At 72.9% G+C, this 43,555-nt stretch carries 31 protein-coding genes, 1 pseudogene and 1 riboswitch; of the genes and pseudogenes, 9 read left to right on the top strand and 23 right to left on the bottom strand.

From position 1 onward, the window contains the following. Positions 1 to 188: 188 nt before the first annotated feature. From ACFV7Q_RS20775 to ACFV7Q_RS20760, 4 genes are all read right to left on the bottom strand, one after another. Entirely contained in the window at positions 189 to 854 is a 666-nt protein-coding gene (locus tag ACFV7Q_RS20775; protein ID WP_385430357.1) for a GntR family transcriptional regulator, read from the bottom strand. A gap of 197 nt (positions 855 to 1,051) precedes the next feature. After that, positions 1,052 to 1,846 (bottom strand): M23 family metallopeptidase, encoded by a 795-nt coding sequence (locus ACFV7Q_RS20770; RefSeq protein ID WP_385430355.1) that lies wholly within the window; start codon positions 1,844 to 1,846, stop codon positions 1,052 to 1,054. A gap of 13 nt (positions 1,847 to 1,859) precedes the next feature. After that, positions 1,860 to 2,015, bottom strand: a riboswitch (cyclic di-AMP (ydaO/yuaA leader). 209 nt (positions 2,016 to 2,224) lie between these two features. Continuing rightward, positions 2,225 to 3,592 carry a M16 family metallopeptidase gene (locus ACFV7Q_RS20765; RefSeq protein ID WP_385430359.1) on the bottom strand — a complete coding sequence of 456 codons (1,368 nt, stop codon included), beginning with the start codon at positions 3,590 to 3,592 and terminating at the stop codon, positions 2,225 to 2,227. A 20-nt stretch (positions 3,593 to 3,612) separates the two neighbouring features. Next, positions 3,613 to 4,977, bottom strand: coding sequence for a M16 family metallopeptidase (locus ACFV7Q_RS20760; RefSeq protein ID WP_385430353.1), 1,365 nt, complete (start codon positions 4,975 to 4,977; stop codon positions 3,613 to 3,615). Between the two features lie 232 nt (positions 4,978 to 5,209). On the opposite strand from ACFV7Q_RS20760, the gene ACFV7Q_RS20755 reads away from it, so the two are divergent. Further along, positions 5,210 to 7,666 (top strand): DNA topoisomerase (ATP-hydrolyzing) subunit A, encoded by a 2,457-nt coding sequence (locus tag ACFV7Q_RS20755; RefSeq protein ID WP_385430351.1) that lies wholly within the window; start codon positions 5,210 to 5,212, stop codon positions 7,664 to 7,666. Between the two features lie 99 nt (positions 7,667 to 7,765). Next, positions 7,766 to 9,940 carry a restriction endonuclease gene (locus ACFV7Q_RS20750; RefSeq protein WP_385430349.1) on the top strand — a complete coding sequence of 725 codons (2,175 nt, stop codon included), beginning with the start codon at positions 7,766 to 7,768 and terminating at the stop codon, positions 9,938 to 9,940. A 21-nt stretch (positions 9,941 to 9,961) separates the two neighbouring features. On the opposite strand, the gene ACFV7Q_RS20745 is transcribed toward ACFV7Q_RS20750, so the two are convergent. Both ACFV7Q_RS20745 and ACFV7Q_RS20740 read right to left on the bottom strand, forming a co-directional pair. Next, positions 9,962 to 11,278 (bottom strand): CobW family GTP-binding protein, encoded by a 1,317-nt coding sequence (locus tag ACFV7Q_RS20745; protein WP_385430347.1) that lies wholly within the window; start codon positions 11,276 to 11,278, stop codon positions 9,962 to 9,964. Positions 11,279 to 11,291: 13 nt separating this feature from the next. Continuing rightward, positions 11,292 to 12,443: a citrate synthase/methylcitrate synthase gene (locus tag ACFV7Q_RS20740; RefSeq protein WP_385430345.1), complete on the bottom strand. Its 1,152-nt coding sequence runs from the start codon at positions 12,441 to 12,443 to the stop codon at positions 11,292 to 11,294. 69 nt (positions 12,444 to 12,512) lie between these two features. On the opposite strand from ACFV7Q_RS20740, the gene ACFV7Q_RS20735 reads away from it, so the two are divergent. The 3 genes from ACFV7Q_RS20735 (at position 12,513) to ACFV7Q_RS20725 (ending at position 16,237) form a co-directional block, all read left to right on the top strand. Continuing rightward, a complete protein-coding gene (locus ACFV7Q_RS20735; protein WP_385430343.1) occupies positions 12,513 to 13,793 on the top strand; it encodes a citrate synthase in 1,281 nt (426 codons plus the stop codon). 123 nt (positions 13,794 to 13,916) lie between these two features. Beyond that, positions 13,917 to 15,542 carry an ATP-binding protein gene (locus tag ACFV7Q_RS20730; protein ID WP_385430341.1) on the top strand — a complete coding sequence of 542 codons (1,626 nt, stop codon included), beginning with the start codon at positions 13,917 to 13,919 and terminating at the stop codon, positions 15,540 to 15,542. Continuing rightward, positions 15,539 to 16,237, top strand: a complete 699-nt coding sequence (locus tag ACFV7Q_RS20725) for a response regulator (protein WP_385430340.1) — start codon at positions 15,539 to 15,541, stop codon at positions 16,235 to 16,237. Before ACFV7Q_RS20730 ends, ACFV7Q_RS20725 begins: the two co-directional genes overlap by 4 nt. Positions 16,238 to 16,283: 46 nt before the next feature. On the opposite strand, the gene ACFV7Q_RS20720 is transcribed toward ACFV7Q_RS20725, so the two are convergent. From ACFV7Q_RS20720 to ACFV7Q_RS20710, 3 genes are all read right to left on the bottom strand, one after another. After that, entirely contained in the window at positions 16,284 to 17,876 is a 1,593-nt protein-coding gene (locus ACFV7Q_RS20720) for a cation acetate symporter (RefSeq protein WP_385430338.1), read from the bottom strand. After that, positions 17,873 to 18,379, bottom strand: a complete 507-nt coding sequence (locus ACFV7Q_RS20715) for a DUF485 domain-containing protein (RefSeq protein WP_385430337.1) — start codon at positions 18,377 to 18,379, stop codon at positions 17,873 to 17,875. Before ACFV7Q_RS20715 ends, ACFV7Q_RS20720 begins: the two co-directional genes overlap by 4 nt. A 266-nt stretch (positions 18,380 to 18,645) precedes the next feature. Beyond that, a complete protein-coding gene (locus tag ACFV7Q_RS20710) occupies positions 18,646 to 20,766 on the bottom strand; it encodes a type IIA DNA topoisomerase subunit B (RefSeq protein ID WP_385430336.1) in 2,121 nt (706 codons plus the stop codon). Between the two features lie 456 nt (positions 20,767 to 21,222). Between ACFV7Q_RS20710 and ACFV7Q_RS20705 the strand changes: the two genes are divergently transcribed. After that, complete coding sequence (locus tag ACFV7Q_RS20705) at positions 21,223 to 21,456, top strand: hypothetical protein (RefSeq protein WP_385430334.1); 234 nt, start codon at positions 21,223 to 21,225, stop codon at positions 21,454 to 21,456. A 353-nt stretch (positions 21,457 to 21,809) separates the two neighbouring features. Here ACFV7Q_RS20705 and ACFV7Q_RS20700 read toward each other — a convergent pair. From ACFV7Q_RS20700 to ACFV7Q_RS20670, 7 genes and pseudogenes are all read right to left on the bottom strand, one after another. Beyond that, a pseudogene (locus tag ACFV7Q_RS20700) lies at positions 21,810 to 22,610 on the bottom strand (S1 family peptidase); the annotation flags it as partial. Between the two features lie 152 nt (positions 22,611 to 22,762). Beyond that, positions 22,763 to 24,340: an RNA polymerase sigma factor gene (locus ACFV7Q_RS20695; protein WP_385430332.1), complete on the bottom strand. Its 1,578-nt coding sequence runs from the start codon at positions 24,338 to 24,340 to the stop codon at positions 22,763 to 22,765. A 447-nt stretch (positions 24,341 to 24,787) separates the two neighbouring features. Further along, entirely contained in the window at positions 24,788 to 25,675 is an 888-nt protein-coding gene (locus ACFV7Q_RS20690) for a FadR/GntR family transcriptional regulator (RefSeq protein WP_385430330.1), read from the bottom strand. Positions 25,676 to 25,866: 191 nt separating this feature from the next. Continuing rightward, positions 25,867 to 27,696, bottom strand: coding sequence for an ATP-binding cassette domain-containing protein (locus ACFV7Q_RS20685; protein ID WP_385430328.1), 1,830 nt, complete (start codon positions 27,694 to 27,696; stop codon positions 25,867 to 25,869). Positions 27,697 to 27,839: 143 nt separating this feature from the next. Then, on the bottom strand, positions 27,840 to 28,586 hold the full coding sequence (locus ACFV7Q_RS20680; protein WP_385430326.1) for an NUDIX domain-containing protein: 747 nt from the start codon (positions 28,584 to 28,586) through the stop codon (positions 27,840 to 27,842). 69 nt (positions 28,587 to 28,655) lie between these two features. Beyond that, positions 28,656 to 30,623 (bottom strand): glycogen debranching N-terminal domain-containing protein, encoded by a 1,968-nt coding sequence (locus ACFV7Q_RS20675; RefSeq protein ID WP_385430325.1) that lies wholly within the window; start codon positions 30,621 to 30,623, stop codon positions 28,656 to 28,658. Positions 30,624 to 30,871: 248 nt separating this feature from the next. After that, on the bottom strand, positions 30,872 to 32,134 hold the full coding sequence (locus ACFV7Q_RS20670; protein ID WP_385430324.1) for a DUF4192 domain-containing protein: 1,263 nt from the start codon (positions 32,132 to 32,134) through the stop codon (positions 30,872 to 30,874). A gap of 122 nt (positions 32,135 to 32,256) precedes the next feature. Between ACFV7Q_RS20670 and ACFV7Q_RS20665 the strand changes: the two genes are divergently transcribed. Further along, on the top strand, positions 32,257 to 34,416 hold the full coding sequence (locus tag ACFV7Q_RS20665) for a RecQ family ATP-dependent DNA helicase (RefSeq protein WP_385430322.1): 2,160 nt from the start codon (positions 32,257 to 32,259) through the stop codon (positions 34,414 to 34,416). Positions 34,417 to 34,631: 215 nt separating this feature from the next. Continuing rightward, positions 34,632 to 35,261: a hypothetical protein gene (locus ACFV7Q_RS20660; protein WP_385430320.1), complete on the top strand. Its 630-nt coding sequence runs from the start codon at positions 34,632 to 34,634 to the stop codon at positions 35,259 to 35,261. A gap of 203 nt (positions 35,262 to 35,464) precedes the next feature. On the opposite strand, the gene ACFV7Q_RS20655 is transcribed toward ACFV7Q_RS20660, so the two are convergent. From ACFV7Q_RS20655 to ACFV7Q_RS20625, 7 genes are all read right to left on the bottom strand, one after another. Beyond that, complete coding sequence (locus ACFV7Q_RS20655; protein WP_385430318.1) at positions 35,465 to 36,091, bottom strand: hypothetical protein; 627 nt, start codon at positions 36,089 to 36,091, stop codon at positions 35,465 to 35,467. A gap of 59 nt (positions 36,092 to 36,150) precedes the next feature. Next, the gene (locus tag ACFV7Q_RS20650; RefSeq protein WP_385430317.1) at positions 36,151 to 36,861 is read right to left on the bottom strand and encodes a ribonuclease HII; all 711 of its coding nucleotides are present in this window, start codon (positions 36,859 to 36,861) and stop codon (positions 36,151 to 36,153) included. A gap of 440 nt (positions 36,862 to 37,301) precedes the next feature. Beyond that, entirely contained in the window at positions 37,302 to 39,170 is a 1,869-nt protein-coding gene (locus ACFV7Q_RS20645) for a DUF4153 domain-containing protein (RefSeq protein ID WP_385430315.1), read from the bottom strand. 152 nt (positions 39,171 to 39,322) lie between these two features. Beyond that, positions 39,323 to 40,240 (bottom strand): ADP-ribosylglycohydrolase family protein, encoded by a 918-nt coding sequence (locus tag ACFV7Q_RS20640; RefSeq protein ID WP_385430313.1) that lies wholly within the window; start codon positions 40,238 to 40,240, stop codon positions 39,323 to 39,325. Positions 40,241 to 40,251: 11 nt separating this feature from the next. After that, positions 40,252 to 40,911, bottom strand: coding sequence for a histidine phosphatase family protein (locus ACFV7Q_RS20635; protein WP_385430312.1), 660 nt, complete (start codon positions 40,909 to 40,911; stop codon positions 40,252 to 40,254). 72 nt (positions 40,912 to 40,983) lie between these two features. Beyond that, on the bottom strand, positions 40,984 to 41,589 hold the full coding sequence (locus tag ACFV7Q_RS20630) for a YdbC family protein (protein WP_385430310.1): 606 nt from the start codon (positions 41,587 to 41,589) through the stop codon (positions 40,984 to 40,986). 32 nt (positions 41,590 to 41,621) lie between these two features. Beyond that, positions 41,622 to 42,461 carry an arylamine N-acetyltransferase gene (locus ACFV7Q_RS20625; RefSeq protein WP_385430308.1) on the bottom strand — a complete coding sequence of 280 codons (840 nt, stop codon included), beginning with the start codon at positions 42,459 to 42,461 and terminating at the stop codon, positions 41,622 to 41,624. Between the two features lie 77 nt (positions 42,462 to 42,538). Here ACFV7Q_RS20625 and ACFV7Q_RS20620 point away from each other — a divergent pair, with 77 nt between their 5' ends. Further along, positions 42,539 to 43,498, top strand: coding sequence for a DUF1152 domain-containing protein (locus ACFV7Q_RS20620; RefSeq protein ID WP_385430306.1), 960 nt, complete (start codon positions 42,539 to 42,541; stop codon positions 43,496 to 43,498). Positions 43,499 to 43,555 lie beyond the last annotated feature (57 nt).

The raw sequence follows: 43,555 nt of genomic DNA, 5'->3' as shown, positions 1-43,555 counted from the left end.
GTGCAGCAGTGTCTGCGTGCCGTACGTGCCCGCGGCGATGACGACCCTGCGCGCCTTGAGCGTCCAGCCACTGCCCCGCCGGATTAATTCAGGGCGGGGCGGAGAATTACACCGGCGACGCGGGGAATATCCAGCACGGAAAAAGCCGGGCCCGGAGTACCGGTATCCCCATTCATACGCCGCTCGTGTTAATGGGAACCGCTCGCCATGTTTACGGCAGGTTGCGAAGTCCTCACCCGCAGCCGGTAGGCCCCGGCCGTTCGGTCGGCGTGGACCGCCGTCAGCGCCTTCGCCCGCTCGGCGTCCCCGCGCGCCACCGCGTCCACGATCGCGCCGTGCTCCGCCCAGCACTCCACCGGCCGGGCCGGGGCCGCCACGGTGTACATCCAGGCGACCTTGTGCCGCATCTGGGTGAGCAGCGTGATCAGCCCCGGGCTGGCGGAGGCCTGCGCCAGGGTCTCGTGGAACCAGCTCCCCAGCGCCCGCAGATCCTCGCCCTGCCCCTGTCTGGCCCGCTCCTGGCCCAGCCTGACCAGCCCGCGCAGCACTTTGAGGTGTCCCTCGGTGCGCCGGCGTGCGGCCCGCGAGGCCGCCAGCGGCTCCAGCAGCATCCGCATCTCCAGCAGGTCGGCCGCCTCCTGCTCGGTGGGCTCGGCCACACAGGCGCCCGCGTGGCGGCGGGTGGTCACGAAGCCCTCGGACTGCAGGGTCCGCAGCGCCTCGCGGACCGGGACGCGCGAGACGCCGTAGCGGCGGGCGAGCACCTCCTCGGTCAGCCTGCCGCCCGGCTCGAACACCCCGGAGACGATGTCGTCGCGGATTGCAGTGCATACCGCGTGCGCGGGAATACGCAAGACCGGACCTCCGCTTGATTCCGACTGCCGGCGAAATGCCGTGACCGTACTGGGATCGTACGGGGACTCTATTGCAACTCGCGGAATTTTCCGAGCGGGGACGGAAATCGGGGGTATTTGCGGCCAGGACGCCGAAGGCCCCGGCTCGGTGAGCCGGGGCCTTCGGGCGGAGCGGTGTGCGTGCGGACGCGTCCGGATCAGAGGTCGACGCCGTGCGAGCGCAGGTACGCGATCGGGTCGATGTCCGAGCCGTACGAGGCGCCGGTGCGGGCTTCGAAGTGCAGGTGCGGGCCGCTGGAGTTGCCGGTGGAGCCCGACAGGCCGATCTGCTGGCCGGGGGTGACCTGCTGGCCGACGGAGACGCTCAGCGAGGCGAGGTGGCCGTACTGCGTGTAGGTGCCGTCGGCGTGCTTGATGACGACGTTGTTGCCGTACGCACCGCCCCAGCCGGCCTCGACGACGGTGCCGAGGCCCACTGCGTGGACCGAGGTGCCGGAGGCGGCGTGGAAGTCGATGCCGGTGTGGCTGCCGGAGGACCACATGCCGCCGCCCGCGCGGTACTGGGTGGAGACGTAGGAGTCGTCGAGCGGGGAGACGAAGGTGTTGAGGCGCTTGCGCTCCTCCTCGCGGGCGGCGCGCTCGGCGGCCTCGCGCTCGGCCTTCGCCTTCTCCTCGGCCTTCTGCTTGGCCTCGGCGGCCCGGGCCTTCGCGTCGGCCTCGGCCTTCTCCTTGGCGGCGGTGGCTTCGGCGGCGGCCTGCTGGGCCTCGGCCTGGGCCTCGACGTCGCCGGCGAGGTCCGCGGCGGTGACGACCGCGTTCAGCCCGGTGTCCTCGGTGGAGGGAGCCTTGTCCGAAGCGGCGAACGCCGGGCCCGCGAGCGTGCCCACGACGCCGGTGGTCGCGAGGGCGGCCACGCCGGCGTAACCGGCGGTCTTGCGGCTCAGACGGCTGGAACCACGGTGCTTGCCGGTAGCGCGGCTGCCAAAGGCCATGGAGAGGCTGATCCTTTCCTTCCTTCTCGCCTACCGGGTTAGCTGACGGGTTCGGAGCAGGAAGGTCTCCTACGGGCCCCTCTGGCGAGGCGGCCCGATTCACCCCAGGGACATGTGGGTCCCCGGCTCCCCAGGCTCACGCCTGACGGGGACTCGGCGATCGCTGCCCGGTGCCGCGGGTGCGGCGCGTACCAACTGACGGACAGCAGGGCCGACGCTAGGCGGATCATCAGTCAATCACCAAATGGTCACGGCCTTTTGTTGCGCACGCCACACCCCATAAGCCGATCTACGGGCTAAACAGACATAAGGGGCTCCGGCGGACAAGCCGCCGAAGCCCCTTGAATCACCCTTCAGTTGCCACGGGCGGGAGCGACGTCAGTTGCTGACGACGGTGACCTCGCCGATCCCGAGCGCCCGCACCGGCTCCTCGATCTGCGCGGCGTCACCCACCAGCACCGTGACCAGGCGGTCCACCGGGAAGGCCTTCACGACCGCCGTGGTCGCCTCCACCGTGCCCGCCGAGGCCAGCTGCGCGTACAACTGCGCCTGGTAGTCGTCCGGAAGCTCCTGCTCCACCTGGTCCGCCAGCGTTCCGGCGACGGCCGCGGCCGTCTCGAACTTCAGCGGGGCCACACCCACCAGGTTCTGCACGGCGACGTCCCGCTCCGCATCGGTCAGGCCGCCCTCGGCGAGGGTGCGCAGCACCTTCCACAGGTCGTCCAGGGCCGGGCCGGTGTTCGGGGTGTCCACCGAGCCGCTGATGGCGAGCATCGAGGCGCCCCGGCCGTCCGCCGTGGAGCGCAGCACCTGACCGAAGGCGCGCACGCCGTAGGTGTAGCCCTTCTCCTCGCGCAGCACCTTGTCCAGGCGCGAGGTGAGGGTGCCGCCCAGGCAGTACGTGCCGAGGACCTGTGCCGCCCACACCGTGTCGTGCCGGTCCGGTCCGATCCGGCCGATGAGCAGCTGCGTCTGCACCGCTCCGGGCCGGTCCACGATGATCACGCGGCCGGTGTCGTCGGCGGTCACCGGCGGCACCTGCAGCGGCCGGCCCGCGGTGCCCGTCCAGGCGCCCAGGGTGTCCGCCAGTACGGCGTCCAGGTCGATGCCGGTCAGGTCGCCGACGACCACCGCGGTGGCGGTGGCGGGGCGCACATGGGCCTCGTAGAAGGCGCGCACGGCCACGGAGTCGATCCGGGCCACCGTCTCCGCGGTGCCCTGGCGCGGACGGGACATCCGCAGGGCGGCGGGGAAGAGCTGGCGGTAGAGCTCCTTGGCCGCGCGGCGCTGCGGGTTGGCCAGCTCGTGCGGGATCTCGTCGAGGCGGTTGCGGACCAGGCGGTCCACCTCGCTGTCGGCGAAGGCGGGCGCCCGCAGGGCCTCGGCGAGCAGGCCCAGGGCCTTCGGCAGGCGGGAGGCGGGGACCTCCAGCGAGACGCGCACGCCCGGGTGGTCGGCGTGCGCGTCGAGGGTGGCGCCGCAGCGCTCCAGCTCGGCCGCGAACTCCTCGGCGGTGTGCTTGTCCGTGCCCTCCGACAGGGCGCGCGCCATGATCGTCGCGACGCCGTCCAGGCCCTCGGGCTCGGCGTCCAACGGGGCGGCGAGATTGACCTCGACGGCCACCACCTGCTGACCCGGCCGGTGGCAGCGCAGCACGGTCAGGCCGTTGGGCAGGGAGCCGCGCTCGGGGGCCGGGAAGGCCCACGGCCGGGGCTGCCCGGCCTGGGGCCGCGGGTGGAAGGTCATCGTGACGGCTGCGGTGTCGCTCACTGCTCCGCCCCCTCGTTCTCGTTCTCGGTCGCGTCGGCGCCTTCGCCGCCTTCGGTGGCGTCGGCCGCGAGGGGCTCGTACACCAGCACCGCGCGGTTGTCGGGGCGCAGCCGGGCCGCGGCGACGGCCTGCACCTCCTCGGCGGTGATGTCGAGGAGCCTCCGGACGGCGGTCAGTGCCAGCTGCGGGTCACCGAACAGCACCGCGAAGCGGCACAGTTCGTCGGCGCGGCCGGACACCGTGCCCAGCCGGTCCAGCCACTCGCGCTCCAGCTGCGCCTGCGCCCGCTCCATCTCCTCGGCGGTCGGGCCCTCGGCGGCGAACCGCGCCAGCTCCTCGTCCACCGCCGCTTCGATGGCCGGCACCTCGACACCGCTGGAGGTCTTCACGTCCAGCCAGCCCAGGGAGGGCGCGCCGGCCAGGCGGAGCATGCCGAAGCCGGCCGCGACGGCCGTCTGGTCGCGGCGTACCAGGCGGTTGTGCAGGCGGGAGGACTCGCCGCCGCCCAGGATGGTCAGGGCCACGTCCGCGGCGTCGCACTCGCGGGTGCCGTCGTGCGGGAGCCGGTAGGCGGCCATCATGGCGCGGGCGGGGACGTCCTCGACGATCTCCTCGCGCAGCTCGGCGCCCATGGTGTCCGGCAGCGTGCCGTCGCGCGGCGGCAGCTTGCCGTCGTGGGAGGGGATGGTGCCGAAGTACTTCTCGACCCAGGCGAGGGTCTGGGCCGGGTCGATGTCGCCGACCACCGACAGCACCGCGTTGTTGGGCGCGTAGTAGGTGCGGAAGAACGCGCGCGCGTCCTCCAGCGAGGCCGCGTCCAGGTCGGCCATCGAGCCGATCGGGGTGTGGTGGTACGGGTGGGGCTCGGGGTAGGCGAGCGCGGTCAGCCGCTCGAAGGCGGTGCCGTAGGGGACGTTGTCGTAGCGCTGGCGGCGCTCGTTCTTGACGACGTCGCGCTGGTTCTCCATGGACTCGTCGTCCAGGGCGGTCAGCAGCGAGCCCATCCGGTCCGCCTCCAGCCAGAGCGCGAGCTCCAGCTGGTGGGCCGGCATGGTCTCGAAGTAGTTGGTGCGCTCGAAGCTCGTCGTGCCGTTCAGGGAGCCGCCCGCACCCTGGACCATCTCGAAGTGGCCGTTGCCGGGTACGCTCGCGGAGCCCTGGAACATCAGGTGCTCGAAGAGGTGAGCCAGGCCGGTACGTCCCTTGACTTCGTGGCGCGAGCCGACGTCGTACCAGAGGCAGACCGCGGCGACCGGGGTCAAGTGATCCTCGGACAGCACCACGCGCAGGCCGTTGGCCAGCCGGTGTTCCGTTGCTGTCAGGCCTCCGGAGCCGGCCTGTTCTGTGGCCGTGTGACCCATGGGCATGTGGTCCCTTCGATCGCGATGCAGAGATTTCCGTCAGACCTGCCACTGTATGCAAGCGCGTCGGGCACCGGAGAAGTTCCCGGCGCGAGGCCTGGGTCGGAGTCGGGCCTGTCGGTGCCTCGGGCCACAATGGTCGCGAAGAACCACGTCAGTCCCTGTCACGAGACCCGTCCGACCCAGCCAGACCACCAGCACACATCTTTCTTGGTTAAGGAGCCGCGCAGCGATGGCCCGCCGCAGCACGAAGACCCCGCCGCCGGAGGATTTCGAGGAGAACATCCTCGACATCGACGTCGTCGACGAAATGCAGGGCTCCTTCCTCGAGTACGCGTACTCGGTGATCTACTCCCGTGCCCTGCCCGACGCCCGGGACGGCATGAAGCCGGTCCACCGGCGCATCGTCTACCAGATGAACGAGATGGGCCTGCGCCCCGACCGCGGCTACGTGAAGTGCGCCCGCGTCGTCGGCGAGGTCATGGGCAAGCTGCACCCGCACGGCGACGCGTCGATCTACGACGCGCTCGTGCGCATGGCGCAGCCCTTCTCCATGCGGCTCCCGCTGGTCGACGGCCACGGCAACTTCGGTTCGCTGGGCAACGACGACCCGCCGGCCGCCATGCGCTACACCGAGTGCCGCATGGCGGACGCCACGTCGCTGATGACGGAGTCGATCGACGAGGACACCGTCGACTTCACCGCCAACTACGACGGCCAGGAGCGGGAGCCGGTCGCGCTCCCCGCCGCGTACCCCAACCTGCTGGTCAACGGCGCCTCCGGGATCGCGGTCGGCATGGCGACCAACATGCCCCCGCACAACCTGGGCGAGGTCATCGCCGCCGCCCGCCACCTGATCCGCTACCCGCACGCGGACCTGGAGGCGCTGATGCGCTTCGTGCCGGGTCCGGACCTCCCCACCGGCGGCAAGATCGTGGGCCTGTCGGGGATCAAGGACGCCTACGAGAAGGGCCGCGGCACCTTCAAGATCCGCGCGACGGTGGCGGTGGAGGACGTCTCCGCGCGCCGCAAGGGCCTGGTCGTCACCGAACTGCCCTTCACGGTCGGCCCCGAGAAGGTCGTCGCGAAGATCAAGGACCTGGTCGGCTCGAAGAAGCTCCAGGGCATCGCCGACGTCAAGGACCTCACCGACCGCGCCCACGGCCTGCGCCTGGTCATCGAGATCAAGAACGGCTTCCACCCGGAGGCCGTCCTGGAGCAGCTCTACAAGCTGACGCCGATGGAGGAGTCCTTCGGCATCAACAACGTCGCCCTGGTCGACGGCCAGCCGCTGACGCTGGGCCTGAAGGAGCTGCTGGAGGTCTACCTCGACCACCGCTTCGACGTCGTGCGTCGGCGCAGCGAGTTCCGCCGCGGCAAGCGCCGCGACCGGCTGCACCTGGTCGAGGGCCTCCTGGTGGCCCTCCTCGACATCGACGAGGTCATCCGGCTCATCCGGGACAGCGACAACTCGGCCCAGGCGAAGGAGCGGCTCATGGAGCGCTTCTCGCTGAGCGAGGTCCAGACCCAGTACATCCTGGACACCCCGCTGCGCCGCCTGACACGCTTCGACCGGATCGAGCTGGAGTCGGAGCGCGACCGCCTGACCGCCGAGATCGAGGAGCTGACCCGGATCCTGGACTCCGACGCCGAGCTGCGCAAGCTGGTCTCCTCGGAACTGGCCGCGGTCGCGAAGAAGTTCGGCACCGAGCGTCGTACGGTCCTGCTGGAGTCCGCGGGCACCTCGATCGCGGCGGTGCCGCTGGAGGTCGCGGACGACCCCTGCCGCGTCCTGCTGTCCTCGACGGGCCTCCTGGCGCGGACGGCCACCGGCGACCCGGTGGTGGTGGAGGAGGGCGCCGCCCGTTCCAAGCACGACCTGATCGTCTCGCAGGTGGCGGCCACGGCCCGCGGAGACGTCGGGGCGGTCACCTCCCACGGGCGGCTGCTGCGGCTGTCGGTGATCGACCTGCCGCAGCTGCCGGACACGCACGCCGCCCCGAACCTGGCCGGCGGTGCCCCGCTGGCGGAGTTCCTGTCCGGCCTGGCGGCCGACGAGAAGGTGGTCTGCCTGACCACCCTGGACGAGTCCTCGCAGGGCCTGGCGCTCGGCACCGAGCAGGGCGTGGTCAAGCGGGTCGTGCCCGACTACCCGGCCAACAAGGACGAGCTGGAGGTCATCACCCTCAAGGAGGGCGACCGCATCGTCGGCGCGGTCGAGCTGCGCACGGGCGAGGAGGACCTGGTCTTCATCACCGACGACGCCCAGCTGCTGCGCTACCCGGCGGGCCAGGTGCGCCCGCAGGGCCGCCCGGCCGGCGGCATGGCGGGCATCAAGCTCTCCGCCGGCGCCAAGGTGATCCACTTCTCGGCGGTGGACCCCGCGCGGGACGCCCTGGTGCTCACGGTGGCCGGATCGCACGACACCCTGGACGGATCGGTCCGGTCCGGGAAACTGACCCCGTTCGACCAGTTCCCGCGCAAGGGACGCGCCACCGGCGGCGTCCGCTGCCAGCGGTTCCTGAAGGGCGAGGAGCTGCTGACGCTGGCATGGGCCGGCAACGGACCGGTCCGCGCCGCGGCGGCGAACGGCACTCCGGCCGATCTGCCGGCCGTGGACCCGCGCCGCGACGGCTCGGGGGCCGCGCTGCCCGCGTCGGTCGCCGTGCTGGCGGGCTCCGCGCTGTAGCGCGTACGACGGCGTCCGGGTGGTACGACCGGGGGGACGTACCACCCGAATGCCGACTAGTGTTTTCCCCGTGGCGCCGGTGGGGGGAGAACACAGCTGATGGGTCGTCGGTCGGGCGGATTGATCGGGGATTGGGCCGAGGCCCAGCGCCGGCAGCACCACACGCTGATGGTGCAGCAGCGTGAGGCGGAGCGGCGGCAGCGTGCGTACGAGCGCGACCAGGCCCGTAGTCGCCGGGAGCAGCAGGCCGCCTACCGGCAGTACCGCGAGGCCGAGGCCCGGCGCCGCACCGAGCTGATCGAGGCGGAGGTCGCCCGCCTGCAGGGCCTGTTGGCCGCGGGCTGCCGGACACCGGCCTTCCGGATGACGACGCTCCGGCGCTCCGAGCAGCTCGCCCCCTTCGACCCGGGCGCGCTGGCCCAGCCCGTGCCGATGCCGCAGCTCCAGCAGTTCCAGCAGCAGAGCGGCTGGACGATCGGCTCCCACCGGCGGGCCCAGGCCGAACGCGAGGCCCACGCCCGGTACACGGAGGCCTGGCAGGCCGCCCACGCCGCGGAGACCCGCCGCCGGCAGCAGCTGGAAGCGCACCGGCAGCAGTACGACCGGTGGGCCGCCGAGCAGCTGGCCGCGGTCCGGCAGCACAACAGCGGGCTCGCCGAAGTGGCCGGGGCGCTGCGGGCCGGGGACGCCGAGGCGGCGGTGGAGTACTTCTCGGCCGCCCTGTACGCCTCCACCGCCTGGCCCGAGGAACTGCCCCGACAGGTGGCCGCCGCGTACGACCCCGCGGTCCGGCAGCTGGTGCTGGACTGGGAACTGCCGCGGTTCGCCGTGGTGCCGGAGGCCAAGTCGGTCCGGTACCTGCCGGGCACCGACCAGGACAAGGAGACGGCGCGGCCCGCCACGCAGCGCCGGGCCCTGTACCGGGACGTGCTGGCGCAGTGCGTGCTGCTGGTGCTGCGCGAGGTGTACGCGGCGGACGAGTTCGGCGTGCTGGAGTCGGTGGTGGTCAACGGCTTCGTGGACGATCACGATCCGGTGACCGGCCGGGAGGCGCGGATCGTGCTGGCGGCGGTGTCGGCGGCGCGCGGCGACTTCTCGGGTCTGCGCCTGGAGCAGGTCAGTGCGGTCGACTGCCTGGTGGAGGGCCTGCGGGGGCAGCTCTCGGCGCGCCCCGACCAGCTGACGGCCGTACGGCCGGGGCGCCGGCCGGCCGAGGTCGGAGCGGTGGTCACCCACGGTGGAGCCGCGGGTGCGGGCACCGGCGGGGAGGACGAGCCGGACCTGTTCACCATGGACCCGATCGCCTTCGAGGAACTGGTGGCCGAACTCTTCCGGGCGATGGGCATGGAGGCCGTGACCACGCAGCGGTCCAACGACGGCGGGGTCGACGTGGAGGCGCTGGACCCGGCGCCGATCCGGGGCGGGCGGATCGTGGTGCAGGTCAAGCGCTACCGGAACACGGTGCCGCCGACGGCCGTGCGTGATCTGTACGGCACGGTCCAGGACAAGGGGGCGAACAAGGGGGTTCTGGTCACCACCGCGTCCTTCGGGCCCGGGTCGTACACCTTTGCCAACGGCAAGCCGCTGGAACTGGTTCCCGGTACGGAGCTGGTGGCCCTGCTGCACCAGTACGGGCTGCGGGGACGCCTCGGCCCGGCAGGCGGCGCGGACGGCGGCGTCCCCGCGCAGCGGGCCGCCCGGTCCACAGCCGCACCCGCAACCGGACCCGCAGACGCGTCGGCAGGCCCGCCCGTGCCTGCGCCCGCCGCCCCTCCCTCGGGCCCGGACGGCGACCACAACGTGCTGGGCATGTCCTGGACCGGCTCGGTCGCGCTGGACGTGTGCGCGCTGGTCTGCCACGGCGGCCGGGTGCTCAGCGAGGACCACTTCGTCTTCTTCAACAATCCGCGGACCCCCGACGGTTCGGTGCGGGCCCGCGCGCACGCGGCACCCGACAAAGCCGCCCTGGAGGTCTCCTTCGAGGCGCTGCCGCAGCCCGCGGACCGGCTGGTCCTCGTCGCCGCCGTCGACCCGGAGGCCGATCCGCACGCCGACCTGGCCGGCTTCACCGACGCCCGGATCCGGCTGCTCGCCGCCGACGGCACGGAGCTCGGCCGACTGGAGGTCTCCGACGGCCGCCCGGGCGAAACCGCCCTGGTCCTCGGCTCTTTCCGGCGCCGCGCCAACGGCGACTGGGACTTCGTGGCGGGCGGCAAGGGCTACCGCGGCGGCCTGGCGGCCCTGCTGGGCGAGCACGGCGTCGACGTCGCCTGAACCGGGGTCGGTCGCCGACGCTCAGACCTCCGCGGGTCGCCAGGTCCCGAACCTGGGATCGTGCTCCTCGCCGGAGCCGGAGCCGGTGCAGGTGCCGGTGCCGGTGCCGGTGCCGTCCGCATCCTCGACGGGGTCGTCGGTCCCGCCCTCGGCCGTCCCTGCCCGGGTGTGGTCGTCCTCGTGGTCGTCCTCGTGCTCGTCCCCGTCCTCGACCTCGGCCTCGGTCCGCGGCGGCCGGGCGACGTACCGCAGGACGCCCCACATGGCCTCCGGGCCCGCGTCCTGCGGCGACGGCTCGCGGCAGGACTCCAGCCCCCGCAGCAGGGCGGGGCCGTCGGTGCCGGACCCGATGAGGACGAGCCGGGTCAGCCGCGGTTCGTCCCGACCCCAGGGGCCCGGGGCGAAGCGGAGGAACCGGCCGACCGCGTGGACCTCGTAGCGCTCCTCGTGGCCGGGCACGCCGAAGTGGACGAAGCCCTTGATGCGGTAGAGCCCGGCCGGGCGGCTGTCGAGGAAGTCGATGAACCGCCGCGGGCTCAGGGCCTGCTCGGACACGAACTCCGTGCTCTGGTACAGCGTGTGGGCGTGGCCGCAGTGGCCCGTGCACCCGCCGGCGTGGGCCGTGCCGGCGTCGTGATCCGTGCCGGCGCCGGGTCGTGTGTCCCGGGCCTCCGCGATGAGGTCCTCGAAGGACAGCTGGCCACGCGTCTCGGTCCACGGGCGGCGGTCGAAGAGCAGCTCCGGGTCGATGCGGCCGTGGTCTGCGGTGACGACGGGGACGCCGGGGCACAGGGCAGCCAGTTCCGCCTCGATCCGGGCGCGCTCGGCCTCGTCGACCCGGTCGGTCTTGTTCAGCACCACCAGGTCCGCGGCCGCCAGGTGGCGGTCGGTCTCCGGGTGGCGGGACCGGGTTCCGTCGAACTCGGCCGCGTCCACCACCTCCACCAGGCCTCCGTACCTGATCGCCGGATTCTCGCTGGCCACCAGCATCCGGATCATCTCCTGGGGCTCGGCCAGCCCGCTCGCCTCGATGACGATCACATCGATGCGGTGGACGGGCGCGGAGAGCTTCTCCAGGTAGGCGTCGAGCTCACTGCCGTCGACGGCGCAGCACAGGCAGCCACCGCCGAGGGAGACCATCGAGTCGCCGACCTGGCCGGCGACCGACATCGCGTCGATCTCGATGGACCCGAAGTCGTTGACGACGACGCCGATCCGGGTGCCGCCGCGGTTGGCCAGGAGGTGGTTGAGCAGGGTCGTCTTGCCGGACCCCAGGAATCCGGCGAGGACGACGACGGGGATGGGCGTGACGGACCGGTCGGGCTGGCTGCTGTTCACCAGGCGATCGTACTCAGACCGGCGGCGGAACCGGCTGGGGCGGCGGCGGCCCGACGTAGCGGGCGGCCGGACGGATGATTTTCGAGTCGGCGGCCTGCTCCAGGACGTTCGCGCTCCAGCCGACCACGCGCGCCGCGCAGAACGTCGGGGTGAACATCTCGCGCGGCAGGCCGCACAGCTCCATGACCACGCCGGCGTAGAACTCGACGTTCGTGTGGAGTTCCCGGCCCGGCTTGAGCTCGGCGAGGATCGCCTCCACCTGCCGCTCGACCTCCACCGCGAGGTCCACGAGGGGCCCGCCGAACCGTAGCGCGATGCCGCGCAGCATCCGTGAGCGCGGGTCCTCGGTGCGGTACACCGGGTGGCCGAATCCCATGATCCGGTCCCCCGCGAGCACCCGCTCGCGGATCCAGGGGTCTATGCGGTCGGCCGTCCCGATGGCGTCCAGGGTGTCCAGGGCCCGGCTGGGGGCACCCCCGTGCAGCGGCCCGGAGAGGGCGCCGATCGCGCCGGTGAGGCAGGCCGCGACGTCGGCGCCGGTGGAGGCGATGACGCGGGCGGTGAAGGTCGAGGCGTTGAAGCCGTGGTCGACGGTGGAGATCAGGTACTGCTCGACCGCCCGCACCTTCACGGGGTCCGGCTCCCGGCCCGTGAGCATGTAGAGGTAGTTCGCGGCGTACGGGAGGTCGTCGCGCGGCTCGACCGGTTCCAGCCCCTGCCCGAGCCGGTGCAGGGCAGTGAGCAGGGTCGGTACGGCGGCGCAGGCGGCGAGGGCGTCCGCGGCCCGCCGCTCGGGGTCGAGGTCGTACACCGGCCGGAAGCCGACGGAGGCGCCGAGCAGGGACAGCGCGGTCCGCAGACCGGCGAGCGGGCCGGAGGGTGCGGTGGCCCCGGCGAGGGCGGGCAGGGCGTCACGGACCTCGGCGGGCAGCCGGCGCAGCGGGGCCGTCTCGGCGGCGAAGGCGGCCCGCTCGGCGGCGTCCGCGGGCAGGGTCCCGCGGAACATCAGGTGCCAGACGTCCTCGAAGCTGCGGCGTTCGGCGAGCTCGACGGCCGAGTACTGGCGGTAGTGGTAGAAGCCCTCGCGGCCGCGGACGTCACCGAGTCCGGTCTCGGTGACCACGACGCCGGCGAGTCCGCGGGGCACATCAACGGTCGTATCCATGGCATGACCATCCATGATGGATTGAATCCTTGTCAATGTTGATCGGATCAATATGTATACCCTGGCGTCATGGACGATCAGGCGCACGCCGAACGACGGCTCACCACCCGGCAGGCGGCGGAGCTGTTGGGCGTGAAGCCCGCGACCGTGTACGCGTACGTCAGCCGCGGCCAGCTCACCAGCCGCCGCGACGCCGTGGGCCGCGGCAGCACCTTCGACGCGGCCGAGGTGGAGGCCCTGGCGCGGCGCAGCAGGCGCGAGGCCGCAGCAGCTGCGGGCGGGGAGCTCGCCCTCCGTACCTCGCTCACGCTCATCGAGCCCGACCGGTACTGGTTCCGCGGCGTGGACGCAGTCGAGCTGGCCTCGCGGTACTGCTACGAGGAGGTCGCGGAGTGGCTCTGGACGGGGTCCCTCCCGCGCGGGGCCCGCTTCACGGCTCCCGGCGGACAACTCGCGGCCGCCCGGCACGCCGTGGCCGCGCTGCCCGAGCACGCGGGGCCGATCGACCGGCTGAGGGTGGCCACCGCCGCGGCCGCGGTGGCCGACCCGCTGCGCTTCGACCTGTCGGCGGAGGCCGTGCTCGGCTCCGCCCGCTGCCTGATCCCGACGCTGGTCGGCGCCCTGCCGGTGATCGGACGAGAGCCCGGTGCCCCGCAGGCGGCGCCGGACGGGGAGCGGACCGGCGCCCCGGACGGCGGGCTGTTGGCGCAGCGGCTGTGGCCCCGGCTGACCGGCCGGGAGCCGGACCCGGCGGCTCTGGACACCCTCGACCTGGCCCTCGCCCTGCTCATCGACCACGACCTGGCCGCCTCCACCCTGGCCGTACGGGTCGCGGCCTCGGCGCGGGCCCATCCGTACGCGGCGGTGTCGGCGGGACTGGGCGTCCTCGAAGGACCGCTGCACGGCGCGGCCGGGCGGCTCGCCCACCGGACGCTGGCCGAGGTACTGGAGCGGGGCGCGGCCGCACCCGTCGTCGCCGACCACTTGCGGGCGGGCCGACGCGTCCCCGGCCTCGGCCACCGGCTGTACGAGGGTGAGGACCCCCGGGCCACGGCCCTGTTCGCCCGGCTGGAGGGCGTGCCGGCGGCCGGGCCAGCGCTGGCGGCCGCCCGGGAGCTGGTCGCGACCACGGCCGCGCGGCAGGACGGGCTGCACGCCAACGTCGACCTGGCCCTGGCGGTGCTCACGGTGTCCTGCGGCATGTCTGCGGAGGCCGGGGAGACCGTGTTCGCCGTGGCCCGGACCGCGGGCTGGATGGCCCATGCCCTGGAGGAGTACCAGGAGCGGCCGCTGCGCATGCGGCCGAGCGGGCAGTACCAGGGCCCCCGACCGCCACAGCCGATGCCCTGACGGGTCGGCGCCCCGGTCCTGCGTGTCAGGCGGGCTGGCGGCCGGGTGGGGTGGACCACAGCCGGCGTCCGACCCGGGGGGATCCATTCCCCTTGTGTCGAAGCCGACCTACCGTTGCTGGTCATGCGGTTCATGCGGTTCCTCTCCCTGAGCACTCGGCGCATCGGGCTGCCCAGACGGGCCGTCTCGCAGATCCTGCTCACCCAGCTGGCGATCGCCGCCGGCGTCGCCGTGCTGGCCACCAGGCTCTTCCTGGCCCCGCTCGGCGCACAGCTCGACGACCAGGCCATGCGGCGGGCCCTGGCCATCGCCCAGAGCGCCGCCGCCGACCCGTCCGTGTCGGCCGGCCTGCTGGAGTCCGGGCCCGCCGCGGACGGCCCGGTGCAGGCCGCGGCCGAGCGGATCCGCCGGGCCACGGGTGCCGAGTACGTGGTCGTCATGGACCTCGACGGGATCCGCCGCTCCCATCCCTCCCCCGACCGGATCGGCCTGACCGTCTCCACCGACCCGAGCGACGCCCTCGCCGGCCGCGAGGTCATGGAGATCGACGAGGGAACCCTGGGCCGCACCGCCCGCGGCAAGGTCCCGCTGGTCGCCGCCGACGGCGAGATCGTCGGCGCCGTCTCCGTCGGCATCGCCTACGACAGCGTCCGGGACCGGCTGCTCGGCGCCATCCCCGGCCTGCTGGCGTATGCGGGGGGCGCCTTGGCCGCGGGCGCCCTCGCCGCCTACCTGCTGTCCCGCCGGATCCAGCGGCAGACCCGCGACCTGGCCTTCTCCGATATCGCCGGACTTCTCGCCGAGCGCGAGGCCATGCTGCACTCCATCCGCGAGGGAGTGATCGCCCTGGACCATGCCGGCCGGATCCGGCTGGTCAACGACGAGGCCGCCCGCCTGCTGGGCCTCGCGCCGGACGGCGCCGGCACGCTGGCCGGCAGCCCGCTGGACGAGGTGCTCGGCGAGGGCCGCACCGCCGATGTCCTCACCGGCCGCGTCACGGGCCGGGACCTCCTCACCGTCCAGGGCTCCCGGGTCCTCGTCGCCAACCGGATGCCCACCGCGGACGGCGGCGCCGTGGCCACCCTGCGCGACCGCACCGAGCTCGAGCACCTGCGCCGCGAGCTCGACTCCACCCAGGGCCTGATCGACGCCCTCCGCGCACAGGACCACGAGCACGCCAACCGGCTCCACACCCTCCTCGGCCTGCTGGAGCTCGGCCTGCACGAGGAGGCGGTGGAGTTCGTGGCCGAGGTCGTCGGCGGCCACCGCAGCACCGCCGAACAGGTCACCGAGAAGGTCCGCGACCCGCTCCTGGCCGCCCTCCTGGTGGGCAAGGCGACCGTCGCGGCCGAGCGTGGCGTCCCCCTGCGCCTCGCCGCCGCCACGTTCCTGCCGGACCGCCTCGTCGACCCCGGCGGCCTCGTCACCATCACCGGCAACCTCGTGGACAACGCCATGGACGCCGCGGTCGGCTCGGCCGCGCCCCTGGTGGAGGTCGAGCTGCGCTGCGAGGGCCGTACGGCGATCCTCCTCGTACGCGACAGCGGACCCGGCGTCCCGGCCGCCCGCCGCGAGGAGATCTTCACCGAGGGCTGGTCGACCAAACAGCCCGCGGCCCACCGCGAACGCGGCCTGGGGCTGGCCCTGGTACGCCGCCTCGCGGAGCGGCAGGGTGGCACGGCCCGGGCCGGCGAAGCAGCGGACGGAGGGGCGGAGTTCTCCGTCGTACTCCCGGAGGCCCTGAGATGAGCGAGTCCCCGATCCACGTATTGGTCGTCGACGACGACATGCGTGTTGCCCTAGTCAACGCGGCGTACGTGGCGAAGGTTCCCGGGTTCCGCGTCACGGCCCGGGTCCATTCCGCGGCCGAGGCGCTGGACTTCCTCGCCTCCCACCCGGTGGACCTGATCCTCCTGGACCACTACCTCCCCGACGGCAGCGGCCTGGACCTCGTCCGGCGGCTGCGCCAGCTCGGCCACCGCACCGACGTCATCATGGTGACCGCCGCGCGCGACCTGGCCACCGTCCAGGCCGCGATGCGCCTCGGCGCCCTCCAGTACCTGGTCAAGCCGTTCACCTTCGCCGGCCTGCGGACCCGGCTGGAGGCGTACGGGTCCCTGCGCCGCACCCTGGACACCGGCGGCGAGGCCGAACAGGCCGAGGTGGACCGGCTCTTCGGCGCCCTGGCCGCGGCGGGATCCCCCAACGAGCTGCCCAAGGGGCACTCCCCGACGACCGCGGAACTGGTCCGCCGCGTCCTCCGCTCCGCCGGGGGCCCCCTGTCGACGCAGCAGATCGCCGATCGGGCCGGCATCAGCCGCCAGACCGCCCAGCGCTACCTCAAACTCCTGGACCGCACGGGCCGGGTCACCCTGGCCCTGCGCTACGGCGAAACGGGCCGCCCGGAACACCTCTACTCATGGCTGCCGTCCGACGGCCCGTAGCCCCCTCCCGGCGATCCGCCCGTCCGCACCGCTCCCCGCGCCGAGCTCAGACGGCTCCCGCACCGGTCAAGGAGCGGACCTCCGTCTCCGCGTGCCGGGCCGCGTCCGGCTCCTCGCCGGAGGTGACCGTGCCCACCCAGCCCGCCAGGAAGCCGAGCGGGATCGAGACCAGGCCGGGGTTCTGCAGCGGGAAGAGCTGGAAGTCCACCCCTGGGAAGAGGGAGTCCGGACTGCCGGACACCACCGGCGAAAAGATCACCAGCAGCACCGCCGGGACCAGCCCCCCGTACACCGACCAGACGGCACCGCGCGTGGTGAAGCCGCGCCAGAACAGCGAGTACAGCAGCACCGGCAGGTTCGCCGAGGCCGCCACCGCGAAGGCGAGCCCGACCAGGAACGCCACGTTCAGGTCCTGGGCCAGCAGACCGAGGGCGATCGCCACGGCCCCGATCCCGACGGCAGCGGCCTTGGCCACGGCGACCTCGCTGCGCTGCCGCGCACGGCGACGCCGGAGCGAGGCGTACAGGTCGTGTGCGACCGAGGCCGAGGAAGCGAGGGTGATCCCGGCGACCACGGCCAGGATGGTGGCGAAGGCGATCGCCGCCACGAGCGCGAACAGCACCGCGCCGCCGGTGGAGTCGGCTCCGCCACCCAGGTGCGCCGCGAGGAGCGGCACCGCCGTGTTCCCGGAGGCGTTGGAAGCCCGCACCTCGTCCGGGCCGACCAGCGCGGCCGCGCCGAAGCCGAGCACGATGGTCATCAGGTAGAAGCCGCCGATCAGGGCGATCGCCCACACCACCGAGCGGCGGGCGGCCCGCGCCGTCGGCACCGTGTAGAAGCGCGACAGGATGTGCGGGAGCCCGGCCGTGCCGAGGACCAGCGCCAGGCCGAGGCTCACGAAGTCGAAGCGGGCGGTCCAGTCGCCGCCGTACTTGAGCCCGGGGCCGAGGAACCGCAGGCCGTGCCCACTGCGTTCGGCGGCGCTGGTCAGCAGCAGGTCGACGTTGCCGTGGAAGCGGACCAGGACGAGCAGGGTGAGGGTGACGGCCCCGCCCATGAGCAGGACGGCCTTCACGATCTGGATCCAGGTGGTGGCCCGCATGCCGCCGAAGGACACGTAGACCACCATGAGCGCCCCGACGGCGACCACGGTGAGCGTACGGGTGGCGGTGCCCGAGTCCCCGAGCAGCAGCCCCACGAGGCTGCCCGCGCCGACCATCTGCGCGACGAGGTAGAGCACCGAGACGGTGACCGACGAGGTGCCGGCGGCGATCCGGACGGGCCGCTCGCGCATTCGCGCGGCGACGACGTCGGCGAGGGTGAAGCGGCCGCAGTTGCGGACCAGTTCGGCGACCAGGAACAGGACGACGAGCCAGGCGACGAGGAAGCCCACCGAGTACAGCAGGCCGTCGTACCCGAACAGGGCGATGAGGCCGGAGATCCCGAGGAAGGAGGCGGCGGACATGTAGTCGCCGGCGATGGCGAAACCGTTCTCCAGCGGGGAGAACAGTCGCCCGCCCGCGTAGAACTCCTCGGCCGAGCCGTGGCGGTTGCGACTGACCCATGTGGTGATGCCCAGGGTGACCGCGATGAAGAGGCTGAACAGGATCAGCGCGAGGCTCTGGTGCTCGGTGGTCACCGGCCGGCCTCCCGGCTCCGGTTCCGGGCCCGCGCCTGGTACCGGTTCTGTTCGAAGACCGTCCACCGCAGATCCAGCGCCGCCCGGTCCCTGCGCCTGCGCGCGTGCCCGGCGTACGCCCAGGTCAGCAGGAAGGTGCTGAGGAACTGTCCGAGCCCCGCCAGCAGGGCCACGTTGACCGCGCCGGCGACGGGCCGGGCCATGAAGCCGGGCGCCGCCGTCGCCGCGACGACGTACGCGACGTACCAGAGGAGGAATCCGGCGGTCGCCGGGACGACGAACCCCCGGTAGCGGCTGCGGACCTCCTGGAAGGCGGCGCTGCGCTGCACCTCGAGGTAGATGCTGTCGGATGCGTCTGGCTCGGGCCCGCCGGAGCCTGCGGGCCTCCGCGGCGGTGTGTCCTCGTGCCCGCTTTCGCCCTCGCCCCAGCCGACGGCGAGCGCGTCGTACCAGGGGTCGTCGAGCCGGATCGTTCCGGCGTCGGGACCTTCGTGCTTGTCCACCGAACTCTCCTTGTCCGCTACCGCATGGGCGGCACGGCCACAAGGATGAGTGGAATGGGTGGTTTCTGGACTGGTGTACCGGTGCTCTTCACTCCAACAGGTGATGAACCGGGAATTCCGGGGCGGCGATGAAACACCGGAGGGCGTGCCGGCGGGACCCAACGGAAGCCGTCGCGGCAGAAAGCGACGCGACGGAGGCCGTCGGGCCGGAAACCGACGGGGCGGAAACCGGCACCGGGTTCCGTGCCGGCCGCCGCCCCGAGCGGTCAGGCGTCGATGCGCGAGCGGTCCAGGGTCGCGGCGGAGCTGGTGATGAACTCCTTGCGCGGGGCCACCTCATTGCCCATCAGCAGGTCGAAGACCTGCTCGGCCGCCTCCAGGTCGCCGATGTTGATGCGGCGCAGCGTGCGGTGGCGGGGGTCCATGGTCGTCTCGGCCAGCTGGTCCGCGTCCATCTCGCCCAGACCCTTGTAGCGCTGGATCGATTCCTTGTAGCGGATGTTCTTCCGCTGGAATTCCAGCAGGGTCTGGCGCAGTTCGTTGTCGGAATACGTGTAGACGTACTTGTCCTGGCCCTTCTTGGGCTGGACGAGTTCGATCCGGTGCAAGGGCGGAACGGCTGCGAAGACCCGGCCCGCCTCGACCATCGGCCGCATGTACCGCTGGAAGAGCGTCAGCAGCAGGCAGCGGATGTGCGCGCCGTCCACATCGGCGTCCACGAGCAGGACGATCTTCCCGTACCGCGCGGCGTCGATGTCGAAGGTCCGGCCCGAACCGGCCCCTATGACCTGGATGATCGCGCCGCACTCCGCGTTCTTCAGCATGTCCGAGACCGAGGACTTCTGAACGTTCAGAATCTTGCCGCGGATCGGCAGCAGGGCCTGGAATTCGGAATTCCGAGCCAGCTTGGCGGTACCGAGGGCGGAGTCGCCCTCGACGATGAAGAGCTCGCTGCGCTCGACGTCGTCACTGCGGCAGTCGGCCAGCTTGGCGGGCAGCGAGGACGTCTCCAGCGCCGTCTTCCGCCGCTGCGCCTCCTTGTGCTGGCGGGCCGCGATACGGGTCCGGGCCGCCGCGACGATCTTTTCCAGCACGGCGCGGGCCTGCTGCTTGTCATCGCGCTTGGTGGAGGTCAGGAAGGCCTTGAGTTCCTTGGAGACGACGGCGGCGACGATCCTGGCCGCCGCCGAGGTGCCCAGCACCTCCTTGGTCTGGCCCTCGAACTGCGGCTCGGCCAGCCGGACGGTGACGACCGCGGTCAGGCCCTCCATCGCGTCGTCCTTGACGACGTCGTCCTCGGCGACGCGCAGCAGCTTCGCCGACCGCAGCACCTCGTTCACGGTCTTGGTGACCGAGCGCTCGAAGCCGGTGACGTGCGTGCCGCCCTTGGGCGTGGCGATGATGTTGACGAAGGACTTGAGGCTGGTCTCGTAGCCGGTGCCCCAGCGCAGGGCGATGTCCACGCCGAGCTCGCGGGTGACCTCGGTGGGGGTCATGTGGCCGCGGTCGTCGAGGACGGGGACGGTCTCCTTGAAGGTGCCCTGGCCGGTCAGGCGCAGTACGTCACAGACGGCCTTGTCCTGGGCGAGGTAGTCGCAGAACTCGCTGATGCCCCCGTCGAAACGGAAGACCTCCTCGGTCTTGCCTGCGCCGTCGATGCCGCGCTCGTCGCGGACGATGAGGGTCAGGCCGGGGACGAGGAAGGCGGTCTGGCGGGCACGCTGGTGGAGGGTCTCCAGGGAGAGCCGCGCGTCCTTGAGGAAGATCTGCCGGTCGGCCCAGTAGCGGACCCGGGTGCCGGTCTTGCCCTTGGTGATCCGCTTGATCTTGCGCAGGCCGTTGGCCGGGTCGAAGGGGCTGTCCGGCCCCTGCTCGGTGAAGACCCCGGGGACGCCGCGACGGAAGCTGATCGCGTGCGTGGAGCTGCCGCGGTCGACCTCGACGTCGAGACGGGAGGAGAGCGCGTTGACCACGGAGGCGCCGACGCCGTGCAGACCGCCGGAGGCCGCGTACGACCCGCCGCCGAACTTGCCGCCTGCGTGCAGCTTGGTCATGACGACCTCGACGCCGGACAGCCCGGTCTTGGGCTCGACGTCGACGGGGATGCCGCGGCCGTTGTCGCGGACCTCGACGGAGGCGTCGTCGTGGAGGATCACCTCGATGTGGTCGCAGTAGCCGCCAAGGGCCTCGTCCACGGCGTTGTCGATGATCTCCCACAGGCAGTGCATGAGGCCGCGGCTGTCGGTGGACCCGATGTACATACCGGGGCGCTTGCGGACGGCCTCGAGGCCTTCGAGGACGAGCAGGTGCCGCGCGGTGTAGTTGGAGCCGTCCCGGTCTGCTCCGGACAGCAGCGCACTGGAAGGCACGGACGTGTCGGCGGTCACGCAGTTCGCTCCTCGCTGAATTTCTGTTCTGGCCCGTCGGGGGCGCAGGGTGGCTCGGTTGCCCGTCGAAGGGTACCGAGGCCTGGTAGAGCCGATGCAACGCCACCCTCGCGTGGGATCAGCGTAGTGCAGATCCGCACGGGTGTTCGATCCCCCGAGGGGGTGAAGCAAACATCACGTTCCCTTCCACGCATGAACCATTTAGGGTTCGGGCACGTCCTCATGCACAACCGGCACTCACGCCGGGGAGGACGACTGCGACAGACGAACTGCGACAAGCGAACGACTGACAACGCGAAACCGTAAAGCAACGCAATACGGCTCCTTCGCCGCCAACCGGCAGCAGCCGGCCAGCTCGGAAGGAAGTTTCGAGGAAAGCCGCGAGCGGGAACGTTTTCGGCCTGGTTGGATGTTGACCCTGGTACGACAGCTCGTCGAGCTGAGAGAAGAGGCGACGTGACTACTGTTCTGACACCCGCGACCCCGCTGACGGCCGCCGACCGATGCGACCGTTGCGGCGCCCAGGCATATCTGCGCGTCGTCCTGCTGAGCGGTGGTGAACTGCTCTTCTGCGCCCACCACGGACGTAAGTTCGAGCCGGAACTCAAGAAGATCGCCGCGGAAATACAGGATGAGACCGAGCGGCTGACGTCCGCTCCGGCGGCGCCCGCCGACACCGAGGACCGCTGACACAGCCCTGCACCTCGCATCCGACGAGCCAGGACCGGCCAGGCCGGTCGACGGGCGGCACTTCTGAGATCCAGAAGTGCCGCCCGTCCTCACATCCGCGGCCCTTCCGGCGCGCCGGGCGCCCGGTGGCGCCCGTGGCGCGCGTGACCGAAAACAGCTGTTGAGAGAACGCCCGGCGCCCCCGCCGGGGCCCTTGAGGTCACAGCGGCGCGGCGAGCCGCGTCACGCATTCGCTCGGAATGCCCCGTAGGAGCCTTTGCCGCGGGTGCCTGGCGCCTTGCACTCCCCCACCCGATGTCTTGGCCGGCCGCCCGGTGCCGGGCCGCCTCGGGGGCGGTCACGAAGTCCGCGAAGGCGGCGATACGCGTGTAGACGCCCGGACTGTCCGCCCGGCCGCAGCCCCGCCCCCACGACACCACGCCGATGAGCCGCCCCCGGGCGACGAGCGGACCCCCGCTGTCGCCCTGGCAGGCGTCCCTGCCCCCGGCGCGGTGGCCCGCGCAGATCATGCTCCCCGGCCGGTACTGGCCGTCCGCGTCCCCCGGGTAGGCGCGCAGGCACACGGAGTCCGACAGGACGGTCACCCGCGCGGCCCGGAGCCCGTACGCGTAGTCACCGAATCCGCTGGTGTCGCCCCATCCGTAGACGACGGCCTCACTGCCCTCGGCGTAGCCCGGATCCCCCTCGTCGGCCAGGGGCAACACCGACCGTGCGGGCACGGCTTCGTCGAGTTCCAGGACGGCCAGGTCGCCGGCGTTGGTGTGGGGGTCGTAGTCCGGGTTCACCCGGGCCGCGCGCACCGTGATCTCCCGGCCTTCGACCGCCCGCAGCTCCGTGCGCCCGGTGATCACCCGGAGGTCGGGGGTGGCGTCGACCGGACCGCCGAGCACCTCGCGGCTCAGGCAATGGGCCGCGGTGACCACCCGGCTCGGGGCCACCAGGACACCTCCGCAGAACTGACCGGCCCGCATACCTCCGAACCGGTCACGGCTGGCCACGGCCACCACCCAGGGGCTCTCGGCCACTTTCACCGGCCTGCCACCGATCACCACACTGTCCGCGGCGGCCTGGGGCGCCCGGGCCAGCGGCGCCGCGGCCGCCCCTGCCGCCAGGGCCAGCGCCCCCGCCAGAGCACGGGAAAAGGGTCGACGCATCGGGCCTCCTGACTCTGAGTGTGGATTACTCCACCCAGAGTGGGATGCCCGGTGGCGGTGCGCACCCGCGCCCGGCCGCTCCCGGTGACCCCGCCGTACGTGCCGGGCCCGGCCCGGCACGTCGGCCCGGCTGCTGTCGGACCGGGGTGCTGTCAGTCCAGGTAGTCGCGCAGCACCTGGGACCGGGACGGGTGGCGCAGCTTGGACATGGTCTTCGACTCGATCTGGCGGATGCGCTCGCGCGTGACGCCGTAGACCTTGCCGATCTCGTCAAGGGTCTTGGGCTGGCCGTCGGTGAGGCCGAAGCGCATGGAGACGACGCCGGCCTCGCGCTCGCTGAGGGTGTCGAGGACCGAGTGCAGCTGCTCCTGGAGGAGCGTGAAGCTGACCGCGTCGGCCGGGACGACCGCCTCGGAGTCCTCGATGAGGTCACCGAACTCGCTGTCGCCGTCCTCGCCGAGCGGGGTGTGCAGGGAAATCGGCTCGCGGCCGTACTTCTGGACCTCGATGACCTTCTCCGGGGTCATGTCGAGCTCCTTGGCCAGTTCCTCCGGGGTGGGCTCGCGGCCCAGGTCCTGGAGCATCTGCCGCTGCACGCGGGCGAGCTTGTTGATCACCTCGACCATGTGGACGGGGATGCGGATCGTGCGCGCCTGGTCGGCCATGGCACGCGTGATCGCCTGCCGGATCCACCAGGTCGCGTAGGTGGAGAACTTGTAGCCCTTGGTGTAGTCGAACTTCTCGACGGCGCGGATCAGGCCCAGGTTCCCCTCCTGGATCAGGTCCAGGAAGAGCATGCCGCGGCCGGTGTAGCGCTTGGCGAGGGAGACCACGAGGCGGAGGTTGGCCTCCAGGAGGTGGTTCTTGGCCCGGCGGCCGTCCTCGGCGATGATCTCCAGCTCGCGCTTGAGCTTGGGCGCGAGCTTGTCCGAGGTGGCCAGCTTGTCCTCGGCGAACAGGCCCGCCTCGATCCGCTTGGCGAGCTCGACCTCCTGCTCGGCGTTGAGCAGCGGGACCTTGCCGATCTGCTTGAGGTAGTCCTTGACCGGGTCGGCGGTGGCGCCGGCCACGGCGACCTGCTGGGCCGGAGCGTCGTCCTCGTCGTCGGAGATGACGAAGCCCTTGCTCTCGCCGCTCTCCTCGTCCTCTTCGACGTCGCCCTTGACCTCGGCGGGGCCCTCTTCGAGGAGGTCTTCCTCGGCGATCTCGTCGGTGTCCTTCTTCGCGGCCGTCTTCTTCGCGGCGGTCTTCTTCGCGGCGGGTGCGGCCTTCTTGGCCGCGGTCTTCTTCGCCGCCGTCTTCCTGGCCGCCGTCTTCTTCGCGGCGGGCTCGGCTGCGGGCTCCTGCGCCAGCGCGTCCGTGGGCTCCGGGTCCGCCGTTTCGGCCGCCGGTGCCGCGGCGGCGACGGTCCGCGCAGCCGTCGTCTTCGTCGCGGCGGTCTTCGTGGCCGCCCGCTTGGCCGGGGTCTTCGCTGCGACGCTCTTGCGGGTGGTGCGCTTGGGCGACTCCGCGGCACTGACCATCAGCGTCACACCCTCTTCCTCGAGGATCTGGTTGAGGCTGCGCAGAACATTCTTCCACTGGGTCGCAGGAATCTGGTCAGCCTCGAAGGCCCGACGCACGTCATCGCCGGCGATCTGCCCCTCGGCCTTGCCCCGCTCGATGAGCGCCATCACGGACTCGGATTCGGCGATCTCCGGCGGGAGCGTACGGGATGTGCTGGCCGACACGAACAACCTCTCGGAACGATGGAAACGGCTTCCGACCCCGGCCGGGATGGTGCTGGACCGGAGCCGACGACCACCGACTGGGGATGGGCCGGGGGCGCGGGCAGGGGCCGGGGAGCTGCACAGCACCCGCAAGGGCTGCTGTCTTCCCTCCGTCGGCCATCACCTCTCTAGGTCATCGCTTGACTTCGCAGAGCGTTACGCCCCAATCTTCGTGGCCCAAGTCACACCAAGGGGCCAGGGAGCTCGCCAGGGGAGACATAGGCGCAGGTCAGGGCAGGTCTACGGGCGGCCCGGAGGCGGGCGCAAAACGGCCGGAAAGGGCCCGGAGGGCTAGATCTGCGCGCCGCGGAACGCGGCGCAGAGGGCTCGCGCACGCTGGTGTCGCCGGACCCGTCCGGATCCGGCGACATGTGCGAGTACCTCCGTGCCTTCCGTCCACGCGCTCCGTCAGTGCTCGCGCGGAGCGGGTACCACGCGCTCCACCTCGGGGTGCACCGTCAGTAGCTGCCGCATTGCGCTCTCGGCGCCGGCCGCGTCCCCCGAGGCGAGCGCCTCGACGATCCGCGCGTGGTGCGCGACGCAGGCGTCGCTGGGGCGGTCGCAGGTGGTCGTGGGGCTGCCGGAGACCTGGAGCGCGGCGGACACGATGCCGGAGAGGTGCTCCAGCATGCGGTTGCCCGCGACCTGGATGAGGAGGGCGTGGAACTCGTTGTCGGCGCGCGCGAAGGTGATCGCATCGCCCTGTCCGAGGGCGTGGCCCATGATCTCGACCATGTCGGCGAGGCGCTGCTGGACGTCCGCGCGGCCGTGGCCCGCGGCGAGGCGGGCGGCGAGGGGCTCGATGGTCCAGCGGAGCTCGTTGAGCTCGCGGCGCTGGTCCTCGCGCTGGGGGCCGAAGGCCCGCCACTCGATGATGTCGGGGTCGAGGAGGTTCCAGTCGGCGACGGGACGGACCCGGGTGCCGACGTTGGGGCGGGCGCTGACGAGGCCCTTGGCCTCCAGCACGCGCAGCGATTCGCGGACCACCGTGCGGGAGACCTCGAAGCGCTGGCCGATCTCCTCGGGGACCAGCGGGCGGTCCGCCCCCAGGTCGCCGGAGACGATCATCTGGCCGAGCTGTTGGACGAGTTGGCCGTGCAGCCCGCGGCCCCGGCTGCCGGCCGCGCGGCGCCCGACCCGGCTCAACTCGACGTCGGCACCGTCCCAGTGGGGCGTACCGGCGCGGTCGGTCCCGGCGGACTCCGCGTAGGGATAGCGGTCCAGCTCGCCCGGGCCGGCGAGGCCGGAGTCGGCATGGCGGGCGGCGGTCATCATGGTGTGCGCAAGGGTACTCACGAATCCTTTGTCGGCCGCGCCTTCATGAGCCTTGAGGTCTTTGGTGAAAAGCACACGAAAGGGTGATAGGCGTCACCTGCGCAATTGACGACTTATCGTAAAGAACCGGGCTTTTCATGGGGAGTTGCGGTCCCGTTCACCCGAGGTGAGCGCGCCCGGTCACTCGCCGACCCCGAACAGGGTCGTATCGATCACCAGCGAACTCGACTGCGCAATCCTGTGAACCCATAGGCGCACAACAGGACCATCAGCGACAACACCAGTGAGGTGCCGACGGGTTGGGCCATCACCCGGAGCACGCCGAGGACCAGGCGGTCGACCTCCGGGGGCCACTGCGCCCAGGCGAGTCCGCGCAGCCGGCCCACAACGCCGGTCATCGGATGGGCAGACGGGCCCTCCAGCACCTCGCGCACCAGTGGCACCACTGCGACGGGCACGGCCAACACCGTGGCCAGGCCCGCGGTCGCCGACCGGAAGACGCCCGAGGCCAGCACCCCGGCCCAGGCGCAGCCGACGAGCAGCCCCGCCCAGCTGGCGACCGGGGAGATCCACCGGTCGGGAGTGCGCAGCGGTCCGCTGCCGAAGAGGAGGTGCAGGGCCGCGGCGTCGGCCGTCACGGCGAGCACGCCGAGCAGCAGGGCGAGGGCGGCGCAGACGGCGAGCTTGGCGGCGAGCAGGCCCATCCGGCGCGGCACGGTGCCGCGGTGGGCGGCGAGGGCGGGGTAGCGGTACTCCTCGCCGAAGGCCAGCGCGCCGAGGAGGCCGGCGCCCAGGGCCGCGGGCGGCAGGGGCAGCACCTCCGGCCAGGCGGCCAGCACGCGGCTCTGCGAGGGGTGGCCGGAGCGTGCCAGGGCGAGCGCGGTGATGACGGAGACGGTGACGACGAGGGCGGCGGTGAGAGCGGGCGCGGCGGTCCCCGAGACGCGCAGCAGCTCGTAGCGCAGGGGCCGCAGGGGACCGCCCACCCTGCGCACCTGCGAGGCCGGGGGCCGGGCGGAGGGCCGCCTGTGCCCGCCGCCTCCGGCGGGGGACACGGCCCCGGTCGCTACGGGGGCTCCGCGAACGCTTCCGGCCGCTTCGGCGGAGGCTTCGACGTCGCGCGCGGAGCGCGCCTGCGGAACCGGTGGCTCCTTCGGCACGGTGGCCGCCCGTGCGTCACCGGTCTCGTCGGCGAGCTGGTGGACCAGGACGCCGTGCCGGAAGGCCGCCTCGCCGACCTCGGCGCAGCTCGTCCCGTACACGGACAGGCGGTTGCCGCTCTCCTCGACGATCTCCACCGCGAGCCGGGCGGCCCGCGCTTCCCGGCCCAGTACGTCGGCCAGCCGGGCTGCGTGCGGAGTGCGCACGGCGACCCGTGGCCGGAGCCGTGTACTCGCGAACGCGGCAGCGTCCTGGTCGGCGACGAGCCGCCCGGCGGCGATGCTGACCACCCGGTCCGCCCAGCGTGCGGCTTCCTTCGCATCGTCGGTGGTGAACAGGACGGTGCCGCCGAGGGCGGCACGGCCGTGCAGCAGATCGTGGAGCCAGCTGCGGTCGCGGACCGAGAGCCCCGCGGCGGGCTCGTCGAGGAGCAGGGTGCACGGGTCGGCGAGCAGGGCGGCGGCGAGGGCCACGCGGCGCTCCATGCCACGGGAGAGCGAGCCGAGCCGCTGGTCGCGCAGGCCCGCGACGCCGACGACCTCCAAGACGGTGTCGGCCCGGGAGGCGGGCACCCCGGCCGCCGCGCAGAGCATCCGCAGCTGGCCGCGGACCGTCCGTGAGGGGTTGCCGGGGACGTCGCCGAGCAGGACCCCGACCTCACGGCCGGGGTGCGGGATCCGGTGCAGGGGGCGGCCGCGGAAATAGGTGACACCGCGGCCCGGTTCGAGCTCCAGCATGAGCCGCAGGACGGTGGTCTTGCCCGAACCCGGTGCGCCGAGAAGGGCAGTGACGGCGCCCGGGCGGGCCTCGAAGGTGAGGTCGTCCACGAGCGGCGGAAGGTCTCGACGGGGAGTGCTGGTGAGTCCGATGGCCTGAAGCATCGCTTCTCTCGCGGGGGGTGAGACCGCTCTGCGGCAGGGTCAATTCCCCAAGCAAGATAACGCGATATGTCCGATTTTCGCGGCACGTTGGCCCCTCGGGCCTTCGTGTCGGCACCGGAGCATCCGGCCCCGGGGCCCGGAACTCAGGCTTCGGGCCGCAGCATCGGCGGGTTGAGCAGGGTGGCGCCGCCGGCCCTGAACAACTGGGCGGGCCGACCGCCCTGACGGGTCGTCGTCCCCCCGGCCGGCACGAGGAACCCGGGGGTCCCGGTGACCTTGCGGTGGAAGTTGCGGGGGTCGAGGGCCACACCCCACACCGCTTCGTAGACCCGGCGCAGCTCGCCGACGGTGAACTCGGGCGGGCAGAAGGCGGTGGCCAGGGAGGAGTACTCGATCTTCGAGCGGGCCCGCTCCACCCCGTCGCCGAGGATCCGGGCGTGGTCGAAGGCGAGTCCGGAGGACGCTTCCCCCTCGGCCGCCAGGAGCTCGTCGACGGGGGCCCAGCGCGCGCTGTTGGCGTCTCCGCCGGCCCGGGGCGCGGGCAGGTCCGGAGCCAGGACGAGGTGCGCCACGCTGACCACCCGCATCCGGGGGTCACGCTTCGGGTCCCCGTACGTGGCGAGCTGCTCCAGGTGGGCGCCGTTGCCCGCACCCGGCTCGGCGGGGTCGTGCGCGCACAGCCCGGTTTCCTCGGCGAGCTCCCGGGCCGCAGCCGCCGCCAGGTCCTCGTCCCCGCGTACGAAGCCGCCGGGCAGGGCCCAGCGTCCCTGGAAGGGCTGCTCACCGCGGCGGACGACGAGTGCACAGAGGGCGTGGCGCCGTACGGTGAGCACGACCAGGTCGACGGTGACGGCGAACGGCGGATAGGCCGACGGGTCGTAGGGAGACATGCCGCGATCATAGTCGTCTTCCTGACGATAAACAGAGCTTTCGTGATCCTGAAGACGACGACGGGCAGCCTACCCGCCCAGTTGAAGCGCATCCGCGGCCTCCTCCACCATGCCGAGGCCGACCCTGCTGATCCGCAGGGCGAAGGGCTCGCCCGCCACCCGCAGGCCGGAGAGCCGCAGCGCGCCGAGCGGGGCGCCGGACAGCGGGACGAGGGCGACCGTGCCGGCCGGGGCGTCGGGGCGGATGCCGGCGACCGCGGCCAGCACGTGCACCCCGGCGGCCGCGGCCACGGCGGCCGGACGGCAGGCGGCCGGGTGCGGGAGTGGCGCGCTGCCCGCGGTCCGCTGCTCGGCCGCGTACATCTCCGGCAGCCGGAACCCGAAGCTCTCCGCGGCGTCCAGCAGCCCCCGCAGCAGTGCGGCGGCCTCCTCCTCGAAGCCGGCCTGGGCCAGGCCGGCGACCGCCACGGCGCTCTCGTACGCCCGCACCGCCCCCGAGCGGTGACCGAAGGGGTTGTGCCCCGGCTCCCGTGACGCCATGCTCCGCAGCCCCCAGCCGGAATCCATGGCGGGGGCCGCGAGCAGCCGGGCGAGCTGTTCGGTTCGGACCCGGTCCAGCAGGCCCGGGGCGTGCAGGCCCCCACCGAGCAAGCCGGTGTCCAGGAGGTGGACGGCGGCTCCGGTGAGCCGGGGCAGCGGCCGCCCGTCGGGGTGCAGGGCAGCGGCGGGCCTCCCCCCGTCCGGGCCGTCGATCCAGAACCGGTCCAGGAACCGGGTCCGCAGCGCCTCCGCCCACTGGCGCCACTCCTGCCCGCCGGGCCGCCCGCACCCGTCCAGCAGGTCGGCGCCGAGCAGTGCGGCCCGGTGGGCGTGGGCCTGCGTCTCGCAGCGGCGCGGGCCCGGATCCGGGTCGGCGACGAACCCGTCCTCCCCCAAGGCTCCGCGGAGCCAGCCGAGGCATTGCTCCGCAGCCGGGAGCAGCCGGGCCACGTCGGCTTCGGGCATCCCCCACCGGCGCGCCTCGGCCAGTACCGCCGGGAAGGCGAGCGTGGCCTCGGTACCGGTGCACCCCGGCGGAAGCTGGGGGCCCGCGCCGCGCAGCGGACCGGGGATCTTCCCGGCATCGGGACCGCGGCCGCTGGCTTGGGCCCGGGCCAGGGTGCGCAGGGTGGCCGCGGCGAGCCCGGTCCCGAGCGGCAGCGCCATCCTGGCCGCCCACAGGGACTCCGCGGGGGCCAGACCGAGCCGCCACGGCACGCCGGCGGCGGCGAAGGCGTCAGTCGGCTCCTCGTGATCCCTCAGGAGCAGCGCGCCGAGGTCCTCGACGCTGGCCCGGAACCATGCCCCGGCCCGCGGATCGTCGCACTCGGCCCGGGCGTCGGAGAGCGGGTTGGCCACCTGCCCGGCCGGCGCGCGGGAGGTGCGGGCGTGCGTGGTCCGCAGCTCGATGGTGCGGGACTCCCCCGGCCCCAGGTCGAGCTGCCAGCGCAGCAGTCCGGCGGAGGCGAGGGCGTCGTCCGGGGCCGGTTCGGCCGCGGTGACGGCTTGCGCCTCGGTCGTGCTCCAGCGCAGTCCGGCGGCATGCACCCCTGCGGGCAGTTCCGGCCCGGCCCGGCCGGCGGCCACCGCCGCGAGCTCGGCCAGGTCGGTACCCAGCAGGATCTCCACGGGCAGCCGCACCGGGCGGGCCGTGAAGCTGCGCAGGGTGATCAGCTCGGTGCCGTCCGCGTGCCGCACCCGCTCGACGCCGATGTCGGGATCGGGTCCGGCCTCGGCGCCGGTGCGGACGGTAGCGGAGAACGAGGCCCGGTCGGCCCCGAGGCTGCGTCCCTGGACCGCGACCGGTTCCCGGCCGCCGACCCGCAGCACGCAGCGGGAGAGGAGTCGCCGCCCGGACCGGTAGATCCCGTCGATCCCGCGGCCGGTGAGCTGGCCGTGCTCGGGCGAGACGGCCAAACAGGGCGCCGATACGCAGATGACGGCGCCGTGCACGGGCGGCAGCTCGGGTCTGGGTGAGGGGGATGCAGAGTGGGCCATGGGTCGCCTTGTCTGGGCGCGCTGCGCTCCGGTCGGTTCCGCTGGGCGGCGGCGGGGCCGGGCCCCCACCACCCTCCAGGGGAACGCCCCCGCCCCCGCCCGGGTCACGGCCCCCGGCGGCAGCGCGGTCCGCCTCGCCCCGGAGCAGTCGCCGGCCCCCCGCTCCGGCGCAGCCGCATCCGCGGCGGTCGGCCGTCCCCAGCCCCGCCCGTCACGTGCCCCCGTGCGCTCCCGGGGCTTGCGCCGGCTCACCGGTCGCTCCCGGTGGTGCGGCGGCCCTCGCGGCGGCCTCCCCTGTCCTTGCGACCCGGCGGGCGGGTGAGGGCCGCGGTGCGCTTGCGGCGGGGTTCCCTGCGCCGCCGCTCGGCCCGCAGGCAGGCCCGCAGCCCTTCCGGGTCGATGCCCTCGTTGCAGGCGTGGTGGAGCAGTTGGGCGAAGCGGTAGTCGGCGTCGGCCCGGAGGGCGAGCCCCAGGGCGATGCGGGCGGTCGGCTCGTCCCCGGTGGACCACGAGACCCAGCCGGCGAGGGCGAGCGGGGCAGCCGCGTGCTCGCCGTAGGCGCCGACGCAGCGCCTGGCCAGGGCCCGCCACAGACGCAGCGCGGGAGCGGCCTCCTCGTCCTCCATCCATTCGGCCGCGATGTCCCGCGTCTCGCGGTCCTGGAGGCCCAGGATCAGGGTCGCGGCCTCGTCGTGCCCGAGCAGGGCGTCGTCCCGGTCGTCGGCACCGGTCCCGCCCTCGACGGGCGGGGCGAGCGTGAGCCGCTGCATGAGCGTGCGGGCCAGCGTGATGGTCTCGGCGCCGATCTCCTCCCGGCTCGCACCGTCGAGGATCCTCGGCACGAGGGTGGTGGCGGCGCGATCGAGCGCGCGCTCCATCTCCCGTGCGGTCGCCCCCCGCAGCGGCGCGAGCCGCGCCTCGATCTCCCGCAGCGAGCCGCGGATGCGCAAGCCCGCGAAGGTGGCGGCGGCTGCGGCCACCGAAGTGCCGGGGGCCGCCAGCGGGCTGCCCTCGGCCGGACAGCAGCGCTCGTCGGGGCAGCAGTAGGACCAGTACCGGCCGCCGGAGATGCACAGCGCCTCCAGGACGGGCACGTCGAGGGCGCCGCAGGCCAGCCTGATCCGCTGGGCCAGGGGCCGCAGCCGGGTCATCACCCGCTGGCCGCTCTCGTCGGCGCGGGGGTCCTGGTACAGGAACAGGATGATGCCGTCGGGTTTGCCGGCGCGCCGCTCGCTGCCCTGGACCAGGCAGTCGGCGACGAGCCTGGCGGTGTCCTCCCACTCCGCGGGCGCGGTGGGGATGCCGAGCCGGAGCCGGCCGCCGAAGCGTCCGCCCTCGCCGTGCACCGCGACCATGACGAGGGAGTCGGTGGGGTGGAACCCGAGCAGGTAGGGCAGCGCGTCGGCCAGCTCCGCCGGGCTGCGCAGGGTGATCTGGGGGTCGGTGGGGGATCCGGACGGGCTGATGGAGGGCCTGCCGGACGGGGTGCGCGATGCGTGCTCGTTCGTCATGCCCTGACGGTCCCGCGCGGGATCCGATCCGGAAAGCCCTGTGGATAACTCTTGATCATTCAACATCCCCAGGTTGGCGCTGCCGTTGGCGCGATGTCGGAGGCATCGGGTTGCATGGGGGGATGAACGCAGACCTGAGGTCCTCGGCCGACTCCGTACTGGCCCGTCTCGTGGGCGACACGACGGGCACCGCCCGACTGCGCGAGGACCAATGGCTCGCGATCGAGGCGCTGGTAGCGCACAAGCGGCGGGCCCTGGTGGTGCAGCGCACCGGCTGGGGCAAGTCCGCGGTGTACTTCGTCGCCACCTCGTTGTTGCGGGCGGCCGGCGCCGGACCCACCGTGATCGTCTCCCCGCTGCTCGCGCTGATGCGCAACCAGGTCGAGGCCGCGGCCCGCGCCGGCATCCACGCCCGCACCATCAACTCCGCCAATCCGGAGGAGTGGGAGGGGATCCAGGCCGAGGTGGCGGCCGGCGAGGTGGACGTCCTGCTCGTGAGCCCCGAGCGGCTCAACAACCCCGACTTCCGCGACCAGGTCCTTCCCAAGCTCGCCGCAGCGACCGGACTGCTCGTGGTGGACGAGGCCCATTGCATTTCCGACTGGGGGCACGACTTCCGTCCCGACTACCGGCGGCTGCGCACGATGCTGGCCGATCTGCCGCCCGGCGTCCCGGTGCTGGCGACGACAGCCACGGCCAACGCCCGGGTGACCGCCGACGTCGCCGAGCAGCTGGGGACGGGGGCCGGGAGCGACGCGCTGGTGCTGCGCGGTCCGCTGGACCGGGAGAGCCTGAGCCTGGCCGTGCTGGCACTGCCCGACGCGGCGCACCGGCTGGCCTGGCTCGCCGACCACCTGGGCGAGCTGCCCGGCTCCGGGATCATCTACACGCTGACGGTGGCCGCGGCCGAGGAAGTCACCGCGTACCTGCGCCACCGCGGGCACACGGTGGCCTCGTACACCGGCAAGACGGAGAACGCCGACCGCCAGCAGGCCGAGGACGACCTGCAGGCCAACCGGGTCAAGGCCCTCGTGGCGACCTCGGCCCTCGGCATGGGTTTCGACAAGCCCGACCTGGGCTTCGTCGTTCACCTGGGCTCACCGTCCTCGCCCATCGCGTACTACCAGCAGGTCGGCCGCGCCGGACGCGGTGTGGAGCACGCGGAGGTGCTGCTGCTGCCGGGCCGCGAGGACGAGGCCATCTGGCAGTACTTCGCCTCGGTGGCCTTCCCGCCGGAGGAGCAGGTACGCCGCACCCTGGACGTGCTGGGCCGGGCCGAAAGACCTCTGTCGCTGCCCGCCCTGGAGCCGCTGGTGGACCTCAGGCGCACACGGCTGGAGACCATGCTCAAGGTCTTGGACGTGGACGGCGCGGTGCACCGGGTCAAGGGCGGCTGGACCGCGACGGGCGAGCCGTGGGTGTACGACGCCGAACGCTATGCCTGGGTGGCCCGCCAACGGGCCGCCGAGCAGCAGGCCATGCGGGACTACGCGGCGACCACGGAGTGCCGCATGGAGTTCCTGCGCCGGCAGTTGGACGACGAGGCGGCGGCGCCCTGCGGCCGCTGCGACAACTGTGCCGGGGGCCGGTTCACGGCGGACGTCTCCAGCACCGCCCTGGACACTGCCCGGGGAGAGCTCGGACGTCCCGGCGTGGAGTTGGAGCCGCGCAAGATGTGGCCGACGGGGCTCGCAGCCGTCGGCGTCGACCTCAAGGGCCGCATCCCCGCCGCGGAACAGGCTGCTCCCGGGCGGGCGCTCGGGAGGCTCTCCGACATCGGCTGGGGCAACCGGCTGCGCCCGATGCTCAGCGCGGGAGCCCCGGACCAGCCGATCCCGGATGACGTGGCGCAGGCCCTGGTGGCGGTTCTCGCCGACTGGGCGCGGGGCCCGGGCGGCTGGGCCTCGGGAGCCCCGGACGCGTCCGCCCGTCCGGTGGGAGTGGTCTCGCTGCCCTCGCGCAGCCGCCCCCAGCTGGTCGGCTCCCTGGCCGCGCGCATCGCGGAGGTCGGCCGACTTCCCCTGCTCGGGACGCTGGCCTACACCGACGAGGTCCCCGCATTCGGCCTGCCCTCCTCCAACAGCGCCCAGCGGGTACGCGGACTGCACCGGGCCCTGGCCGTGCCTCCGGAGCTGGCGGCGGCACTGGCCGACACGGCAGGCCCCGTGCTCCTCGTCGACGACCGCGCGGAGACCGGCTGGACCCTCGCAGTGGCAGCCCGGCTGCTCCGCCTGGAAGGCGCGAAGGAGGTGTTTCCGCTGGTACTCGCGGTTCAGCCGTAGCCGGATGAGTCGCCGTCAGCGTGGCGGGGCAAGGATATGCACGGCATTCCGGCGAATTCCGGTCGGCGGCGCCAATTGCTCATTGCCGCGCGCTCGCGCACCACGCGAGAATTGGAGAGCTCCCGCTCGGCTCGACGGCACCCATTCGGCCCGTGCTGCGGCGCGCCCGCACTCCAGCTGTGCCCGTCCGCGGGCGTGTACCCGAAGGGAGGACCGTGACCTTCGGATTCGCCCCGCCCTCCACCTCGTCACTGGCGACGGCGGCCCGCGGCGGCAGCCGGCACGGGAGGCTGCTGGAACCCGCAGAGTGGACGGCGGCGGGCATCCCCCTGCTGCGCAATCCCCGCGAGGTCGTCAGCGGACTGCACTCCCGCCACACCCCCGTGCCGGCGACCGCGGTGATCGCCGTCCTCGACCCGGAGGAACGGCTCGTGGCGAGCGCGTCGTTCGTCCAACGGTCCACGTCAGCCGACGGCTGGGAGTACCGCAACGCCCTACTGGCCGCCCTGCGCCGGGTCCTCCCCCACGACCTCCGGCTCCGCACGCCGGTACGCACGGCCGTGTTGATGTACTGCCGCGAGGGCGACGAGCGGTGGACCGAGGAGGACGGGGCGTGGATGTGGGGGCTGCGGGACGCTTGCACCCTGCACGGCTTGCGCTGCGGCGCGTACATCACGCTGACCCGCAACGGCTGGCAAGTACTCGGCGAAGGACGCGGCGGGCGGCGCCCCAGCTCGGAGTCGCGACCGGAGCGGCTCGGCGACACCGTGGCCGAGTTCGCCCCGCTGAGCCTGAGCACCGGTGGCGGCGCGGCCGAGGCCCTGCGCCGTACTGCCGCACGCTGACGCGCCTCCAGCCCGTTCGCACGTCCGCCCGTCCGGCCGCCGAGCCGTCCGGACACGGGGTCGTGCCCGCGCGGACCTCGTACGGGCAGCCCTTGCGGCCGTACACCCTGGGCGGGCGTACGGCGGTTCGGGCCGAAAGAACGGGCTTCAGCGGGGCCGGCTACGGCCAGCCCCGCCCCTCGCCCGCACTGGGGTACGGGGCGTCAGACGCCCGCGCCCAGCACGGAGTTGATCTGCTGCCGGTCGCCGCACACGACCAGCAGCGCACCGGCCCGCGCGAGCGCGACCGGCAGAGCGGAGGCGGCGGCCTCCGCGGATCCGCCGTTGGCCGCGAAGACCACGACAGGGCGGGCGGCGGCCCGCTCGACCTGCGCGGCGTCCGCGTAGAACACGTCGTCCGCGGCGTCGTGCTGGGCCCAGTAGGCGGCCTCGCCGAAGGACAGTTCGTGAGCGGCCCACGGGTGCAGTTCGCCGGTGGTGAGCACGAGGATGTCACCGGGCGCGCGCCCGGTGTCGAGCAGCAGGTCGACGGCCTCTTCGGCCGCGTCCAGCGCGCCCTCCGCGGAGGCCGGGATCAGCTGGATCTGCGGCACCGCCGTGGAAACGGACGGTGCGGTGGTGGCGGGCCCGGCCGCGGGTGCGGCCTGCGCTGCCCGCTGTGCGGGCGGCGCGGGCCGGGCGGCGGGACCGGGGCGCCCGGGCCGCGGGGCGGCGGCGGGACGCGGACCAGGTACGGGGCGGGGGGTCTGCGCGGCGCGGCTCGCGGCCGGCGTCACGCGGGGACCCTGGGCACTCTCGTGAATCTGAGGCTCCTCGGGGATGAGAGGCATGAGTTGATATCTATCAAACACCGGTACGAAACGTACCGGTGGGGGGCGCTTGGGTGCGATCAGAAATCGAAGCCGAGTTGGCCTCCCATTTCCAGCTCCATCGCTTCCTCGCTGCGCCGCACCTTCTTCAGGTGACGCCACCGGGGCAGCGCGTCCAGGTACGACCACGAGAGCCGGTGGTACGGGGTGGGCCCCAACTCCGCCAACGCGGCCCGGTGCACGGGCGAGGGGTATCCGGCGTTGGCGCCGAAGCCGTAGGCCTCGAACCCGCCGCCCTGACCGCCGAGTTCGGCCATCATCCGGTCGCGCCGGACCTTGGCGATCACCGAAGCCGCGGCGACGGCCACGCAGGACTGGTCGCCTTTGATCACCGTACGGACCTGCCAGGGGCCGCCGAGGTAGTCGTGCTTGCCGTCGAGGATCACCGCTTCGGGTCGTACGGGCAGCGCTTCCAAGGCGCGCTCCGCGGCCAGCCGCAGCGCGGCCGTCATCCCGAACTCATCGATCTCCTCCGGGGAAGCGTGCCCCAGGGCGTACGAGGTGACCCAGCCCTCCAGGATCTGGAGGAGGTCGTCGCGCCGCTTGTGCGTGAGGAGCTTGGAGTCGGTGAGCCCTTCGGGCGGCCGGCGCAGTCCGGTGATCGCCGCGCACACGGTGACCGGACCGGCCCAGGCCCCTCGTCCGACTTCGTCTACCCCGGCGATGACCTTGGCGCCGGTGGTTGCGCGGAGGGAGCGTTCGACGGTGTGGGTGGGTGCTTCGTAGGCCATGGCGCCAGCAAGATTACGCCGCCCCGGGCCGCCTGCACACCCCGGCCCGGGTGGAGTCCGCGCGACGGCCCGCACGACGGCGCGCCCGTCGGCCCGGGCACCGGCCGCCGCGGGTCCGGACGAACGGTTCCTCCTCCGCATTCCGGACCCCGTACGTTCGCTCCCGCACACCCTCATCCGTCATGCTGACACCGCCACTGCGACACGGAAGCCAAAACGGAACCCGCACATCCACCGAACCGCAGCCCTTCGATATCCGGTGCAGTGCAAGATCCCTGATCAGCGACGACCCGTCGCACCGACCTCACGCAGACCAGGCCATAGGGCCGGATTCCCTACGGGGCGTCGCATTCGTGAAGGAATCCGGTCGCCGACAGCACGAGGGCCCGGACGCGGGATCCCATCCCGGTCCGGGCCCTCGTACCGCCGCGGAGCCTCCCCTACTCGGAGCGGCTCGCGAACCCGCCGAGGCGATGGCAGACCTCGTAGGGGGCGGTCACCGGACGCTCGCCGAGGATCTTCCGCGCCCGGTACTCGGCGACGCTCATCGCGTACCACGGCTCCCGGCCGGCCCGCGAGAGCTCGTCGTTGATCCCGCGCAGGGCGCAGGAGCGGTGGGGTTCGGGCAGCCGGTCCAGGGCGGGCACCGCGTCCGCCGACAGGAAGCGGAAGTAGGCCAGGTCGATCTTGCCGGTCGCCCGGAAACGGTCCGCGTTCTTCTCGGCCACCATGCCGTCCGGGGACATCAGCCCGAACGCGAGGGCCGCGGCCGCGGCGCTGCCGACGACCGCACGGGGCAGCCAGCGCGCACCCCAAACCCCGGAGGCCATGATCAGCGCGATGACGAGGCCGAGCCAGAGCTCCATCGCGGCCACGGACACCCGCAGCTGGGTCAGGCCGTACGCGTCCACGTACAGGTCCATGCGGCGCAGCGCGGAGGCGACCACCACCAGGGTCAGTGCGCAGAGCGTGCCGAGGACGACGCGGACGAGCCGCCGGTCGGCGGGGCCGGAGCGCGGGGCCCAGCGCAGCGCGAGCGCGATCACGGCGAGGGTGAGCAGGGTCGCCCAGAGCAATTGCCAGAAGCCCTGGCGGGCGTAATCGGCGTAGGTGAGCCCGGTGCTGCGCAGGACCTTGTCGTAACCCCCGAAGAGAACGGCGAGTTGGACGGCGTTGAAGCCGGCGAAGAGCAGGTCCAGCACGATCAGCGGCAACGCCCACTCGACGCGGGAGCGGGGCTTGCCTGCGGATATCTCGATCCGGTCCCAGCGCGACGGCGCCGCGGCGGTGCGGGCGAGGCCGAGCGCGACGACGGCCGCCATGAGGAAGAGCAGCAGCCGCACCGGGCCGTCACCGATCGAGACGTCGGGGATGAGCTCGCCGAGCAGGTCGGCGAAGGCCGCGTCGGCGGAGGCGAACAGGGCACCGAAGAGCACCAGCAGCACCACTGCCACTCCGGTCGCCTTGATGACGGGCATCCAGCGCCCGCGGTCGATGCCGCTGCCCCGCGAGCGCAGCCCGGCCCAGGCCCAGCGGATCCCCGTCACGGTCCCGTCGACGAGACCGAGCGGGCTGAGCAGCGTGCCGTGCCAGGTGCGGCTGCCGTGCAGGGCGAGCGCACCCGCGAGGAGGGCGCCGAGCAGCGCGAGGGTGATGGGCCAGCCGGAGTCGCGCAGCGCGGGCACGGCGAGGAGGGCCGTGCAGCCGAGCGCCCAGGCCACGGTCCACGGGCGGACGGTACGACCGGCCGCGCGGGCGGCGGCGTACGCGGCCGCCATCGCGGGCAGGGCGGCGAGCAGCAGGCCGGGCCCGAGGCCGTCGCCGAGGAACAGGGCGGCGGCCGTGCCGGCGGCGAGGGCGCAGGCCAGTACGGCGGTGGAGACGGGCGCCGCTTCGGCGGGCTGGGCGGCCACGGCCCAGGACAGCGGGGCGATGGACCAGGCGCCGCTGCCCTTGCGCTCCTGTCGGGCCCGGTACTTCTGCCAGGCTGTGGGGTCCCAGCCCGGGGGTGGCCCGACGGGCGCCTGCGGGAGGACACCCGCGGCCGGGAATCCCGCAACGCCCGTCGGCGGAATCTGCGTCCCCGGTTGCGGGTTGGCGCTTTCCGACGCCGCCCCGGCGGTGACAGCCCCGGACCCCGCCCCGGCGGTGACAGCCCCGGACTCCGCCCCCGAGGTGGCTTTCCCGGACCGGGCCCCCGCGGTCGAGCCCCCGGCCTCTGCCCCCGGGGTCGAGCCTCCGGATGCTGCCCGAGCGTTGACGTCCCCGGACGCCGGCTTCGCTTCCTCAGCGTCGGCGTTCTCTGCCATCGGGTTTCCTCCCTGTCAGCCGCCGCCGCCAGGCTGCGGAGGCGGCGAAGCGCACAGGTTAGGCGTGTGACGCGGTTCTGCCGGCTCCGACGAACGCCTGTGGCAGGACCGTGACAATCCGCGGCGCGGAGGGGGATCCGTCCGGCTGCCGACTAATGCGCCGGCGCCTGCGGGAGCCACGGCGGGAGGGCTTCGGTGCGCGCCAACCACGCGGCCGGCAGCACCTCCTCCCCGCGCCCGCCCAGCACCCCGCCGACGATCGCGCAGGTCGTATCGACGTCCCCGCCCACCTGCGCGGTGGTCCAGAACGCCTGCTCGTAGTCGTTCAGCGAGCGCGCCGCCGACCAGAGGGCGAACGGCACCGTGTCGTGGGCGCTGGTGCGGCGCCCGCAGCCCAGGACGGCCGCCACCGTGGTGGCGTCGCCGTAGTCCAGCATGTCCCGCGCCCGCCGCAGCCCAGCACCCACGGCGCTGCGCGGCACCAGGGCAATGACGTTGTCCAGCAGGTCGGCGGCCGTCGGCGGGCCCAGCGGATCCGCCACCAGCGCTGCTGCCGCGGCGACGGCCATCGCCCCGCAGACCGCCTCGCGGTGCTGGTGGGTGGTGTAGGCGGAGATCTCTGCCTGGTGGGTCGCCTGCTCGGGGTCGCCGGCGTACCAGGCGCCCAGGGGCGCGATGCGCATGGCCGCACCGTTGCCCCACGAGCCCTGCCCGTTGAACAGTTCGGCGGCGAGGGTCCGCCAGTCCTCGCCCTCCCGGATCAGGCGCAGCATCCGGTTGACCGCGGGACCGTAGCCGCGGTCGAAGTCGTGGTGGTGGGCGAAGGAGTTGGCGAGGGCGTCCTGGTCGATGCGGCCGTGTTCGGCGAGGACCGCGACTACCGAGCAGGCCATCTCGGTGTCATCGGTCCACTGCCAGATCTCGGTGCCGGCGGGCAGTTCCCGGCGCTTGAGCAGGGGGTAGTTGACGGGGACGAAGTACTGGGAGCCGAGGGCGTCCCCCAGGGCCAGCCCGCGGAGGCTGGCCATGGCGCGTGCGAAGCGCCGTTCGGAAGAGGAATCAGCGGTCATCGCGCGTCACTTTAGCCGTCCAGGTCGTAAGGCTCGGGTGTGGTCCACCGCTCAAATGGGCGGTCCAGGCGGTAGCGGCCGTCGGGGCCCAGCATGAGCACCCGGTATTCGCCGTTCCCGGGGTTGGAGAGGCATTCGAATTCGGCCACCGACCAGTGGAACCAGCGCATGCAGAACAGCCTCATCGTCAGCCCGTGCGTCACGAGCAGCACGTTCGGCGGGTGGTCGGGGGCTTCGAAGCTGCGGTGGAGGCTCTCCAGGAAGGAGCCGACCCGGTCGTAGACGTCGGCTCCGGACTCGCCTTGCGCGAAGCGGTAGAAGAAGTGCCCGTAGGCGTCCCGGTAGGTCTTCTGCAGGCGTACGTCCTCCCGGTCCTGCCAGTTCCCCCAGTCCTGTTCGCGCAGCCGGGGCTCCTCGCGCACCCGGACCCGCGCCGGGTCCAGCCGCAGGTCCCGGAAGGTCTGCAGGGTCCGGCGGTACGGGGACACATAGGCGCTGACGCGCTCACCGCCGAAGAGCTCGCGCAGCCGCTCGCCGGCCTCGGTGGCCTGCCGGTGGCCCAGAGCGGTCATCCGCAGGGCGTGGTCGGGCTCCCGCTCGTACACGGTGTCGTCGACGTTGCCCTCGGACTCCCCGTGCCGGACGAGGACGATGCGCCGTGGTCTTGCCATTCCCCGACCCTATGCGGCCTCCGGGGTGCCCGACACCCGGGCACGCCGGGCAAGCTGCCGATCTTCGTACGGTCATACCGTCCAGGAGGCCTCCAGGTCGACGACGTCTCCGGTGAGTGCCTCGACGTCCGCCTCGGTCTGGGCGCGCAGGGAGAGCCGCTCCACCCGTTCCTGCCGGTACTTGCCGTGCTCGGCGGCCGCATGCCACATCGACAGGACCAGGAACTCCCGGCCCGGGGCCTCCCCGAACAGACCGCGGACCATTCCGGGCGACCCGGCCATGGCCGGGTTCCACACCTTCTCCTGCATGAGCGCGAAGTGGTCCAGGCGCCCCTCCCGCACGCGGGTGTGGGCCACGCGGACGACGTCGGCATCGGTGAAGCGCGGCTCGAACCCGGTCTTCACGTCGAAGCGGTGGTCGAAGAGGCTGACCCGCGCATTGGTGTACGTGCCGGCTTGGGCCGCGGCAAGCCGGTCGTACGAGCGGGCCATGAACGAGTCGTAGAAGGAACGGCTCTCCCAGAACGCGAAGACATGCGCGACCCCCTGCCTCCCCCGGCTCCAACCGCCGCCCTGTCCCCGGAATCCCGGCTCCCCCGGCAGCCCCGCCCATTTGCGCTGCCCGCGCTCGAACCCGCGTCGGTCCGTCACCGTGCAGCGAATCCACTTGACCAGCACGGCGTCATGGTACGGGCCCGGCGCGGCCGCGGTCAGTCCCCAGCGCGGTTCACCCGGTCCAGTTCCTCCGCATCCCGCTCTGGGAGGCGAAGACCGAACTCGCGGTCGAGTACGGCGGGCAGATCGCCGGGGTCGACGGGGCGGTGCTCGCTGCGCCCGTCGGGGTACAGGCGGGTGAGCTTCCGCCCGACGAGTGCGGTCCGGACGGCATCGCCCGGCTTCTGGACGATGACCTGTCCGATGAATGCGGACCGGGGATGCGTGGAGCTGTAGTGGTTCAGCAGGACGTAGTCGACGGGGTGGTAGTGCTGCGGGGAGAAGGCGTACAAGTCCCGCCAGGTGTCCCCGTGCAGCAGGGACAGCGCGAGGATGCCGTCCTCCTCCTGTCGGACCGCGTAGGTCCAACTTCCTTGCGTCACTTCGGCTCCGGGCCGGCCCAGCGGGACCGGTTCGAGCGGGCCCTGGTGGCCGAACCCGGCGTCGCACAGCCAGGGTTGGCCCTCGACGGTGACGACGAGGACGGCGTGCGTCACCGGGAGCAGGGTGTCGCCCCGGGTGCGGTTGCGGGCGCCGCGCCCGGACACCTCGAAACCGATCCGCTGCAGGGCAGCCGCCAGCAGCGAGTTCTGCTCGTAGCAGTAGCCGCCGCGACGACCGTGCACGAGCTTGTCCTCCAGGGCCTTGACGTCCAGCGCGATGGGGCGGCCGAGCAGCACGTCCAGGCTTTCGAAGGCCACGGCACCGGTGTGGGCCCGGTGCACTGCGTACAACGTCTCTAGGTCCGGCCGGAGTTCCCCGCCGTCCCCGACGGCTCCGGCGTACCCGATCCGCGCGAGGTACGCCCCGAGATCCAGCTGGTCACCACTCCACATGACGCTTCCCCGTTCCGGCCTCTCGGGCCCGTAAAAGTCCGTAGGCGCTCGCCCGCCGCGCTCGCACAATGATCGGCATGACGGCCCTGCACACCAACCCCCTCTTCGCCCGCCTCGCCGATGCCGAGAACGTCCTGGTCGCCGGCGCCGGCGGAGGCTTCGACGTCTACGCCGGACTCCCGATCGCCCTCTCGCTCCTCCACCAGGGCAAGCGCGTCCATCTGGCCAACCTCTCCTTCAGCGCGCTCGCCGGCCTGCCCCTCGACGCCTGGGTCGCGCCGGACGTCGCGGCGATCACCCCTGACACCGCACCCCACCAGGCGTACTTCCCCGAGCGGACGCTGGCCCGCTGGCTGAAGCTGCACGGCTACCCGTCCACGGTCCACGCCTTCCCGCAGCTCGGGGTGCAACCCCTGCGCGCCGCCTACCGGACCCTGGTCGAACGGCTCGGCATCGACGCGGTCGTCCTCGTCGACGGCGGCACGGACATCCTGATGCGGGGGGACGAGGCCGGACTGGGCACCCCGGAGGAGGACCTGGCCAGCGTCGCGGCGCTGGCCGCCCTGGACGACGTCGTGGAACGCCTCGTGGTCTCGGTCGGCTTCGGGGTGGACGCCTACCACGGGGTGAGCCACGCCCTGGTCCTGGAGAACATCGCGGCGCTGGACCGCGAGGGGGCGTACCTGGGCGCGTTCTCGATCCCGCGGGCCACCCGGGAGGGGGCCCTCTACCTGGACGCGGTGGCACACGCCCAGCACCAGACTCCCGACCACCCCAGCATCGTGAACGGGTCGATCGCGGCGGCCGTCCGCGGCGATTTCGGCGACGTGCGCTTCACGGAGCGGACCAGGAACAGCGAGCTGTTCGTCAATCCGCTGATGTCACTGTGCTTCGTCTTCGACCTGCCGGGCCTGGCGGCGCGCTGCCTCTACCTGGACCGGATCGAGGACACCCACCTGATCCGCCAGGTCAGCTCGCGGATCGCGGAGTTCCGCGACGGGATCGCGACCCGCCCCGCCCGCCGCATCCCCCACTGAGGGAGCGCCCCCAGGACGACGCCCAGGGTCGGCCCGGGGCAGCACGACGGAGGGGAC

Source organism: Streptomyces sp. NPDC059851, assembly GCF_042732005.1.
GTDB lineage: Bacteria > Actinomycetota > Actinomycetes > Streptomycetales > Streptomycetaceae > Streptomyces.
This window is presented reverse-complemented; position numbering and strand designations above follow the sequence as displayed.

Coding starts and splice junctions, on each gene's coding strand:
- ACFV7Q_RS20665 (WP_385430322.1), top strand. CDS start 32,257: ATGAACGCAGACCTGAGGTCCTCGGCCGACTCCGTACTGGCCCGTCTC.
- ACFV7Q_RS20645 (WP_385430315.1), bottom strand. CDS start 39,170: ATGGCAGAGAACGCCGACGCTGAGGAAGCGAAGCCGGCGTCCGGGGAC.
- ACFV7Q_RS20670 (WP_385430324.1), bottom strand. CDS start 32,134: ATGACGAACGAGCACGCATCGCGCACCCCGTCCGGCAGGCCCTCCATC.
- ACFV7Q_RS20685 (WP_385430328.1), bottom strand. CDS start 27,696: ATGCTTCAGGCCATCGGACTCACCAGCACTCCCCGTCGAGACCTTCCG.
- ACFV7Q_RS20770 (WP_385430355.1), bottom strand. CDS start 1,846: ATGGCCTTTGGCAGCCGCGCTACCGGCAAGCACCGTGGTTCCAGCCGT.
- ACFV7Q_RS20750 (WP_385430349.1), top strand. CDS start 7,766: ATGGGTCGTCGGTCGGGCGGATTGATCGGGGATTGGGCCGAGGCCCAG.
- ACFV7Q_RS20655 (WP_385430318.1), bottom strand. CDS start 36,091: ATGCCTCTCATCCCCGAGGAGCCTCAGATTCACGAGAGTGCCCAGGGT.
- ACFV7Q_RS20760 (WP_385430353.1), bottom strand. CDS start 4,977: ATGGGTCACACGGCCACAGAACAGGCCGGCTCCGGAGGCCTGACAGCA.
- ACFV7Q_RS20635 (WP_385430312.1), bottom strand. CDS start 40,911: ATGGCAAGACCACGGCGCATCGTCCTCGTCCGGCACGGGGAGTCCGAG.
- ACFV7Q_RS20675 (WP_385430325.1), bottom strand. CDS start 30,623: ATGGCCCACTCTGCATCCCCCTCACCCAGACCCGAGCTGCCGCCCGTG.
- ACFV7Q_RS20625 (WP_385430308.1), bottom strand. CDS start 42,461: ATGTGGAGTGGTGACCAGCTGGATCTCGGGGCGTACCTCGCGCGGATC.
- ACFV7Q_RS20650 (WP_385430317.1), bottom strand. CDS start 36,861: ATGGCCTACGAAGCACCCACCCACACCGTCGAACGCTCCCTCCGCGCA.
- ACFV7Q_RS20640 (WP_385430313.1), bottom strand. CDS start 40,240: ATGACCGCTGATTCCTCTTCCGAACGGCGCTTCGCACGCGCCATGGCC.
- ACFV7Q_RS20735 (WP_385430343.1), top strand. CDS start 12,513: ATGGACGATCAGGCGCACGCCGAACGACGGCTCACCACCCGGCAGGCG.
- ACFV7Q_RS20755 (WP_385430351.1), top strand. CDS start 5,210: ATGGCCCGCCGCAGCACGAAGACCCCGCCGCCGGAGGATTTCGAGGAG.
- ACFV7Q_RS20730 (WP_385430341.1), top strand. CDS start 13,917: ATGCGGTTCATGCGGTTCCTCTCCCTGAGCACTCGGCGCATCGGGCTG.
- ACFV7Q_RS20680 (WP_385430326.1), bottom strand. CDS start 28,586: ATGTCTCCCTACGACCCGTCGGCCTATCCGCCGTTCGCCGTCACCGTC.
- ACFV7Q_RS20620 (WP_385430306.1), top strand. CDS start 42,539: ATGACGGCCCTGCACACCAACCCCCTCTTCGCCCGCCTCGCCGATGCC.
- ACFV7Q_RS20765 (WP_385430359.1), bottom strand. CDS start 3,592: ATGACCTTCCACCCGCGGCCCCAGGCCGGGCAGCCCCGGCCGTGGGCC.
- ACFV7Q_RS20725 (WP_385430340.1), top strand. CDS start 15,539: ATGAGCGAGTCCCCGATCCACGTATTGGTCGTCGACGACGACATGCGT.
- ACFV7Q_RS20740 (WP_385430345.1), bottom strand. CDS start 12,443: ATGGATACGACCGTTGATGTGCCCCGCGGACTCGCCGGCGTCGTGGTC.